Raw genomic sequence first — 40,913 nt, forward strand, 5'->3', positions numbered from 1 at the left:
GGGGGGGAGATGGGGGAGAGCGCCATGACGATGTTCCTCGGGGCTGGGGGCGAAGGGACCGATGGGGTCGGCCGATGCAGGACCCTTGAGCACATGGTGTGCCAGGGTCTCCACGCGGGAGGCCGTGCGCCAAGTCCCTGGAACCACGGAGGAAACACGTGAGGCCAGGCCCGAAACGGGGGCGGGCCTGATGACAGACGTCGGGGAGCTGATGACCGCCGTCATCAGGGCGCGGAGCGGCTCCGAGCCCGAACTCGGCGGTGCGCTCGCTAGTGCGTGGTGTGATTCAGGGACAGGACGTACGCCTCCAGGTACACGGAGGGCAGGTCCAGGTCGCCCCCGGGCTCGCGCTGGTAGCCACGGGCCATGTACATGCGCGCGACACCGGTCGCCCCACGACGGACATGCAGGCACACGGCGTCGACCTCCCAGCGTCGAGCCATCGCCTCCGCGGCGTCGAGCAGGGGCTGCGCCAGCCCGGAGCCATGGAGTTTCACGGCGGTGGCCAGGCCGCGCAGGTCCGCGGCGCGAGGCAGCCAGGCCTCGGAGCCAGGAGCCCCCGGGGGAAAGAGGGCCACGGTGCCCACGACTTCGCCATCCAGCTCCGCCACCAGCAGCGAAGCGATTTTGCGGCGAGCGGCCACGTCCCGCAGCTCCCGCTTGCGCTCGTCGGTGTAGACGACGTCGGGGAGCTTCTTCGCGTACTGCGTGGTGAAGGCCTCGACCAGGAGCTCCCCCACCGCCGCGTCATCCTCGGGCCGTATCTCGCGGATGACAGCCCTACCCACCAAGTCACGGATGCTCATGCGGGCAGCCAATAACACGCGGGCGCGTGACGCGCTTCCGTCTCGCTTTCCGCTCCGGGCTTCCCCTGAAGGAGGGGTGGGACGCACCTGGGCGGGGGGCGAGCCCAACGACGCTGTGTTTCACGCGGAGCGAAGGCTCGTCAGGGGCCATGCCCGCCACCGGACCGTGGCGGCGAGGCGAGGCGGCCTTCGCACTTGTGCAGGGCGCTGCACAATCCGGACGCGCCAGGTGTCGTCATCTCGCGTGTTTGCATACGGCACACCGCTTGCCTTGGGGCGCTCCCATGAAATGCCACCCCCATCGACTCGGCCTCCTCACGGGACTCCTCGCCACTCCGCTCGTGGCGCTCGCCCAGGACGACACATCGAGTCGGACGCATCACCGCCAGGGCACGCAATCCGGTCCCGCGTCGTGGCTCGCCGCGCTCAACATCGGGATTCGGGGTCACTCGCTCGGAGTGGACGAGGGCCTCGCGAAGACACCCGCCCTCACGGTGAACATGGAGCAGCAGTTGCTGCCGCACTTCACGGTGTACGGCGGCCCGCATGCCGGCCTGGACTTCAACGCCATCGGCTTCCAGGTCGGCAGCCGCTTCTTCCTCAGCAGCGAGCAGACCTTCCACGGCTTCTTCATGTCGGCCCAGGCGAGCTACACCGCCTTCGAGGTGGACAGCAACACGGACGCGACCCGCAAGTCCCTGGCCGGGCTCGTGGGTTATGCCCACCCACTGGGGAACAGGTGGCTCGTGACATTGGGCGCGGGAGCGCAGTCCACCCATACCCGGACGGAGACCGTACGCCCGCCCACCCTCTGCCTCTTCGGCTTCTGCTCGGGCAGTGACATCCTGGACAAGGTCGAGCACGAGAAGGCGGTGGAGCCGCTCGTCCAGATGGGGGCCACCTTCCGCTTCTGACCGGAGCGCGCCCCACGCGGGCACCGTCAGAGATAGTCGCTGATGAACCCGGGGAGCTGTTCGCCCAGGCGCTGCAACAGGCCGCGCCTGCGCCAGCCATCCCAGTGAATCTCCCGCGAGTGGCGCAGGTCCTTCTCGAACGCGGCGGCGAGCTGGGCCGCGAGCGCCTCGTCCTCCACCACCAGCGAGCACTCGTCCGACGTACTCAGCGCCAGCGGGTCCAGGTTCGTCGAGCCCACCACGGACAGGTCCTCGTCCACGAGCATCGTCTTCGAGTGCATCATCGACAGCTCGTACTCCCAGATGCGCACGCCGCCCTCCAGCAGTCGCGCATACGTCGCGCGCTGCGCCGCGTGCACGGGCGCGATGTCGTGATGACGGCCGGGCACCACCACCCGCACGTCCACGCCCTGCTTCACCTTCTCCAGCAACATGTCGCTGATGGCGTCGGAGGGGATGAAGTACGAGTTGGATATCCAGAGTCGCCGCCGCGCCGCCGCGATGGTGAGCAGCGTCATCCGCCGCGCGTCGGAGAGGAACCGGTTCTGCGTGCTCGCGACGAAGCCCGCGCGCGCTCCACCGCGGACGGACAGCTCCGGGAACGCCTCCCCCGGCAGGAAGTCACCGCCCGCCTCCTGCCAGTTCTGGGCGAAGGCCACCTGCATGTCCCGCACGACGGGGCCCTCGACGCGCACGCTCATGTCGCGCCAGGAGTCCTCCCCTTGCGCATCGCCGAGCCAGCTCTTCCAGATGCCGAAGCCCCCGGTGACTCCCACTTCGCCGTCACGCACCACCAGCTTGCGGTGCATGCGCGTCTTGATGCGCGCCGCGTCGAGTGATGGAAACGCCCCCTGCATCGGTCGGAAGATGCGCACCTCGCAGCCGGCGTTGGACAGCGCCAGCCCCACCGGCTCGAAGTTGATGCTGCCCAGGGGGTCCACCAGCACGCGACACGCCACCCCGGGATGCCGCTCGCGAATCGCGCGCACCAACTGCTCCGACGGCTCTCCCGGACGCCAGATGTAGCTGGCGATGTGGATGCTGGAGCGCGCGGCGCGAATCTCCGCTTCGAGCACGTCGAAGACGCGGCCGTTCTCCACCAGCTCCACGCCGTGCCCGGGAGACAGCGGCACCCCGAGCGACTGGAAGAACGCGAGCGAGCGCGTCTCGCCCTCCCCGGTGGGCAGCGTGCGCAGCCGGAGGTCATGCCGATGATTCGGAGCAGGGCACCCGGCGACGAGCAACGCGACGAGCACGGAGCAGGCCAGCTTCACCGCACGAAGCTAGTGGCTCTCCCTCAGGTCGGCACCTGCCGTCGGACACTCCAGGGCGTCCATCCGCCAACACCTGGGGACCCGCACAATGTGCGACGCAGGGCACTCGGGCCAGGTGCCCGGTGGAGCCAGGGCCGGCGCGTGAGCACCCTCCCCCCGCGAGCCCCATGTCACGACCTCCTCCGAGTGCACGCATCCTCCTGAGCTTTTGGTTTCTCGGGCTCCTGCTCGAAACCACCTCCGCGCACGCTGAACCACCGCGTCGCCTCGCCGCTGACACACCGCTCCGGCGGACACTCCCGTCGAATGCCGGCATGCCGAGTGCCAAATCTCCGAGCGACGACGCACCTCCACGAGCACTCCACCAGGTCGGCTCGGGACAAGCGGCCACCTTCCGCGACGCCATCACCTCGGCGCAGCCCGACCGCACGAGCCGCGCTCTCCGCGCCGACACCGCGAGCTCCGACGGCACGCGCCTAGCGCTCCGCGCCGCCACTATCACCTCGGCACGACGCTCCGACCGCGCGAGCCTCACCCTCCGCGCCGACACAGCGCCCCCCGACGGCACACGTCTGCCCGGCGACATGAGTGATGTCCCCGTCCTCGCCGAGCGGGAAGACCTCCCGCTGTCCACGGGTGCCTGGGTGGCGCACGGAGGACTGGCCCTGCTCCCGCTCGGCGGAGTGTGGGGCGCGACACGCGTCGGCGGTGACACACGCCTGGGCGCCACCGCCGCTGAGACGGCCGCCGGAATGCTCGCGGGCTACGGGCCCTCGCGCCTGCTCTTCTTGCGACCCATCACGCCGGGCTCCGCGCGCTGGATGGACCTGGAGGTCGCCGCATTCACCGGGGGACTCCTGTTCACCCCACCGCTCGCGGCGCTCGGAACCTGGGGCATGGGGGAAGTCGCCTTCGGACGCAGCCAGAACCAGGGCGACGCGTACCTCGGAGCCCTCGCCGGCGCGGCCACCGGCACCCTGCTCGCCGCCGCCGTCGACGGCCTGCTCACCAGACTGGCCGAGCCCAGCATCCGCCTCAAGAGCGCCCGCTCCCTCATCGGCCTCGCCCTCATCGGCACGGGTGCCACCCTTGGCTACCAATGGGCCGGCGGCGGCCCACGCTCCAACCAACACACTCGATAGTTACAGGCGCGCCACACCCCGCCGGCGAGCCGTGATGTCTCACTGGCGCGCTCCGTGCGAGTCTTTCCGTCAAAACCACACGCACCGCACTGCTCGTCATTTATTAGTTGTCATCAATTACAATCAATACCATCCTTGCCGGGCAGCACAGACACGCAGTCTGGAGACACACCCCATGTCAGCCCTCAAGACTCTCCGCATTGCCGTTGCCCTCGCCGCTGTCTTTGGTGTGACCACGGGTTTCACCACCGAGGCCCCCAAGTCCGAGTGCGCCCCGTTCTGTTACAAGCACCCCATCACCGGCCAGCTCATCTGCACCGCGCCCTGCCCGTAATCCTCGCGGCCTAGACGCGAGAAAGGGGCCCGGTCCGCTGTACGCGGGCGGGGCCCCTTTTCATGGGACACACAGCGCTGACAGGTGGCGCATTTATTCCGTGCGCATCGCCTCCACGGGGTCCAGCTTCGCGGCGCGAGCGGCCGGATAGATTCCGAACCCCAGCCCCACCCCGCAGCTCATCGCCAGGGACAGGCCCACCGCCCAGGCTGGCACCTCGGTGGGCAGGCCAAGCACCCAGCGCGCCAGGTGTGCCAGCCCTATCCCCAGGAGCACCCCCAGCACCCCGCCAGTCAAGGACAGCACCACCGCCTCCGTGGCGAACTGCGCGAGGATGCGCCGCTTCTTCGCGCCCAGCGCCTTGCGGATTCCAATCTCCCGGGTCCGCTCCGTCACCGCCACCAGCATGATGTTCAGGATGCCGATGCCGCCCACCAGGAGCGACAGCAGGCACACGCCGAAGCTGGCCACGGAAATCACCTGGGAGATGTTGTTGAACATCTCCGTGGAGCTCTCGTTGGAGAACACGAAGAAGTCGTCCGCATCCATCGGCTTCAGTCCGTGACGCCGCCGCATCAGCACCGTCACCTCGTCCTGCGCCCGCTTCAGCACCTCCGCCGAGTGCGCCTGCACGCTCACCCGGAAATTGCTCAAGCCGAACAGCGGACGGAACGCCGTCAGCGGCATCATCACCGTGTTGTCCTGGCCGCCACCGCCCAGGAAGCTGCCCTTGCGCTTCGTCGTCCCCACCACCGTGAAGTTGCGGCCCAGCAGGCGGAACGTCTGCCCCAGGGGCTCCATCCCCGGCCACAGCGTGTCCGCCAGGTCCGGTCCAATCACCGCGACGCGCCGGCCATCCAGGTACTCGGTGTCCGTGAAGGCGCGGCCCGAGGCCACCACCACCGAGTTCGTCTGGAAGTACTCCGGCGTCCCGGACCACACGCCGATGTTGGCGCGCGTCTCGCGGTGCTGCGTGGACAGCTTCTGTCCACCCTTGGAGTCCTCGCCCGCCGCCGTCAGCACGGAGGGCATCTCCCGGATGGCGTCCAGGTCCTCGAAGGTGAAGCGCGGCCGGCGCGACAGCTCCGCCAGGGACAGGTTGCCCGCGCCGAAGGGCAGCCGCTGCACCTGGAAGCAGTTGGCGCCCAGCTCGGACAGGTTCTCGTTCACCTGGTTCCGCAGGCCCTCGATGAGCCCCATCATCGCCACCACCGTGGTGGCGCCGATGACGATGCCCAACAGCGTCAGGAAGGAGCGCAGCGGGTTGGAGACGAACGTCCCGAACGCCAGCCGCAAGGTGTCCAGCAAGGCCATCATCGCGGCGTCTCCTCAGTCATGGCGAAGCGCTTCCACGGGGTCCAGGTTCGCCGCGCGCGCCGCGGGCCAGATGCCGAACAGCAGGCCCACCGTCGCCGCGAAGCCCACGCCCGCCACCACCGTCAGCGGCTCCACCGCCGCCGCCAGCGGCGTGATGAACGACACCGTCTTCGCCAGCCCCAGCCCCACCAGCGTCCCGAGGGTGCCGCCCACGGCGGACACACTGGAGGCCTCCAGGAGGAACTGGATGATGATGGTGCGCTTCTTCGCGCCCAGCGCGCGCCGCACGCCAATCTCCCGCGTCCGCTCGCGCACCGACACCAGCATGATGTTCATGATGCCGATGCCGCCCACCAGCAGGGTGATGAGCCCCACGCCCGTCGCCGCGCCGTACAGCGCGCCGGTGAGCTTGGCGTAGATGTTGGCGAGCTGCTCGGGCCGGTTGATGGCGAAGTCGTCCTTCACCCCGGGCTGCGTCCCGCGCGCGCGGCGCAGCGCCGAGGTCAGATGGTCCACCACGTCGAGCGTGTGGTCGGGCGAGTCCACCGACACCATGATGTTGGGCGAGTTGCGCTTGCCGAAGTGCTCCTGGAAGGTGCGGTAGGGAATCAGCACCGCCGTGTCCTGATTCTCCCCGAGCACGGTGCCCTTGGGCTCCAGCGTGCCCACCACGCGGTAGGGCCTGCCCGCGAGCAGGATGCGGTGGCCCACCGGGTCCAATCCGGGGAACAGCGTGCGCGTCAACTCCGCGCCGATGACGACCACCGGCGAGCGCGTGTTCACGTCCGCGTCGGTGAGGAAGCGGCCCTTGTCCACGGTGTAGGAGGAGATGAGGGAGTAGTCCGCCGTCGTCCCTATCGCCGTCACGCCCGCCATGCGCCGGTCCAGGAAGCGCGCCTCCGCCCGGTCGAAGAAGACGGGCGCCGCCGCCACCACGTGCTCCGAGGACTGGAGGATGGCGGGTATCAGGTCCACGGACAGGTTCTTCCGGTTGCGGTACTCCCACCAGTCGCCGCCCATGGCCCAGGGGAACTTGGACACCTGGATGGTGTTGGCGCCGATTTGCGCGAGCTGGTCCGCGAAGGACTGGTTGATGCCCTGGATGATGCCGACGATGGCCAGGAGCGTGCACACGCCCACGCCAATCCCCACCGTCGTCAGCACCGTCCGCAGGCGGTTGGCTCGCAGCGAAAACAGCGCGATGCGCCCGCCCTCCCACACGTCGACCCTGATGCTCACGTGAAACACCCTCTCGCGTCGGCGGTGGCGCCGCACCGGCGGCACGCTCCGGTACCACGCCCTACGCCGGAAGCGGGGCGATGATTGCACGGAGAATTCAGCCCGCCACCTGCCGCCACCCGCGCGCCAGCACAACCACCGCCCGATCTACTTCTTCCTGAGTGGTGTCCGGCCCCAGGGACAGTCGCACCGCCCCCAGGGCGTCCGCTTCCGGGATTCCCATGGCCCGCAGCACCAGGGAGGCGGACTCGCCCCCGTCGTGACACGCGGACCCCGTGGACGCGGCCACCTCCGGCGTCGCCGCCAGCACCGCGCCGCCCCGGACGCCCGGAAAGCGGACATTGAGCGTGTTGGGCAGCCGCTGGGCCCCCTGCCCGCTCAAGGCCACGCCCGGCACCGCCTCGGAGAGTCGCGCCCACAGTCGCTCCCGCAGGGCCACCAGCGCCGCGTCTCCACCCCGCGCGAGCCGCTGGCCCGCCAGCTCACACGCGACGCCCAGCCCCACCGCGTAGGGCACGTTCTCCGTCCCCGGCCGCAGCCCGCGCTCCTGGCCTCCGCCCAACGTCACCGCGCGCAGCGCAGTGCCTTCACGCACGTACAGCGCGCCCACGCCCTTGGGTGCCCGCAGCTTGTGGCCCACCAGCGTGAGCAGGTCCACGCCGAGCGCCTTCACGTCCACCGGCACCTTGCCCACCGACTGCGCCGCGTCCGTGTGCACGGTGGCGCCGTGACGGTGGGCCCGCGCGGCGATGTCCGCCACGGGTTGCAACACGCCCGTTTCGTTATTGGAATGCATCAGTGACACGAGTGCGGTTTCATCTCCCTCCGCGTCCAGCGCGCGCTCGGCATCCTCCACACGCACGCGGCCCTCTGTGTCCACGGGCAGCCACGTCACGCGCCAGCCCCGCCACTCCAGCGCGTCGCAGGGCAGCTTCGTGGCGGGGTGCTCAATCGTGGAGGTGAGCAGGTGGCGCCGCTCCGCGCGGGCCTCGGCGGTGCCACGGATGGCCAGGTTGTTGGCCTCCGTGCCGCCGGAGGTGAAGAGGATTTCAGAGGGCTTCGCGCCGATGAGCGCGGCGACCTGCGCGCGGGCCGCCTCCAGCGCCTGGTGGGCGCGGCGTCCGTAGGGGTGGCCGCTGGACGGGTTGCCAAAGTGCTCGCGGAGGTACGGCAGCATGGCGTCCACCACCTCCGGGTCCACGGGGGTGGTGGCGTTGTGGTCCAGGTACAGCGGGCGCTCGGGGCTCATGGCCCCGCAGGATTACGGCAGCACCGTGACGGTGTCTCCCTCCAAGCGCACCGGGAAGCCCACGGTGTTGGGGTGGACCGTTCCCTCCTCGACGATATCGCGCGTGTCCACGCTGACCTGGAACGTGTAGGTGCCGTCCGCCACGTCGGTGATGTCCACCCACTGGCACGGGGTGTCGAGCGTGTAGATGTCCGACCAGCCCGGGGAGATGCCCATGGGCTCGTGGACGGTCCACACCGGCGACTCCGCGCAGTAGCTCTGGAGGTCCACCAGGAAGTAGCCCTGCTTGCGCCCCCTCATCACCGCGTTGCCGCCGGAGTCCCTCAGCTCGTAGGCCGCGAAGTTGGTGAGGTGGTCGTGCCCATGGCACGCGTCATAGACATACAGGTCCGGGTTCTCCTCGATGGGTGGGAGGACCGCGGACTTGCTGCCCAGGTTCTGGATGGAGGTGCTGAAGCGCAGCAGCTTGCGACGACCCGGCGCGAGCACGCACTCCTCCTTCACCTCGCAGGAGTCGGCGGGGAAGTCCTTCCACACCACGTGCACCGTGCGCTCGAGCACGTCCTGGTCCACGGTGAGGTCCGGCTTGCCGTTCACCTCGTCTATCCCCAGGCCGCAAATCCTCGGCGCGAGCAGGTAGGGAGGCGCGGTGGGCGTCGTCGGCACCTGACCTCCTCCGAAGACAGACACGTCGCCCATGGGCTTGTCGAGGACGTCGCCGAATTCGGTGGAGGCCACCACCAGGTCTTCGAACCCGTCGCCGTCCAGGTCTCCTGGCGCGACCACGGAATAGCGCCGGTACGTCCGATAGCCGTTGGGGACGACGTCACCCCGGGGCCAGGACCAGGCGGGCTGCAGCGCCTGGGAGATGCCGTCCTTCGGTGAGAAGAAGTAGAGCCTCCCCGCGGAGCCCACCACGAAGTCGTTGCGCTGGCCGTCGCCATCCATGTCGCCCACGAGGCTCGCGCCGGAGAACGCGCCGAAGAAGGGGAAGGAGGGGTCCCCCAGGGTGGACCACGCCGGCGTGGAGGAGAACGCGCCGTCCGGCTGGGAGAAGTGGAACTGGAACGGGCCCGAGTCCGCCAACAGGAAGGCCTCTGGATGCCCGTCTCCGTTCAAGTCCGGCAGGAGGTCGATGGGCCCGAGGAGGGTCTCGATTCGCGACGGCTCCGTGGAGATGGGGCCATCGCACGCGAAGGCACTGCCAGGCTTGCAGCCGAGGAAGTAGCCCCGCCGGCCATCCTCCAGGGAGAGCGCCACATCCCCCGCGTCATCCCCATTCAGGTCCCCCGCGGCCGAAGCGGAGAAGTAGCCCGTGCGAGTGCGCGCCAGCGTGAAGAGCCCCTCTTCCCGGGCCCCAGGCGTGGACAGGTAGAAGAGCTGCTCGGTGCCGCGGGTGGCGATGAGGTCATCCCGGCCATCTCCATTCAAGTCCACGAAGAGGGAGCTCAAGAAGATGCCGTTTCCCGGCACACGGAAGGTCGGCGCGGCCAGCATCGCCGCCAGGTCCGCCTGGCCCAGGAAGACGGAGGAGCCGTAGCGGCCATGCACCAGCAGGTCCGCGTAGGCGTCTCCATTCACGTCGCCCGCCGCCACCCGGAGCACCTGCCCGGAGGTTCTCGGGTGCGTGTTCTGCCAGGTCATCGGCGCGGACACGGCCTGGGTGGAGAAGAACTTCTCCTGTCCCACGAAGATGGACACGCGCCCGGGGTTGAGCGTGCTGGTGAGCAGCAACTGACAGGCCTGAGAGCCCACCACCAGGTCCTTGCGCCCGTCCCCGTTGAAGTCCGCGAGCGCCACGGCGCCGCCAAAGCACTCGTTGGGGAAGCTCGGGTCCGCCTTCACCTGCCACAGCGGCGTCTCGGAGAGCGTGGGCTTCGGCGCGGGAGGCGGGTCGTCATCCTTGCAGCCAACCAGCGCCGACAGCAGACACACGACGACCAGCGACCTCGAGGGCACACGCATGACCGACTCCTCTTGTGGGGTACCGCGGGGAAAACACCTCGTGTCACGGGCCGGGCGCGCGAGGACTCCGCGTGCCCGGCCCTGCTGCCTCGGCGGACGGGGTCAGCGCACCACCGTCACGGTGTCTCCGTCGATGCGGACATCCAGCTTCACTTCGTTGGAAATCGCGTTCGCCTCTTCGATGATGTCCTTCTCGTCCACGCCGACGCGCAGGGTGTACGTGCCGTCGGTGAGGTCGGTGATGTCAATCCACTGGCAGGGGATGTCGGCGACGTAGATGTCCGACCAGCCGGCGGAGATGCTCATGCGCTCACCGATGGTAATCGGCGCGGCGTCCGAGCATTGCCGGTGGTAGTCCACCAGGTAGAAGCCCTGCTTGCGGCCGGTGACGACGTCGTTGCCCTGGGCGTCGCGCAGCGCGTAGCCGGCGAAGTCCGTCAGGTGCTCGTGCCCGTGACACTCGTCGTAGACATAGAGCTCGGGACGCTCCTCGGACGTGGGCACGTCCGCCACCGCGTTGCCCAGGTTCAGGATGGAGGTGCTGAAGCGCAGCAGGCGCCGCTGCCCCGCGGCCGGCACGCAGCCCTCCAGCACCTCGCAGGCGTCCGCCTTGAAGGTCTTCCGCTCCACGTACAGCGAGCGCGCGAGCACGTCTCCATCCACGGTGAGGTCCGGCTTGCCATTCACCGGGTCCACCACCAGTCCGCAGCTCTTCGACTCCGGCAGGTGCGGACGCGGCGCGGGCGGCGCGGGGACATGGCCGCCCCCGAGGATGACGACGCGGCCCGCGGGCCCATCCACCAGCCCCGTCGGCGGAGCGATGCCCACCACGAGGTCACGGAAGCCATTGCCGTCCAGGTCTCCGGGCGCCAGCACCGCGTGGCTCATGAAGCCCTCGAAGGTGGAGGGCAGCGCGTCCGCGCGAGGCCACGCGAAGGAGGGTTTCAAGTCCGAGGAGATGGCCGCCCCGGGAGAGAAGAAGTACAGCCGGCCCATCGAGCTCGCGATGAAGTCGTGCGCCTGTCCGTCTCCGTCCAGGTCCCCCACCGGCTGCGGTGAGCCGAGCAGCGAGAACAGCGGGTCCTCCACCAACTGCCACGTGGGCATCGGCCCATAGCCACCCGTTGACTGCGCGTCCGACAGGTAGAGCTGCCAGGTGCCACCGCCGAGTCCCGTGAAGCGCTCGGGCTGTCCGTCTCCATTGAGGTCGGGGAACAGGCCCATGGCCCAGGCATTCAGGGACCACACGGGCTCGGCCGTCAGCGCGCCATCACACGTGAGGGCGCTGTCCTGCTTGCAGCCCAGGTAGAGGCGGAAGGTCTCCGCGCTGTAGGCCACCACGTCCTGCACGCCGTCGCCGTTGGTGTCTCCCACGCGACGCAAGCTCGTCCCGAAGAGAGAGGCCGTCCGGGACACCAGGACGAAGGGCACCTGCCCTGCTTGCGCCCGATAGACGGACACGATGCCGCCCTTCGAGCTGACCAGGTCATCCAGGCCGTCGCCGGTGACATCCGTCAGCAGCGTGTTGCCGTACAAGCCACCGCCCGGCACCTGGAAGGCGACCTCGGAGAGCAGCTCCGACAGGACGGGGCGCCCCTTGAAGACGAGCGCGCCATACAGACCGGAGATGAGCAGGTCCGCGTAGGCGTCTCCGTCGATGTTGCCCACGGAGACCGTCATGCCGTTACCGGTGGTGCGCGAGTTGCTGTTGCGCCAGTCCATGGTCCACGAGGGCCCCTGCTTCGCGAAGTACGGGGCCTGTCCGGGGAAGAGGTACACGCGGCCGGGCTCACGCGTCTGGCCCATGCAGGGCGGGGCACCGACGACGAGGTCCTTCTGACCGTCACCATCCAGGTCTCCCATCGCGATGGTGCGGCCGAAGCACCCCGCCGCGTAGGTGGCGTCATGGTCCACCCGCCACAGGGGCACCTCGGAGAGCTCGTTGCCCGCATCGGGCGTCCCTGCATCGGGAGCACCGGCATCAGGCTCGCCCGCATCAGGTGCACCGGCGTCGGGGGTCCCCGAGTCGGGTGCACCTGCATCGGGAGTCCCCGAGTCGGGTGCGGGGTCCGGGTCGTCGGGGCAGCCACACAAGACGACCATCAGCGTGGACAGGGACAGGACAGCGGACAGACGCATCGATGCCACTCCTTGTCATGCGCCGAAGCGCACGAACCCCCGGCCCGGGATGAAGGGGACCGGAGGCTATTCCCAAGGACCCGCGACGCGGACAAATGCTTGTCACGTGACAAGCATCTACTCCGAGTCGTCCAGAGTGTTTGTCTTCGCACCCTGGAGGAGCGCTCCCCGAGGTGTGGGCAGGGCCTGACACGTATCCGCGCGACACGCGGGCGCGACGTGGCGGACTCGAGCGGCGCGCACGTCGGATGTTCGCCGAGCAACCTGTCGTGCGAGGGCGGTGGCGCATCCACCGGACAGGGCTCACCTTCGCGCGAAGGCTTCCGCGCTGGAAGTCCTGCTCGCGAACATGGCTCCGTCCGCCGCGCCCACGTCCTTCGAGGCAGCGCCCGCCGCGTTCCCCGCGTTCACGCGCTCACAGAAGGTCTTCAGCTTGTTGGGCGCGCTGCTCGGGCTGCTGCTCGCGGCGCTGGACCAGACGATTGTCGCCACCGCGGGCCCGTCCATCCAGGCGGACCTGGGAATCTCTCCGGCGCTCTACCCGTGGCTCACCACCGCGTACCTCGTCGCGTCGACGATGATGGTGCCCGTGTGGGGGAAGCTGTCGGACCTGCTCGGCCGCCGCGCGGTGCTGGCCGCGGGCATCGTCATCTTCCTGCTCGGCAGCTTCTTGTGTGGCGTGTCGCGCTCCACGGTGGCGCTCATCCTGTTCCGCGCGGTGCAGGGGCTGGGCAGCGCGGCGCTGTTCACCGGCGCACTGTCGGTCGTCGCCGACCTCTTCTCGCCCCGCGAGCGAGGCAAGTACCAGGGCCTGTTCGGCGCGGTGTTCGGCCTGTCGAGCGTGGTGGGTCCGCTCGCCGGTGGCTTCATCACCGACAGGCTCGGCTGGCACTGGGTGTTCTTCATCAACCTCCCCGTGGGCACGGTGGCGCTCGCGCTGGTGTTGCTGCGCATGCCCCGTCTGCGGCCGGAGGGCATCCCTCGGGGGAAGCTCGACCTGGTGGGCGCGGTGCTGCTGGCGTTGGCGGTGGTGCCGCTGCTCATGGCGCTCAGTCTGGGACGCGGCGCGGAGCAGGTGGCGCACGGGGGCGGCTGGGCGTGGAGTTCCTGGCAGGTGCTGGGGATGTTCGCGCTGGCGGCGGTGGGCACGGCGCTCTTCATCCGCGAGGAGCGACGCGCGCACGAGCCCCTCCTGGACCTGACGTTGTTCCGACAGAAGACCTTCGCCCTGGGCAACCTGGCGGTGTTCATCATCGGCGCGGTGTTCCTGTCGGGCGTCGTGTTCCTGCCGCTGTTCATGGTGAACGTGGTGGGGCTGTCGGCGACGCACTCGGGGCTGACGCTGACGCCGCTGACGTTGGGCGTGGTGGCGGGCAACGTGCTCAGCGGGCAGCTCGTCTCGAGGCTGGGCCACTACAAGGTGTTGATGCTCGGCGCGCTCGTGCTGCTGATGGTGGGCTTCACGGTGATGGGCTTCACGCTGACGCCGGACTCCACGCAGGCGGAAGTCACGGTGAAGATGGTCCTCGTCGGCGTGGGCCTGGGGCCGACCATTCCGCTCTACACGCTGGCCATCCAGAACACGGTGTCACCCCAGCACATTGGCGTGGCCACGTCGGCGGCGACGTTCTTCCGACAGCTCGGGATGACGCTCGGGGTGGCGCTGATGGGCGCGGTGTTCGCGACGACGCTGTCCCATGAGATGGGGACCCGCGTGGCCCAGGCCACCGAGGGACTTCCTCCGCATCTTCGCGCCGAGCTGGCCTCCGCCACACCCGGCGCGGGAGGTGAAGGGGGCTCGGCGCGCACCGTCTTCCAGGCGGAGGAGGTGAAGCAGCGCGTGCGCGCGGAGCTGGAGACCGAGCGTCAGCGCGTGAAGGCGTCCGACTCCGCGGTGGCGCAGGTGGATGCGCAGGAGCAGAGCGCGCTGGAGGCCGTGGACCGGACGAGCCGGGCGCTGAAGGAGTCCTTCACTCGCGCGGTGTCGGATGTGTACCGCTGCGCCATCCTGGTCGCGCTGCTCGCGTTCCTGGTGACGCTGCGACTGCCGGAGCAGCCGCTGCAGCGCGGACGCAAGCCGGCGCCCTCGGAGTGACCGGGGCTCACGCGAAGGTGCGCGCGGTGGACCAGGCTTCGAGCGTGTAGATGTGCACGGGCAGGTGCCCGGCCTCGCCCCATCCCGGACGCAAGGAGGGAGAGGCCTCGACTCGAGCCACACGTCGAACGCGGTCGTCGCGAAGAGATGCCCCTCGGCGTGGAGGGACGAGGGTTCCTTGACGATCTTGAACGACCAATGCCTCCTTGCGCATCAGCGCCACGCCTTATGGAGACGCGGGCGGATGCTCCCAGAGCTCTTCCCTGAGATGCGGGCGCTCAGGCTTCATCCAATTTTGTCGATATCGGCGGCTCTGACAGCAATCCGGCGGCGGATTGAAAGCAAACCGCCCGATATCGACAAAATTGAGTGCCTCCACCCGCAGCGAACCGCGGGGGCCCCCGCTCAGTGCCCCGCGCTGGCCTTCGGGGGAGTCGCCACGGGCGCCGAGCCGGGCTGCGGCGAGGTGGGCGCCTCCGGGCGGACGAGCGTGTCCGGGGACTCGGCGATGGCATACGTCACCCACGCGGTGGCGGCGGTGCTGCGCGCCAGGTCCTGAGGGTCCACCTTGTCCAACGTGTCCGCGTGCGTGTGGTGCACATCGAAGTAGCGACTGGAGTCCACCTCCACGCCGAAGAACGGAACCCGCGCCGGCACCAGGGGACTGATGTCCGCGCCCCCCGCCTCGCGCGCGGAGAAGTTGGCCGCGCCCAGCGCCACCAGCGGCGTCAGCCAGGGCTTGATGAGCTCCTGCCCACCCGCGCCCGCGCGCAGGCTCACGGACACTGGACGCCCACCGCCCGCGTCCATCTCCATGGCCGCCACGTGCCGGGACAGCTCCGCCGCATGCGTCTCCGCATAAGCGCGCCCGCCGCGCAGACCGTTCTCCTCATTCATGTAGAGCACCACGCGCACCGTGCGCCGAGGCGCCTGCGGCAGCTTCGCGATGAGCCGCGCGGCCTCCATCACCATCACCACGCCCGCGCCGTCGTCATGCGCGCCCGTGCCCACGTCCCACGAGTCCAGGTGCGCGCTGATGAGCACGATTTCCTGCGGCTTCTCCCGGCCGCGAATCTCCGCGACGACGTTGTGCGAGTCCGCGTCCGGCAGCTCCGAGCACCCCAGCACCAGCTTCACCCGCACCGGCCCCAACCCGAGCTGGCGGTGCAGCAGGTCCGCGTCCTCCGTCGTGACGGACGCCGCGGGGATGCGCGGGCCTTCGTCCTCGAAGCGCGTGGAGCCGGTGTGCGGCGTGCGCAGGGACGCCGTCGCCAGCGAGCGCACCAGCGCCCCCACCGCGCCCGCCTTCGCCGCCATCGCGGGACCTCGGCCGCGCAGTCCGGCGAAGCGCCCGTAGTCCGCGGCCACCGTCATGGTGTGGTTGAAGAAGACAATCTTCCCCTTCACCGAGTCACCCAGCGCGGTGAGCCCCTCCAGCGACGTCACCTCCACCACCTCCGCCGTGAGCCCCTCCGGCGCCGTGGGAGGACTGCCACCCAGCGCGAGCAGGAACAGCGGATGGCCGCGCGTGCGCTCGGACGCGAGCACCTCGCCGCGCTCCTCGCCGCGCACCCAGCGCGGCACCTTCACGGGCTCCGTCCACGCCTTCACCCCGTCCGCCTTGAAGCTGCGCAGCGCCCACTGCACCGCCGCCGCCGCGCCCTCCGAGCCCGACAAGCGCGGGCCAATCCCATCCGTCAGCTCCGCGAGCCGCGCATACGAATGGCCCTCCGTCAGCGCGGGCCCCACCAGCTTCTCCGCGACAGCCAGGGGCGGCGCGTAGGCCTTCGCCGCGGGCGTGGACTTCGTGGCGGCCGGCGCGGCACCCGAGACGAGCTGGAGCGCGAGGGATGACGACAGGATGAACGTGGAGACGGGCAAGAGGACCTCCGGAAGAGGCGCCCACTCTCCGCCCGGCCTCCGGGCCTCGCAAGCGAGATGCTCTCCACGCCCGGTGCGAGCGCCGGATGCCTGCCTGGTGGGGACCGAAGGGATTCTTCGGGACTTCGTGGGGAATCCCAGGGGCCACCGCGCGCCGAGAGGGGGAACGCGGCGCGCGGGGCTCAACTGGGACTTCATACGGCGATATCGCTTTTGGGGGAGGCGATTACCGCCGCTGCGTCTCACTCTTTGGGAGGAAACGTGCCGGGCATGTTGAAGATCATTCGCAACGACGTCAAGCCCGGTGCCTCACTCAGCGTACAAGCGGACGTTATTTCCCGGAAAGGGGTTCAATTTTACAGCCACACCACCAAATCAGGGTGCGCAAGTGTGGTTTGAACCTCCCGTGGAGATCCAAAGCCTGCCATGCCGCCGCGGCGACCCAAGGCATGGGGCTGTCTCATGCCGAGCGCACGGCGGACTCGCGGACAGCCACGCCACCCCATGACGTCTGCCCAAGCCTCCGCTCATCCCTGACGGAATGGATAAGGGTTTCGGTCCTCCGAAGACAGACGCGGGGTGTGGACCGGAGCCACGCGCACCCATCGCGGTGGATTCCTACCCACCTCGACGCGACTCCTCAGGAATGCGACAGGAATTGGCTTGAGCCGTCGACGCTCGCCCCTGTGGTTGCCCTGCATCCGGGCACACACCCGCGCGCCTGCCCCAATGAATTACGGACATGCATTTTTTCCTGAAATGGTGTCTATGTCCGCGAAGACTCGTTTCACCCCGTCATGCACCAAGCGACGCGCGGCCCCCTCCCCCCAGGGCCGTGGCGTCTCGCGCCCCTGGGCGTTGAAGGAACGCAATGTTGATGGAGCAGTGGGCTCACCGCTTCTTCGAGCTCTCCACCGAGCTGTTCGTCGTGCTGGGTGCGCAGGGCCGGATTCTGGAGGCCAATCCCGCATGGACGGTGACGGTGGGTTGGTCTCCCACGGAGCTGCGGCTGGAAGGTTACCGGGGCTTCGTCCACCCGGAGGACGTCTCCGCGGTGGATGCGCGGCTGGAGTCGCTGGCGCGCACGACGGGCACCATGCGCTTTTCTTGTCGGTGGCGCTGTCGCGATGGGACGTGGGCCTGGCTCGTGTGGAGCGCGGCGTGCTCCGCGGCGGGTGGGCCGCTGTACTGCACGGTGCGGAGGCTGGAGTCACCTCCCGCGCTGGACAAGCACCGCAGCCCCGTCGCCGATTCGAGTGGTCCGGTGCCGCCGTGGGCGATGAGCGACAGCCTGCCCCTGGGCCTGTACGTGGTGGAGGTGCGCTCCGGCACCGTCCTCTACGCCAACCGTCGCTTCTGCCAGCTGTGGGGCATCGAGTCGCTCGAGGCCGCCATGCGCAAGGGTCAGGTCTCTCACGAGGACGTGCTGGGCCACTGCCTGCGCGCCGGTGAGGCCGCCGCCTTCCTGCGCTTGAATCCCGCCACCACGGAGACGGACGCGCCCCCGCCGCTGCACGGGGACGAGGCGGTGCTCTCCAACGGGCGGACCTTGCGCCGGCTCTCCACGCCCATGGGCGCCAGCGGTGACGAGTCCCGCTACCGGCTGTTCGCCTTCGAGGACGTCACCGAGCGCAAGCGCACGGAGGAAGCGCTGCACCGCTCCGAGCAGAGCTTCCGCAAGCTCATCGAGACGGCACCCGAGGCCATCTTCGTCCACCGGGACCAGCGCTTCGTCTACGTCAACCCGACGCTGCTGCGCGCGCTGAGGTACGAGCACGCCAGCGAGCTGTTGGGCCGTCCCATCTGGACCATCGTCCACCCGGACGACCTGGATGTGGTGCGCCAGCGCGTGCATGCGGTGGTGGCGCGGGGCGAGCTGGCCCCGCTGCGCGAGATTCGCTACCTGCGCCGCGACGGCACGTGGTTCGACGCGGAGAGCGCGGGCCTGCCCGTCGACTTCGACGGCGTGGGCGCGGTGGTCGTCATGGCGCGCGACATCACCGAGCGCAAGAACATGCAGGCCCAGCTCCTCCAGTCGGACCGGATGGTGCTCGCCGGCACGCTCGCGGCGGGCGTGGGCCACGAAATCAACAACCCGCTCACCTACGTCATGGCGAATCTGGAGTCGGCCATGGAGTCCATGCAGCGGCTGGGCGGGGAGCTGGGGCGGATGCTCCCCGACGGAGCGCTCGCGCCGGGCTGGTCCGGGTCCCTGAAGGACACCGGGGAGCTGCTCAAGGAGGCGCTCGAGGGCGCCACCCGCGTGCGCAACATCGTCCGGGACTTGAAGTACATCTCCCGTCAGGACGAGGAGCGCCGGGAGCTGCTCGACGTGCGCGAGTCGCTCGAGTTCTCCCTCAAGCTGGCCTCCAGCGAGCTGCGTCCCCGGGCCCAGGTCGTCAAACGCTACGAGGACGTGCCGCCCGTGCACGCGGACGCGTCCCGGCTGGGGCAGGTGTTCCTCAATCTGGTGGTGAACGCGGCGCAGGCCATTCCGGAGGGAGACCCGGCGAACCAGCAGGTGACCATCTGGGTGCGTCCGGGCGTGCATGGCGGCGTGGCGGTGGACGTGAGCGACACCGGCTCTGGCATGCCGCCCAGCGTGCTCGCGCGCATCTTCGACCCGTTCTTCACGACGAAGGCGGTGGGCTCGGGCACGGGGCTGGGGCTGTCCATCTGCCACGGCATCATCCGGGGGCTGGGTGGGGAAATCACCGTGCGCAGCGAGCCGGGGCGGGGCACCACCTTCACCGTGCAGTTGCCGCCCGCGCCCGCGGACGCGACGCCGCGCGAGGTGCCCGCGTTGCCCGCGCCCTCGTCGGAGCGCAGCGGTCGGCTGCTGGTGATTGACGACGAGCCCGCGGTGGGACGCTCGCTGGCGCGCATCATCGGCAAGCGGCACCAGGTGACGGTGGTGGGCAGTGGCGAGGAGGCGCTGACGAAGCTGTCCTCCGGAGGCCCGTTCGACGCCATCTTCTGTGACTTGATGATGCCGGGCATCACCGGCATGGACGTGTACGAGCGGGTGAGGGAGCGTGAGCCCGGGCTGAGCCTGCGCTTCATCTTCATCACCGGTGGCTCGTACACCACCCGGGCGCGCCAGTTCCTGGAGCGCATTCCGAATCCACGCATCGAGAAGCCCTTCGATGCGCAGATGATTCAACAAATCGTCGGAGAAGTGCTGGCGGTCGACTCTCCTGACGTCGCCGCGCTTGCCACGAATGAGTGAGACTTCACCGTGCCGGATTTCCCGGCGCGCATCCGAAGGGAGTTCCTGGTGATTGGCGGCGGCTTCGTCATCGATGCGGTAACGCATGCGTACAACCTGCACCCGTCCAACTGGCGCGCGGGGAAGTACGCCGAGTCCCTGGCACAGCTCATCTTCGGACTGCACAGCGGGTTGTCCAACGACTCGCACCGCGTCCCGCAGGCAGACCAGTTCATGAAGGACTGGTCCGTGGACGAGCTGGCCCACATCCTCTTCGTGGAGAGCGACATCGACCTGGCGGTGCACCACGTGCTGCCGCTCCAGACGCTCTACACGGACGGGCTGTGCTCGTATGAGAAGACGGTGGATATCAAGCGGCGCTTCCCGGACCGCTTCCTCGTCTACGCGGGCGTGGACCCGCTGCGGGGCACGGCGGCGCTGGAGGATTTGGAGCGCCAGGCGGAGGACCTCAAGCCCACGGGGTTGAAGCTCTATCCGGCGGCGTGGCTGGGGGACTCGTTCAAGCACACCGGCTGGCGGATGGATGACCCGAGCATCGCGTTTCCGCTGTTCGAGCGGGCGCGCAAGCTGGGCATCAAGAACATCGCGGTGCACAAGGGCCTGCCGATGGGGGCGGTGCCTCTGGAGCCGTACAAGGTCGACGACATCGGCGGCGCGGCGGATGCGTTCCCGGACCTGAACTTCGAAATCGTCCATGGCGGCATGGCGTTCCTGGACGAGACGGGCATGCAGCTGTCGCTGTTCCCCAACGTGTACGTCAACCTGGAGGTGACGGGGGCGTTGCTGGTGAAGCGGGAGCGCTGGTTCGCGGAGTCGCTGGCGGCGCTGCTCAAGTGGGCGGGCCCGGCGAAAATCATGTGGGGCTCCGGCACGGTGTTCAGCCATCCGCAGCCGGCGCTGCACAAGTTCTGGCACGACTTCCAACTGCCCGAGGAGCTGGTGCAGATGGCGGGCATGCAGGTAACGCCGGAGGTGAAGCGGATGATTCTCTGCGACAACTACGCGCGCTACGCCGGGGTGGACGTGGAGGCGGTGAAGAAGCGCATCGAGAACGACGAGTTCTCGCGCAAGCGCGCCAAGGGCGACATCAAGCCCTACAGCTACAAGCCGGAGGCGCGGCCGTGACGACGGAAGCGGCGCTGCGAGAGCGCATCCAGTCGATTCCGGACCCGTGCAGCCTGGCGACGGGCGTGCCGTTGGGGATTGGGGAGATGGGGCTCATCCAGAGCGTGAAGCACGAGGATGGGAAGGTGACGGTGCGCCTGCACATCACGTCTCCCATGTGCATGATGGCCGCGTACTTCATGCGGGAAATCGAGCAGCGTCTCACGGGCCAGGAGGGCGTCGAGTCCGTGCACGTGGAGTTCGACCACGACCTGAAGTGGACGCCGCAGGACATCCAGCCCGAGGCGCGTGAGCGACTGGCGGCACGGCGCATCACCATGCTGGGTGGGCGCCTGTTGCCGCGCACGGAAACACCGGCGACGAGCGGGAGCTGAGCGATACGGACGCGCGGCGGGCCCGAGGGCCCGCTCGTCGCGGCGCGCGGTGAACGTGAGGCGAAAGGCTTTCGCCTCGACACCGTGGCCCACGCGGGTGCGTCGAGGTTCACCGTGAGCTTGCATCACGGGTCTTCCGCCTCGGAGTTTCTGGGGAACCAGTCCATGGACATGAAGGTCGTGTTGTTGAGCGTGGTGCTGTTGAGCACGGGCTGCGCATCACTTCCGCCTCCTCCTGGCGGAGCGCTGCGCTCGGATGCACTGTCGAGCGCGGATTCTCGAAGCCACCGTCGACGCGACACGCGCCTCCTCGCATCCAGTGCGCGGTCGGTGGATTCAGCCGTCGTCGGTGTAGATGCCTGGGAGCGGTTGCTCGCGGTGGCGGGGCTGGATGAACGGGATGAGCGCCCGTTGTCCGGTCAGTCCCTCACGCCCACTCAAGCGGCACGGCTGTTGGCGAGATTGCCCGACAAGGCCGTGACGCTGGGACAGTTTCCGGCGCGAGTCGCCGTGGGCTTCATGCTGCGAGAGGTGATGGCTTCGGGAGAGGCGTCACGCGCCGAGCTGGTCCGCCGGACGGAGCGCTTCGAGCAGGTGGCGGTGTTGAGGCCCGATGGATGCCTCGCCTGGGTGCGCAGCGGACAGACGCAGCAGCGCGTGGGTCAGGTCGAGTGGAAGGACGCCAACTTCCGAGCGGGGCTGTTCGAGCTGGGGCGCTTCTACACGGGCAAGGGGGGCGTCTTCCGTCCATTGGGTTCACGACTGGAGGAGCTGCGAGGCGGTGCGTTCACCGATGTCCATGATGACGCAGACACGGTGAGCCGGGTCCTGGACGGAGCGGAGGAGTCCTTCGTTGAGCTTGCTCTGGCCGTGGGGCAGTTCTTCTCGACTTCTCCCGCCAACCATCTCGCCGCGCTTCAGCACATGCCCGCCACGCTGTCGGCCTTGCTGGCGTCATCGCCCGAGTACCTGGAGCACTTCCAGTACCTGCCTCGGGGAGAGCAGATTCAGGTGGTCTCCAAGCTGGTGACGGGGCTCATCACGGCGTGGGGAACCGCGAGTGGCGTCGCGAAGACGATGGGAGGCACGGCGTTCGCGACGGCGGAGGTTCCGGTGCTGTCACTCTCTGCGAGTGGCGCGCTCGTCATGGAGCGAGTCTCGGTGCCAGTGGGGCGCGCGGCGGCGGTGCTGGGCGGTGGACCCGGCGTGGCCATCATCCTCCAGCGAGCAAAATCAGCAGGGCAGAGCCCAGCCCCCTCCCGAGGGCCTGGACAGTGGAAGCCCGCGAACGAGTCCATGAAACCAGCGGCTCGCCGCTACCAGGAGCAAATCTCGGGACACACCGCCGACGACGCCTACTGGGTGGGCGACGTGAAGTTCGACGGATACAAGGACGAGATACTCCTGGAGGCCAAGGGCCCCAACTACGACAACAAGTTCACGGACCAACTCGACCCCGAATACTGGTTCAGGCCCACAGGTGCCAAACGGATGATTGAGCAAGCCAAGCGACAACGCGACATCGTGCGAGGGCAGAACATTCGCATCGAGTGGCATATCGCGGAGAAGAAGTCGGCGGAGGCCATTCAGAAGCTTTTCGCTAGAAATGACCTCAAGGAAATCACGGTGATCCACACTCCGGCGAGATAAGGAAACAGCTCTGTGCTCATCCCACCAGACTTCAAGCCCTACCCGTACCTGGAGACCTACTACGCAGGCGCTTATTGGGGGCCGCGTCGCGAGTCACCGGAGCAGTGCGCTCACCGTACGGCGACCTTTCTCAACCTCCTGGCTTCGTGCGACCCATCCCTCACCCACTGGTACAAGTTCACTCGGTCGCGCAAGGATGCGCTCAAATACCCCTTGATGCCGCCCGATGAAGCCACCCTTGCCGAGAACTTTCGCAAGGGCGTCAACCGGGAAGGCAAAGGACGCGTCTTTATAGAGCTGGGCCTCAGCTTCTGGCTCCACAACGGCGGAGGCAAGGACGACAGCGCAACCATCAACATCACTTCCGGCAGCTACGCGGAGGGAAATTCCAACGTGTGCGTGCTGTCGCTGCCCACGCTCGGTCGAAGCGAGAACGCGGACCGCATCATCACCGTGCCCGTTCTCACGAGTGTGCTGCGATGCATGGCGCTCGCCTGGGAACCCGATTGGGCCATCGCCATGTCAGACGCATACCAAGCCACGGAAAATGAGCGCGACGGTCAGGCCCACGACAGACCCGGCTGGATAACCTACTTCGCCAGGCACCGAGGCACCGTGCCCCCGCTCCCCGCGCCCGTGCGCATCGAGCACGTCGGGGACCAGGGCACCCTCATCATCCTCACCCCCGAGCGTTTCACCTACGAAAACGCCGAGCACGTCGCCCTCGCTCGGCGCGTCCACGAGCTGCTGGTGAAGGCCGGCCTCATGGAGCCCATCGTGCGAAGACCCGCGTGAACTACAGCACCCGCCGCACGAGCTGCGGGAACACCTTCGACACCTTCCCCAGCAGATAGTCCCCGTAGGTGCCCTCGAACGCGTGGACGCTCGCCCCGTCCCACCGGCGAGCACGGTCCTCATCCACATCCGCCGAAGCCACATCCGGCAGCGGTAAGACCTCCGCCGCGAAATCCGGGTCGAAGAAGAGCGGGAACGAGAGCCTGTCCCTCCCACTCACGTTCTTCACCCGATGCGGCGTGGAGCGATACCAACCGCCCGTCAGCCGGTCGAGCATGTCGCCGATGTTGCACACCAGCGTCCCCCGCAGCGGCGGCGCGTCCACCCACCCGCGTCGCGACTTCACCTGCAGCCCACCATTCGAGTCCTGCGCGAGCAGCGTCAGCAGCCCATAGTCCGTGTGCTCCCCCACGCCCCAGCGCTCCTCGCCATCCGCGGGCTCCGGCTCCGCGGGGTAGTGGAAGACGCGGAACAACACCGTGGGGTCCGCCGTGTACGTCCGGTGGAAGTAGTCCCGCTCCAACCCCAGGCTCTCCGCCACTCCCTCCATCAACGCATGCGCCGCGCGAGTGACACCGGCCATGTAGTCGAGCACCACCGAGCGCAGCCCCGGCACCTCCGGCGGCCACAGGTTCGCCCCGTGCAGCGGCCAGCCCGCCTTCACTCGCGGATGCTCGGGCCCCAGCTCCGTGCCCAGATAGAGCCCCTCCTTGCGGTCCGGCTTCCCCGACGTCAGCTCGCCTCCCAGCGGGAACCAGCCACGCCACGCGGGCCCACCGTGCGCCATGGCGATGGCCTCCTTCGCCTCACGCGGCAACGCGAAGAAGCGGTGACTCTCCTCCTCCATCCGCGCGAGCACAGCGTCCGAAACCCCATGCCCGGAGACATAGAAGAAGCCCGTGTCGCGACACGCCTGCTCGATTTCACGCGCCACCTGCTTCCGAGCCTCGGAAGGAGACGCGTCGAACAGCGGGGACATGTCGATGACGGGCAGGCGCTCCGGCGCGGTGGTGACTCCAGCCATGCCAGGAAGCCTACACCGAGCCGCACGCGGGGTGCCCGACCTCACACGCAGGCCCGCCTCTAACGAGTAGTCCTGCGCACTCTCAGGGTCGGCGTTACTCCCCTCGCACCCGACCACCACGCTCGTGGGCCCCGCTCACCCCGTGCTCACCCACAAGCAGGCGCGACACACCTCGCGTGTCATTGGACCTGGGCGAACTCACGGACCCCACCACACGCTCGGGTACTCCCACTCACCCCGTGCCCACCAGCAGGCAGGCGTGACGCGACCCACGAGCCACTGGACCCGGGCGCACTCCAGGCAGAGAGTGCGCCGCGCCTCCCATGTCGACACCCGCCCCCTCGGAACCGTCTCACTCCACGCTCAGCACCGGGCTGGTGGGGCTCATGGCCGCCGCCTCCGGCGCCACCGCCGCGAACCTCTATTACAACCAGCCCCTGCTCGGAGACATCGGCCGGGAGCTGAACGCCTCGGGCAGCTCGCTCGGCCTCGTGCCCACGCTGACCCAGGTCGGCTACGCGGCGGGCATGCTGCTCATCGTCCCGCTCGGCGACAGCCTGGAGCGGCGACGCGTCATCGTCACCATGTCCGCGCTGGTGAGCCTCGCCCTCGTGGGTGTCGCGCTCGCGCCCACCCTTCCGTGGCTCGTCCTCGCCAGCTTCATCGTCGGCGCCACCACCATCGTCCCCCAGCTCCTCGTGCCCTTCGCCGCGCACCTGGCCCCCGCCGCCCAGCGCGGACGCGTCGTCGGAACCGTCATGAGCGGCCTGCTCATCGGCATCCTCCTGTCGCGCACCGCCGCCGGCTTCGTGGGCACGCACCTGGGCTGGCGCTCCATGTTCTGGATGGCCGCCGGGTTGATGCTCCTGCTCGCGCTGGTGCTGCGCTTCACCCTGCCCTCGCAGCCGGCCGTGGCCGCCATGCCCTACCCGGAGCTGATGCGCTCACTCATCCACCTGGCGCGCACCGAGCCCGTCCTGCGTCTGCACTCCGTGCTCGGCGCGCTCACCTTCGGCGCCTTCAGCGTCTTCTGGTCCACGCTCGCCCTGTACCTCCAGAGCCTCCCCCAGCACTACGGCCCCCAAACCGCCGGCCTCTTCGGAGTCGTCGGCGTCGTGGGGGCAATGATTGCGCCCCTCGTGGGCCGATACGCGGACTCGCACGGAGGCCGGCGCATCAACATGCTGGCCATCGGCGTGCTGCTCCTCTCCTTCGTGTTGATGTGGCCACTGGGCCGCTGGCTGTGGGGCATCGCCCTGGGCGTGGTGCTGCTCGACCTGGGCGCCCAGGGCAACCACATCTCCAATCAGACGCGCGTCTACGCCCTGCGTCCGGAGGCGCGCAGCCGCCTCAACACCCTCTACATGGTGACGTACTTCGCGGGCGGCGCGGGTGGCTCCTGGCTGGGAACCACCCTGTGGACCCACTTCGGCTGGGCGGGTGTCTGTGCCTCCGGCGCCGCCCTGTGCATCATCGGGCTCGCCGTGCTCGGACTGAGCCGACAGCGCGCTCAGACCGGCGACGACAGACAGGTCCACCACCACTGAATCGAGGGGATGGGCAACGGACATCCGGAGCCCGGTTTGCCCGCCCCCCCTCGCTCGACTCAGGCCGGCGGCTCCTTCGGCTTCGACTCCGGCGTGAGCACCACGAGCAACTGCTTCGCTGACACCTGGCCACCCACCGAGGCATTCACCGCCTCGACGACACCAGAAATGTCCGCCGCGAGCTGGAACTCCATCTTCATCGCCTCCAGCACGAGGAGGACGTCACCCGGCTTCACCTTGTCACCCGGCTTCGCATCCACGCGCAGGATGCGCCCGTCCATCGGCGCGAGCAGTCGGCCCGTGCCCGCCCCTTCCGTCGACTTCGGCGGACGGAACGTCACATCCGTGAGGCGGCGTGCCCCGACTCCCGAATCCAACCAGAGCGAATCCCCGCTCCGGAGATAGCGCGCACGGCCTCGCGCCCCGGCGACGGAGTAGTCGAACACGCTGTCCGCCAGGCCCAGCACGCCGACCTCGAGCGACTCGCCGTCAGCGCTCACCTCGTACAGCGTGGGAGACACCGGCCGCACGGTGACCTTCGACTGACCGTTCCGGTCCTCCAGCGCCATCGCCACCGGATGCGTGTACGCCGTGTTCCAATTCACCAGCGAGCCGTCCAACCCGCGCCTCCTCGCGAGGACCTGCGCCTCATCGTGGAAGAGCGCCGTCGCCGCCAGCGCGCGCTCACGTGGAGTCGTCTCGTACAGCCGCGTCAGCGTCGCGCTGTCCGCGTGCTTGCCGATGAAGCCCGTGTCGTAGACGCCGGAGCGGAACGTGCCGTCCTCCAGCACATGGAGCAGCAGCGCCTTGTTCGTGGTGACGCCGAATACGGTGAGCTCGTGCAGCGCCTCCACCAGCCGTCGCCGCGCCTGCTCCCGGTCCGAGCCGTACGCAATCACCTTCGCCTGCATGGAGTCGTAGAAGGGCGGGATGTCCTGCCCCTCGCGCACGCCATGGTCGATTCGCACGCCCTCACGCGAGGGCAGCCGCCACGTCAAGAGCCGCCCCGCCTGAGGTGCGTACTGCTTCGCCGGGTCCTCCGCGCACAGGCGCACCTCGATGGCGTGCCCCGTCCAGGTGATGTCTTTCTGCGCGCGCGGCAGCACCTCGCCCGAGGCCACGCGGAGCTGCCACTCCACGAGGTCCAGGCCCGTAATCTCCTCGGTGACGGGGTGCTCCACCTGGAGACGGGTGTTCATCTCCATGAAGTAGAACTCGCCGCTCGGCGCGAGGAGGAACTCGATGGTGCCCGCGCCCTTGTAGGCAATCGCCTTGGCCGCGGTGACAGCCACCTGTCCCATCCGCTCGCGCAGCTCCGCGCTGACCGCGGGAGATGGACTCTCCTCGACAATCTTCTGGTGACGCCGCTGCACCGAGCAGTCGCGCTCCCCCAGGTGCACCACGTTGCCGTGCTCGTCCGCGAAGACCTGAATCTCCACGTGCCGCGCGTTGATGACCGCCCGCTCCAGGATGAGCTCGCCGCTGCCGAAGGCATTGGTGGACTCCGAGCGCGCTCCACGCAGCGCGGCGCGGAGCTGCGACGCCTCGTGCACCAGTCGCATGCCGCGACCACCACCACCGGCCGCCGCCTTCACCATCAGCGGGAAGCCGATGCGCTCGCCCTCCACCGCCAGCGCTTCATCGTCCGCGTCCGAGGCCTCGTAGCCGGGAATGCACGGGACACCCGCCGCAATCATCCGCAGCTTCGCCTGACGCTTGTTGCCCATCAGGGTGATGGCCTCGGCGTCGGGGCCGATGAAGATGAGCCCCGCCTCCTTGCACGCGCGCGAGAAGGCCGCGTTCTCGGAGAGGAAGCCGTAGCCCGGATGAATCGCCTGGGCTCCCGACGCCTTCGCCGCGCCGATGAGCTTGTCGATGACCAGGTACGACTCCCTCGCGGGCGACGCTCCAATCGGCACCGCCTCGTCCGCCGCGAGCACGTGCGGCGCGCCCTGGTCCGCCTCGGAGAACACCGCCACCGTCCGGTACCCCAACCGCTTGCACGTGCGAATCACCCGCACGGCAATCTCACCCCGGTTCGCGATGAGGACCTTGCTGAAACGCTCCATCCCGTTCGCTCCTCTCACAGGCGTGCGACCCCGAAGCTGTTCGGATTGAGCTCGCGTCGACCCGCCTCGCGGCAGATGGACAGGACGAAGCCGAGCACCCGCCGCGTGTCGCGCGGGTCGATGATGCCGTCGTCGAACAGCCGCGCCGAGGCGTTGAAGGGGTGCGACTCCTTGTCGAACTGGTCGACGATGGGCTGCGTGAAGGCGCGGATGGCCTCCTCGTCCACCACCTCGCCGCCGCGCGCGAGCTTCTCGCCGAAGACAATCGACATCACCTTCGCCGCCTGCTCGCCGCCCATGACGGCCGTGCGCGCGTTGGGCCACGCGAAGATGAAGCGCGGATGGAACGGCCTGCCGCACATTCCATAGTTGCCCGCGCCGAACGAGCCACCCACCAGCAGCGTCACCTGCGGCACCGTGGCGTTCGCCACCGCCTGAATCATCTTCGAGCCGTGCTTGACGATGCCGCCCTGCTCCGGCTGCGTCCCCACCAGGTACCCCGTGGTGTTCTGGAGGTAGACGATGGGCGTTCCCGACTGGCAGCAGAGCTGGATGAACTGCGCCGCCTTCGTCGCGCCCTTCGGACTGATGGGGCCGTTGTTGCCGATGATGCCGATGGACGCGCCGAAGAGGTTCGCCCACCCGCAGACGGTGTGCGTGTCGTAGGCGTCCTTGAAGCCCGTGAAGTCGGAGCCGTCCACGAAGCGCGCGATGATTTCGCGACAGTCGTAGGGCTTGCGGTAGTCCGCCGGAATGGCGCCGCACAGCTCGTCAGGCGAGTAGCGCGGCTCCTCGTAGAGCGTGGGGGGAGCGGCCGCCAGTCGCTCGTTCCAGCCAAGCTTGGACACGATTTCGCGCGCCATGCGGATGGCGTCGGCGTCGTCCTCGGCCAGGTAGTCCGCGGTGCCCGCGACGGTGGCGTGCATCTCCGCGCCGCCCAGGTCCTCGTCGGTGGCGACCTCGCCCGTCGCGGCCTTGAGCAGCGGCGGGCCGGCGAGGAACACCTTCGCCTTTTTCTTCACCATCACCACGTAGTCGGACAGGCCGGGCAGGTACGCGCCACCCGCGGTGCTGGAGCCGTGGACCACGGTGATTTGCGGGATGCCCGCAGCGGACATCCGCGCCTGGTTGTAGAAGGTCTCCCCGCCCGGGATGAAAATCTCCTGCTGGTACATGAGATTGGCGCCGCCGCTCTCCACCAGCGACACCATGGGCAGCTTGTTCTGCAGCGCGATGGCCTGTCCGCGCAGCGCCTTCTGCACGCCCCAGGGCGACGCTGTGCCGCCCTTGATGGCGGAGTTGTTGACGAAGACGAAGCACCGGACGCCCGACACGTAGCCGATGCCAGCGATGCTGTTGCCGCCCGCCAGCGAGCCGTCACTGTCGTCGTGGTAGCCGTACCCGCACAGCGTGGACAGCTCCAGGAAGGGCGAGCCCCTGTCCAACAGCATCATCAGCCGCTCGCGGGGCAGCAACTGGCCGCGCTTGTGGAACTTCTCGGTCGCCTTGTTCTCGGTGGCGCGGACCTTCGCCTCCACGCCCCGCAGCTCCGCGAGGCGCGCCAGCATGTCCGCGCGCTGTGCCTGGAACGACTCCGAGCCCGTGTTCACCCGCGATGTGATTCTTGGCATCGGCTCAACCCTCTCCTTCACGAAGCAGCGACTCGGGGATGTCCACATGGCGCGAGCGGAGCCACTCCCCCAGCGCCTTGCCCTGCGGGTCGAAGCGCGTCGATGACGACACACCCTCGCCCAGAATCCCGTCGACCACGAAGTTCACCCCTCGGAGCCGGGGGAAGTCGTGCCGTTCAATCGGATAGGCCGCCGTCTCCGGCAGCAGCTCGCGCAGCTTCTCCGCCGTGAGGAAGTGCGCAAGCCAGCGCCAGGCCGCGTCCGTCCGCGCCCACACGCCGATGTTCGCCGTACCGCCCTTGTCACCACTGCGCGCCGCGACGATGCGCCCCAGCGGTGCTCGCCGCGTGGGGCCCGAAGGCGGCGCCTCCGGCAACGCGGGCGTCTCCACGGGCCCAAGCTTCAGGGATTGCTCCGTGGGCGGGATGAGGGTGCGCGCGCCATCCGGCAGCACTGCGACGTGCTCCACACGCTTCGCGTCGACATAGGCCGGCGTATAGACGCCATACGGTGCGCCATCCGACGGCGGCGCCGTCATGGTGAAGCCGGGGTAGGTCCCCAGCGCCAGCTCGACGGCGGCACCACTGAAGGAGCGACCCACGAGCTTCTGGTCCGCGTCCTTCACCACGACCCGCAGGAAGGCCGCGGCCTGCTCCTCCGTGGCGGCGTCCTCGCGGTCCGTGCGCACCAGCGTCCAGTGGGACTCCTTGGGCTTGCGCGTGAGCGCCGCCTCCATCTGCCCTCGGATGAGCGCCGCCTTCTCCTCGATGTCGAGCCCCACGAGGATGAACGTCGCCTCGTTCTTGTAGCCACCCAGGTGGTTGAGACACACCTTCACGGTGGGCGGAGGCGGCTCGCCCTTCACCCCGGAGATGCGCACGCGGTCCTTGCCGTCATCCGCCAGGGAGATGGAGTCGAACCGCGCCGTCGCGTCGGGCCCCGCGTACCGGGCCCCGGTGATTTCGTAGAGGAGCTGCGCGAGCACCGTGTCCACCGTCACCGCGCCACCCGTGCCCGCGTGCTTGGAGATGACGGACGAGCCATCCGCGTGCAGCTCCGCCAGGGGGAAGCCGGGCCGGCGGACATCCAGCTCCTTGAAGAAGGAGTAGTTGCCACCCGTCGCCTGCGTGCCGCACTCCAGGACGTGGCCGGCCACCATGGCGCCCGCGAGCTTGTCCCAGTCGTCGCGCTTCCAGCCGAAGTGCGCGGCGGCGGGGCCCACCACCAGCGAGGCATCCGTCACGCGACCGGTGACGACGACGTCCGCGCCCGCGCGCAGGCTCTCGGCGATGCCCCAGCCGCCCAGGTACGCATTCGCGGTGATGGGCGAGCCGAGGCCCAGCTCGTCCGCGCTGCCGGAGAGGTCATCCCCCTCCACGTGCGCGATGCGCGCCTTGAGGCCCAGCTTGTCATTCAGCTCGCGCAGCGCCGTGGCGAGGCCGGACGGGTTCAACCCGCCCGCGTTCACGACGACCTTCACCTTCTTGTCCAGCGCGAGCCCCAGGCACTGCTCCATCTGCCGGAGGAACGTCTTGGCGTAGCCGGTGGACGGGTCCTTCATCCTGTCGCGGCCGAGAATCAACATCGTCAGCTCCGCCAGGTAGTCGCCCGTGAGGACGTCCAACTGGCCGCCTTCGAGCATCTCCCGGACGGCCGAGAAGCGGTCTCCATAGAAGCCCGAGGCATTGCCGATACGGAGGGGGGACTCGCTCATGCGCTCTCCACGTCCAGCCTGAATGCGGGCAGTGTGGGATGGCGTCCTTAAAAAAGCAAGCGCGCTTGCTTTTTTCGAGGGTGCCTTTCAAGCTGGCTTCGTGAGCAAATCACCGCCCCCGGGCAGACAGGAACAGGAGCGCAGCCGGGTGACCCGGCAGCGCTTGATGGAGGCCGCCATCGGCGCCCTGTCCGAGCTGGGGTGGGCAGGCTCCACGATGACGGTCATCGCCGAGCGAGCGGGCGTGTCTCGCGGCGCGTGCCAGCACCACTTCCCCACGCGAGGCGACCTGGTCGCGGCGGCGGTGGAGTACGTGGGGCACCAGCAGGTGGAGGAGCTCAGTCGGAGAGCGGCCCGGCAGCCAGCCGAAGCGCGGCGGACGGAGAGCATCCTGCACATGCTGGCGGGCTTCTACACGCAGCCCCTCTTCGCGGCGGTGGCGCAGCTCTGGGTGGCGGCGAGCGCGGACGCGGAGCTGCGCGCGCAACTCCTGCCAGTGGAGGCGAAGGTGGGGCGGGAGGTGCACCGGCTCACGGTGGCGCTGCTCGACGTGGACGACCGCGAGCCGGAGACGCGTGAGCTGATACAGGCGACGCTGGACCTCATCCGGGGCCTGGGGCTCGCCAACCTGCTGCGGGACGACAGCGCGCGCAGGAAGAAGATTCTCCACCGTTGGTCGCTCACGCTCGAGGACGCGCTGCGTTCCCGGCGCGGCCGGAAAGCGGGAGACTGACGCCGCGAGGCGACCACGGACATCACGGGCCCTCGCGCCACGCACGGGGCCACTTCGGGAGACGACATGGGTTACCGCTCTGTATTCGCACCGGGTTGTTTCAAGGGACAGAATATCGTCGTGACGGGAGGCGGCAGCGGAATCGGGCGCTGTACCGCGCACGAGCTGGCGGCGCTCGGCGCGCACGTCGTCCTGGTGGGCCGCAAGCTGGACAAGCTGGAGAAGGTCGCCGCGGAGCTGCGCGAGGACGGCGGCGAGTGCTCGCTGGAGACGGTGGACATCCGCGATGAAGAAGGCGTGAAGGCCACGGTGGCGCGCATCGTCGCGGCGCGCGGGCGCATCCACGGCCTGGTGAACAACGCGGGTGGACAGTTCCCGTCACCGCTCGCGGCCATCTCCAAGAAGGGCTTCGAGGCGGTGGTGGCCACCAACCTCACGGGCGGCTTCCTGATGGCGCGTGAAGTCTACCTCCAGTCGATGAGCAACCACGGCGGGTCCATCGTCAACATGCTCGCGGACGCGTGGGGCGGGATGCCGGGAATGGGGCACTCGGGCGCGGCGCGCATGGGCATGCTCAACCTGACGCAGACGGCGGCGGTGGAGTGGGCGGCGACGGGCGTGCGCGTCAACGCGGTGGCGCCGGGCTGGGTGGCGTCGAGCGGCATGGACAGCTACCAGGACGAGGGCGTCAAGGCGCTCATCCCCCTGTTGAAGAAGGAAGTGCCGTTGCAGCGGCTGGCCACGGAGGCGGAGGTGAGCGGCGCCATCGTGTTCCTGCTCACGGACGTGGCGGCGTTCATCACCGGCGAGGTCATCAAGATTGACGGTGGCGCGTCGTGCAACACCAAGATCTTCCCCCTGGAGGAGACCTCCGCGTCCAAGCCCTACGAGGGCTTCCACCGCGCGGCGGCGCCTCGCATCCTTGCGGGCGACGACAAGTCCTGACGTGCCTTGGACGGCGAGGAGTGAAGAGGCCACCTGCTGCAAAAGCCGCCAAGTGCGCCTGTCACGTGGTCGGCAATTTGTCGAGGAGTGCTGCGGACAAGGCGCTCCCGACCTGGAGTAGGGCCATGGATATGAGGGACCTGCTCCGGCAGTCTTTTCCCAGCGATGGCCCTCACTGGGACGTCGCCATCGAGGCGGGCGTGGACGTGTCCCTTCTTCTACAGAATCTTGAGCTCACTCCGACGGAACGCATCGAGCAGTTACAGCGCATGACTGAGCTGTACGAAGCACTCCGCCCCATGATTCATGGCGTCTGACAGGGACGCCGAATGCGCTTCACGGTGAGCTTTGAATCCACCCAACTCACCTCCCCGGTCACCTCGCACCGCCAGCCCTCGTCCGAGCGCATCCGCCTGAAAAACTGCCCGGTGATGGGGATGTATTCGTGGAACCCATCACACGGGGGCGTCCTGGCATTCGCGATGGTGAGCGCGATGGAGACCCAAGCACGCGCACGACCTGGCTCGTTCTCGATGCTGTGGCGCTCCCCTTCCAACACCATGAAGTAGAGCTCGTCGTCCGACAGCTCACTTCCATGGACACCGCTGTACAGGACCGTCGTGCTCCTGGATGACCCTGGCGGATAGCGCGGGTCATCCATCCTCCACGGCAGCAGGCAGCTCGTGCTGTCCCGCTCCGGGTCCACCCTCAATGGCTTCGACAGCCTGCCAATGAAGTACGGCTGCTCCATGCTGTAGTACAGCCAGAGACACGACGGACCCTCGCGCTCAGCGGGCCTCGCCTGCACGTACTGGCAGGACTCGACCAACGCATCCACGTAGTCCTTGTAGGGACCAATCCCCGGCCCCGGAAACGTCTCCAGCAGCGGGTCTCCAAAGACAGGGCGCTCCATGTCGGAGTCCATCGACAGGGCCACTCCCATCACCAGGGATATCAGCCCCCAGCGCCGGCCCGGCCCCACCCACATGTGTCGCCTCCTGTCGGCCATGCCCACATCCAGCGTGGGCTCCTTCGACACCCCTGCCCGCGAGGCCGTTCCCTTCACTCGAACTTGACCACTCGTCCAACAATCGTTATTTGAACGAGCGTCCAAGAACGCGCGGCCCCTGGGTCTCGCGAGGAGTGCGCATGGGGCGACCGAAGACTTTCGATGAGGACGCGGTGCTGGACCGCGCCATCGAGCAATTCTGGACGACCGGCTACCACGCCGTGTCGGTCCGGGATTTGGAGACGGGAACGGGCGTCCTGAAGGGCAGCCTGTATGCCGCCTTCGGTGACAAGCGCGCGCTGTTCCTCGCCTCGCTGCGCCGCTACGCGGACCAGAGCGCCGTGCAGATTCGAGAGCTGTTGTCCCATGGCGCCAATCCCCGCGCTGGCCTGGAGCACTACCTGCGCGTGCGCGGCAAGGGCTGCACGGGGCCGGGACGGACGCGGGGCTGCCTGCTCGCCAACACCGCGGCGGAGGTCGCGCCGCATGACCCCGAGGTGCGTGCCGTGGTCGGACAATCCTTCGCGAAGCTCGCCGCCGCCCTGGAGCCCGCAATCGTGGAGGCCCAGGAGCAGGGACTCCTCAGCCGACGACACGACGCGCACGAGCTGGCCGCGCACCTCGTCGTGCTCGTGCAGGGCATGAGCGTGGTGGGCAAGACGGAGCCAGACTCCGCGCTCGTCCGCTCCTCCCTGCGCTTCGCCCTGTCGCTGTTGGAGAACGACGCCCCGGAGAAAGCCCGATGACGCTTCAACTGTCCCCCTTCCTCGTCGACCCTCGCCCCGCCAATCGCTCGCTGTCCACGGGACTGCTCGTGCTGCGGGTCCTCACCGGTGGACTGATGGCCCTGCATGGCGCGGGGAAGATGGTGATGCCCTTCACCTGGATGGGAGAAAGCTCTCCCGTGCCCGGCGTGCTCCAGTTCCTCGGCGCCGCCGCCGAGTTCTTCGGAGGGCTCGCGTGGATGGTGGGAGTCGCGACACCACTGGCCGCGCTCGGCGTCGCCGTGACGATGCTCGTGGGAATCGCCATCGCGCACATCCCACTGGGTGACCCGTTCATCCGGCTCAGCGTGATGGGCGTCACCTCCGGTCCCGGAGAGTCGTTTGGTGGTCTGCCCACCTGGCTCGTCCGCGCGGGAGGACGCAGCGCGGGTGGCTCCGGCTCCTCTGAGCTGGCGACGCTGTACATCGCCGTCTCCGTGCTGCTGCTCACCGCGGGGCCCGGGCGCTTCTCGCTCGATGCGCTGCTGTCGCGGAAGCTCTCCGCTCGCGCCACCACGTGAGCTTTCAGCGGGGCGCCGCTCCCGCATCCGTACCGCCATCCGTCCACCAGGAGGGCACCGGCTGGAGCGGCTTGCCCCACGTCGTATCCCCGACGGGGATGCCCGCGTCCGGGGACGTCCCCGAGTCGAGCTCCGTGCCCGCATCCGGCGCGGCCCCTTCCGGCACCAACGCCTCCGGCTCTCCATCGAAGCGACGCCGGAGGATGCGCCCATCCATCCCGATGGCGTACGCGCCGCCACCATCCAACATGCGTGGTTCGGCTCCACACGCAGTGGGGTTCGCGGAGATGCTCACGAAGAACACGGCCCCCTGTCGGAGCACGCGATACAGGTACGACTCCTGCCGGTTCCAGCACGAGCGCTCGCGCGACTCCAACGGCAGGAAGTCATTGGCGGCAATCGAGAGCGCGCCGAGCATCGCGCCATCCAGGACATACGGTCGTCCCTCCGCGGCCAGGGAGAGGGCCTCCTGCCCCAGTGCCTCCGGGAACTGGATGGACGGGTCCTCCGGAAGAGTCGCGGTGCGGGCGCCCGCGTGCCGGACACAGCTCGACACGAGCAGCAGCAGTGGAAGGAGCAGATGTTTCATGGCGTCTTGCTCCCCTCGCACGGCGAGCTTCCCTTCTGGACGGTGAACTTTCGTGTATCAGCATCCGACCAGCGCACCGAGCCCGTCTGCTCGCACTGCCAATTCGCCCCACCGCGCGTCCACTTCAACAACTGCCCGGTCAGCGGGATGTACTGGTGGAAGCCGTCACACGACGGCTCCGACGCGCTTCGAGAGAAGAAGGCGACGACGGAGAGCCTCAAGCGCCCATCCTTCGTCTCGCTCTCGAAGCCATGCGCGAGCCCCTCCGAGACAATGAACCGGATGTCGTTCTCCGTCAGGCTGCTGCCATAGGGATGGTTGTGCAGGGCGTAGATGTATCGGATGGCGTCGGGCGGATAGCGCGGGTCATCCACCCAGGAGGGGAGCAGACAGCTCTTGCTCCGCTGCAACGGGTCGACTCGCGACTGGTCCGTCAGCTTGCTCACGACGTACTGCTGGTCCGGCGTGTAATACATCCAGGCGCAGTACTCACTGGAGACACGCCACCGGACGTCGAAGTCCTGGTGGTCCCGCCCACCCGCGCTCGAGTTCGGCTTGGTGAGGATCTTCCGACACGCCGCGAGCAGGGCGCTCGAGGGCGAGCTGAATGGCCCCAGCATCGGCCCCGGAAGCTTGTCCAGGAACGGCGCACCCGGCGCGGGACGCACGATGTCGGGGTCCGCGACCTGGGGCGATGAGCAACCGCCCACCAGCAGCGCACAGGCCAGGGCCTTCCCAAGCCCTTGAACTTTCACCGACATCTTCCTCGGCCTCCCGCTGCTGCCCACGGCGCCCAGGCAGTTTAGGAGGGACTACACCTACATTCAAGACAAAGCAGACAATCAATGAATAAGCGGAAAATGCGGGACGGCTTCGAGGTGGCCTTTTCCAATGGGAGCGGCCACGGGCTCCGGGAAGCACGCCCCCGGAGCCCGCGTCACGTCACCTGACGCTCAATCGCACTCGTGCGTATGCGTGTGCGCGGTGGCCTTGGGACTCCAGCCCTCGTTGCCGTCCTTCTCGAAGAAGAACTTCGCGCGCTGGCGCTGCCGCGTCCCCACCTCGTTGAGCGTGGCCGCGTCGAACAGCCGCCCGTTCACCATGGTGAAGCGCACCCCGCGGCTGTTCATCAGGTCCTCCAGCGGGTTCTTGTCCAACACGATGAGGTCCGCCAGCTTCCCCTCCTCCAGCGAGCCAATCTCTCCATCCATGCCCAGGTAGCGCGCGCCACCCAGCGTCCCCGCGCGCAGCGCCTGCAGCGGCTTCATCCCGCCCTGACCGAACATCGACAGCTCCCAGTGCGCCGCCAGGCCCTCGCGCTGTCCATGCGCGCCGAGCTGCACGTTGACGCCCGCGTCGTTCAGCTCGCGCGCCGTCCTCGCCGCGTCCAGGTGGTTCAGCTCGTCGTCCGGCACCATCGTCCGCCGACGGCTGCGCGAGTCCACCACCCGCCGAGGCACGAAGGACAACAGCCGCTCGTCCTGCCAGACGTTCGTCTTCTGGTACCAGTAGTTCTCGCCCCAGTTGCCGCCGTACGCCACGCCCAGCGTCGGCGTGTAGCCCGTGCCGCTCTTGCCCCAGAGCTGCTTCACGTCCGCGTAGATGCGCGCCACCGGAATCGCGTGCTCCACGCCCGTGTGCCCGTCCACCACCATCGACAGGTTGTGCTGGAGCAGCGAGCCGCCCTCCGGCACCACCAGCATGTTCAGCTCTCGCGCCGCCTGGAGCACCTTCTGCCGCTGGTCCCTGCGAGGCTGGTTGTAGCTCTTCACGCTGAAGGCCCCCATCGCCTTCATCCGCCGCAGGTGCGAGCGCGCATCGTCCAGCGTCTCAATCGGCGTCCGATATCCCACGCCCGCCGCGCCATACAGAATCGTCCCCGTGGAGAAGATGCGCGGAGACAACAGCGCGCCTGACTTGCCCAGCTCGCTCGCCGCGAACACCTCTTCCGACGAGTTCGACGGGTCATGCAGCGTCGTCACTCCGAACGCCAGCGACGCCGCCTGCACCCAGCTCTGCTCCGGCATCAGCCCTTCCACGCCCATGGCCCCGTGCCAGTGCACATCCACCAGGCCCGGCATCAGCGTCTTGCCCTTCACGTCGATGACCTTCGCTCCCGCGGGCACCTGCACCTTGCCCACCGGCCCCACCGCGACGATGCGATTGCCCCGCACCACCACCACGCCCTGCTCCAGGACTTCGTCACCCTTCATCGTGATGACCCGCCCGCCCACCAGCGCCACCGTGCCCTCCGGCACGTCCGCCTTCACCTGGAACGACAGGTCCACGCCCTTCTCCGGCACCGCCGGCAGCTTCTCCGGCGCACCCTCCACGAAGGCGAAGGACTGATTCAGCGCCCGAGTGAAGAGCTCGGGCCCCAGCGCCCAGTGCAGGCTCTTGCTGTCTCCAGCCCAGTGCAGGTATTCGCCCGCGTCGCGGCTCACCTTCGCCACCGGCAGCGCCTTCGCCTCGGGGCCCACCGTCGCCGCCTTCGCGCCCTTCGGGAACGGCGTGATGAAGGCGTTGAAGTTCTCGCGGAACGCCACCCACCGCTCGTCCGGTGACACGCGCAGCTCCGTCGCCTCCGCGCTCGACAGGTGCGAGCGCTCCTCGCCCCCATCCAGACCCACGCTCTTCAGCGAGCGCACGTCCTCCTTCTCCTTGTGCTCCACATGCAGGAAGTACACGCGGTCCGAGCGCGCCCCGAAGTGCGGCTGCTCACCGTCGCGCGCCAGCCTGCGCGGCGTGCCTCCCGACGCGGGCTGCACGAAGAGGCCCGTCTCCCGACTCCACTGCCCCGGCATCAGGTAGCCATCCCCCGTCGCGCGGTACACCAGCGACTTCCCATCCGGACTCAGCGCGGGCTCCACGTAGTAGCCCGGCTTCGACGTCAGCACCTTGCCCTCGCCGCCCGTCGCGGACACCGCGCGGATGGCGCCCAGCTTCTCGTCATCCCACGTCGTGTAGACGATGGAGCGCCCGTCCCGCGAGAACGACGGGTAGAACTCCAGGTGGTCCTCCTGCTTCGTCAGCCGCTTCGGCGCGCCACCCGGCAGCTCCTTCACGTAGAGCTTGCCCAGCGACTGGTACACCACGCGGTCGCCCTTCGGCGACACCTGCACCCAGCGCAGCATCTTCGTGTTGAAGCGCTCCGGCGCCACCACCTGCGGCGAGCGCACCGCCTCGGCAATCGTCCGCGTGCCCTTCACGTGGAAGGGGATGGGCGTCACCTGCTTCGTCGCCACGTCGATGCGCTGGAGCTTGCCGCCCGCCCAGAAGACAATCGCCTTGTCGTCCCGGGTCCACGCCAGCGTCGGGTACACGCCGTGGATGGCCCACGTCTCCTGCATGTCCCTGTCCAGCCCGTCATACAGCGGGCGCTCCGCGCCAGAGGCCACGTCCGTGACGTAGAGCACCGACTTCGTCCGCACCCGGCGGATGAACGCCAGCTGCTTGCCGTCCCGCGACGGCGTAGGGCGGATGGAGCCACCCGGCCCGGTGACGAAGGGGTCGATCTCCTTCGTCTCCACATCCAACCGCTGGATGGCGTAAATCTCTCCGTTGGGGTCCTTGTTGTATTCGAACGTCTTGCCCGGCGTGACGTCCTGGCTGAAGTAGATGTAACGGCCGTCGGGAGAGAAGACCGGCTCGCCCAAATCCTTCTGCTCGTTGGCGCGCTCGGTGAGCTGCACGCCCTCGCCGCCGGAGCGGTGATACATCCACACCTCACCCGCGCCCAGCGAGCGCCGCGAGGTGAAGTGCTTGCGTGCGAGCAGGAACTGTCCGTCCGGACTCCACGCGGGGCTGTTGAGCAGGCGGAACTTCTCCTGCGTCACCGCCTTCGCGTCCGAGCCATCCCGCTTCATCACCCAGATGTTGTCGCCGCCACCCCTGTCACTGGTGAAGGCGATGGACCTGCCGTCCGGACTGAAGCGCGGCTGCATGTCCCACGAGACACCAGAGGTCAGCGCGCGCGCCTCGCCTCCCGCCAGCGGCAACACGTAGATGTCGCCCAACAGGTCGAAGACGAGCTCGTCCCCGCTCGGGCTCACATCCACGTTCATCCACGTCCCCTCGGTGACGTCGATGTCCACCTGCTTCGCGGGGAACCCTGGAGCGTCCACCTTCCAGGCGTCCTTCTCCTTGTCCTCCTTGGCGCCCGCTTCGGCGGACGGGGCGTTGGGGTCCACCTCCACGGCGCGGCCGGCTTCGCGCGCGGCCTCGTCCTTCTTCTGGGGAGCAGGCAGCGGGTCCTGCCGAGCGGAGGGAGGAGTCGCCGCGGGCTGCGCGGCGAAGAGCGTGCCCGGTACCAGCAGGGCGACGCAGAGGGCTGAAGTCAGTCGTTTCACCGGAGGTCCTCGTGATGGGGGACTGCGCGAGATACGGCCGTGCGGGGCGGGGCGACACTACCCGGCCCGGGGACGACAGGCTCGGCGCGCGTGAACAGGGGAGCGGGCAGGCCTCTTCCTGAGCGGCCGACAAAGGCTCGACGCGAAACGTCACGCGCCATCCGGACGTGATTCTGTTATCCGCTTCCCATGTCGGACTTCACCCTTCCCGAAGACAAGGCCGGGCGGCTGGAACGCTGCGCCCTGTTCTACTCGGACATCGTCCCCCACAATCACGCCCTGGGCCTGAAGCTCCTGGACATCGGCCCCGCCGAAGCCACCGTCGAGCTGCCCTACGCGGACTTCCTCGTCGGCAACCCGGAGACGGGCGTCATCGCCGGCGGCGCCGTGACGACGCTCATCGACGCGGCCTGCGGCTCCGCCGTCATCCTCAAGCTGGGCCGCATCCAGCCGCTCGTCACGCTGGACTTGCGCATCGACTACCTGAGCC

The 40,913-nt window shown here is 68.6% G+C and carries 31 protein-coding genes; 15 read left to right on the forward strand and 16 right to left on the reverse strand.

All coding sequences use genetic code 11. The features are described from left to right. Nucleotides 1-269: 269 nt before the first annotated feature. A complete protein-coding gene (locus HUW62_RS17030) occupies nucleotides 270-806 on the reverse strand; it encodes a GNAT family N-acetyltransferase (protein WP_163870769.1) in 537 nt (178 codons plus the stop codon). Between the two features lie 284 nt (nucleotides 807-1,090). On the opposite strand from HUW62_RS17030, the gene HUW62_RS17035 reads away from it, so the two are divergent. Beyond that, complete coding sequence (locus HUW62_RS17035; protein ID WP_176435048.1) at nucleotides 1,091-1,720, forward strand: DUF3575 domain-containing protein; 630 nt, start codon at nucleotides 1,091-1,093, stop codon at nucleotides 1,718-1,720. A gap of 26 nt (nucleotides 1,721-1,746) precedes the next feature. On the opposite strand, the gene HUW62_RS17040 is transcribed toward HUW62_RS17035, so the two are convergent. Next, entirely contained in the window at nucleotides 1,747-2,994 is a 1,248-nt protein-coding gene (locus HUW62_RS17040; RefSeq protein ID WP_163870771.1) for a phosphatidylserine/phosphatidylglycerophosphate/cardiolipin synthase family protein, read from the reverse strand. Between the two features lie 314 nt (nucleotides 2,995-3,308). Between HUW62_RS17040 and HUW62_RS17045 the strand changes: the two genes are divergently transcribed. Further along, the gene (locus HUW62_RS17045) at nucleotides 3,309-4,136 is read left to right on the forward strand and encodes a hypothetical protein (protein WP_176435049.1); all 828 of its coding nucleotides are present in this window, start codon (nucleotides 3,309-3,311) and stop codon (nucleotides 4,134-4,136) included. A 175-nt stretch (nucleotides 4,137-4,311) separates the two neighbouring features. Continuing rightward, nucleotides 4,312-4,470, forward strand: a complete 159-nt coding sequence (locus tag HUW62_RS17050; RefSeq protein WP_176435050.1) for a hypothetical protein — start codon at nucleotides 4,312-4,314, stop codon at nucleotides 4,468-4,470. A 93-nt stretch (nucleotides 4,471-4,563) separates the two neighbouring features. On the opposite strand, the gene HUW62_RS17055 is transcribed toward HUW62_RS17050, so the two are convergent. From HUW62_RS17055 to HUW62_RS17075, 5 genes are all read right to left on the reverse strand, one after another. Beyond that, nucleotides 4,564-5,787, reverse strand: a complete 1,224-nt coding sequence (locus tag HUW62_RS17055) for an ABC transporter permease (RefSeq protein ID WP_163870773.1) — start codon at nucleotides 5,785-5,787, stop codon at nucleotides 4,564-4,566. A 12-nt stretch (nucleotides 5,788-5,799) separates the two neighbouring features. Continuing rightward, nucleotides 5,800-7,026, reverse strand: coding sequence for an ABC transporter permease (locus tag HUW62_RS17060; RefSeq protein ID WP_163870774.1), 1,227 nt, complete (start codon nucleotides 7,024-7,026; stop codon nucleotides 5,800-5,802). Between the two features lie 97 nt (nucleotides 7,027-7,123). Then, nucleotides 7,124-8,275 (reverse strand): cysteine desulfurase family protein, encoded by a 1,152-nt coding sequence (locus HUW62_RS17065; protein WP_163870775.1) that lies wholly within the window; start codon nucleotides 8,273-8,275, stop codon nucleotides 7,124-7,126. 12 nt (nucleotides 8,276-8,287) lie between these two features. Continuing rightward, nucleotides 8,288-10,240: a lysyl oxidase family protein gene (locus HUW62_RS17070; protein ID WP_163870776.1), complete on the reverse strand. Its 1,953-nt coding sequence runs from the start codon at nucleotides 10,238-10,240 to the stop codon at nucleotides 8,288-8,290. Between the two features lie 102 nt (nucleotides 10,241-10,342). Beyond that, complete coding sequence (locus HUW62_RS17075; RefSeq protein ID WP_176435051.1) at nucleotides 10,343-12,379, reverse strand: lysyl oxidase family protein; 2,037 nt, start codon at nucleotides 12,377-12,379, stop codon at nucleotides 10,343-10,345. A 349-nt stretch (nucleotides 12,380-12,728) separates the two neighbouring features. On the opposite strand from HUW62_RS17075, the gene HUW62_RS17080 reads away from it, so the two are divergent. Then, on the forward strand, nucleotides 12,729-14,474 hold the full coding sequence (locus HUW62_RS17080; RefSeq protein ID WP_176435052.1) for an MDR family MFS transporter: 1,746 nt from the start codon (nucleotides 12,729-12,731) through the stop codon (nucleotides 14,472-14,474). Between the two features lie 405 nt (nucleotides 14,475-14,879). Here the strand turns inward: HUW62_RS17080 and HUW62_RS17085 are convergent, their stop codons facing one another. Further along, nucleotides 14,880-16,355 (reverse strand): M20/M25/M40 family metallo-hydrolase, encoded by a 1,476-nt coding sequence (locus tag HUW62_RS17085; protein WP_163870779.1) that lies wholly within the window; start codon nucleotides 16,353-16,355, stop codon nucleotides 14,880-14,882. An 877-nt stretch (nucleotides 16,356-17,232) separates the two neighbouring features. On the opposite strand from HUW62_RS17085, the gene HUW62_RS17090 reads away from it, so the two are divergent. The 5 genes from HUW62_RS17090 (at nucleotide 17,233) to HUW62_RS17110 (ending at nucleotide 23,528) form a co-directional block, all read left to right on the forward strand. Beyond that, nucleotides 17,233-19,584, forward strand: coding sequence for a PAS domain S-box protein (locus HUW62_RS17090; RefSeq protein WP_240357142.1), 2,352 nt, complete (start codon nucleotides 17,233-17,235; stop codon nucleotides 19,582-19,584). 9 nt (nucleotides 19,585-19,593) lie between these two features. After that, entirely contained in the window at nucleotides 19,594-20,709 is a 1,116-nt protein-coding gene (locus tag HUW62_RS17095; RefSeq protein WP_368670430.1) for an amidohydrolase family protein, read from the forward strand. Then, a complete protein-coding gene (locus HUW62_RS17100; RefSeq protein WP_163870781.1) occupies nucleotides 20,706-21,083 on the forward strand; it encodes a metal-sulfur cluster assembly factor in 378 nt (125 codons plus the stop codon). Before HUW62_RS17095 ends, HUW62_RS17100 begins: the two co-directional genes overlap by 4 nt. A gap of 165 nt (nucleotides 21,084-21,248) precedes the next feature. Beyond that, entirely contained in the window at nucleotides 21,249-22,733 is a 1,485-nt protein-coding gene (locus HUW62_RS17105) for a Tox-REase-5 domain-containing protein (protein WP_176435053.1), read from the forward strand. A gap of 12 nt (nucleotides 22,734-22,745) precedes the next feature. Next, nucleotides 22,746-23,528: an immunity 52 family protein gene (locus tag HUW62_RS17110; protein WP_368670431.1), complete on the forward strand. Its 783-nt coding sequence runs from the start codon at nucleotides 22,746-22,748 to the stop codon at nucleotides 23,526-23,528. 1 nt (nucleotide 23,529) lies between these two features. Here the strand turns inward: HUW62_RS17110 and HUW62_RS17115 are convergent, their stop codons facing one another. Next, the gene (locus tag HUW62_RS17115; RefSeq protein WP_176435054.1) at nucleotides 23,530-24,552 is read right to left on the reverse strand and encodes an isopenicillin N synthase family oxygenase; all 1,023 of its coding nucleotides are present in this window, start codon (nucleotides 24,550-24,552) and stop codon (nucleotides 23,530-23,532) included. Between the two features lie 323 nt (nucleotides 24,553-24,875). On the opposite strand from HUW62_RS17115, the gene HUW62_RS17120 reads away from it, so the two are divergent. Beyond that, on the forward strand, nucleotides 24,876-26,099 hold the full coding sequence (locus HUW62_RS17120; RefSeq protein WP_176435055.1) for an MFS transporter: 1,224 nt from the start codon (nucleotides 24,876-24,878) through the stop codon (nucleotides 26,097-26,099). Nucleotides 26,100-26,158: 59 nt separating this feature from the next. On the opposite strand, the gene HUW62_RS17125 is transcribed toward HUW62_RS17120, so the two are convergent. The 3 genes from HUW62_RS17125 to HUW62_RS17135 are packed head-to-tail and all read right to left on the reverse strand — an operon-like array spanning nucleotide 26,159 to nucleotide 31,513. Then, nucleotides 26,159-28,168 (reverse strand): acetyl-CoA carboxylase biotin carboxylase subunit, encoded by a 2,010-nt coding sequence (locus HUW62_RS17125; RefSeq protein WP_176435056.1) that lies wholly within the window; start codon nucleotides 28,166-28,168, stop codon nucleotides 26,159-26,161. Between the two features lie 14 nt (nucleotides 28,169-28,182). Next, on the reverse strand, nucleotides 28,183-29,799 hold the full coding sequence (locus tag HUW62_RS17130; RefSeq protein ID WP_176435057.1) for an acyl-CoA carboxylase subunit beta: 1,617 nt from the start codon (nucleotides 29,797-29,799) through the stop codon (nucleotides 28,183-28,185). Nucleotides 29,800-29,803: 4 nt separating this feature from the next. Then, a complete protein-coding gene (locus tag HUW62_RS17135; protein WP_176435058.1) occupies nucleotides 29,804-31,513 on the reverse strand; it encodes an acyclic terpene utilization AtuA family protein in 1,710 nt (569 codons plus the stop codon). Nucleotides 31,514-31,679: 166 nt separating this feature from the next. On the opposite strand from HUW62_RS17135, the gene HUW62_RS17140 reads away from it, so the two are divergent. Continuing rightward, a complete protein-coding gene (locus tag HUW62_RS17140) occupies nucleotides 31,680-32,246 on the forward strand; it encodes a TetR/AcrR family transcriptional regulator (protein ID WP_217911387.1) in 567 nt (188 codons plus the stop codon). A gap of 66 nt (nucleotides 32,247-32,312) precedes the next feature. Next, a complete protein-coding gene (locus tag HUW62_RS17145) occupies nucleotides 32,313-33,191 on the forward strand; it encodes an SDR family oxidoreductase (RefSeq protein WP_163870789.1) in 879 nt (292 codons plus the stop codon). Between the two features lie 304 nt (nucleotides 33,192-33,495). Here HUW62_RS17145 and HUW62_RS17150 read toward each other — a convergent pair whose 3' ends face one another. Beyond that, the gene (locus tag HUW62_RS17150) at nucleotides 33,496-34,200 is read right to left on the reverse strand and encodes a hypothetical protein (protein WP_217911381.1); all 705 of its coding nucleotides are present in this window, start codon (nucleotides 34,198-34,200) and stop codon (nucleotides 33,496-33,498) included. Between the two features lie 140 nt (nucleotides 34,201-34,340). Here HUW62_RS17150 and HUW62_RS17155 point away from each other — a divergent pair, with 140 nt between their 5' ends. Next, the gene (locus HUW62_RS17155; RefSeq protein WP_163870791.1) at nucleotides 34,341-34,946 is read left to right on the forward strand and encodes a TetR/AcrR family transcriptional regulator; all 606 of its coding nucleotides are present in this window, start codon (nucleotides 34,341-34,343) and stop codon (nucleotides 34,944-34,946) included. Continuing rightward, complete coding sequence (locus HUW62_RS17160) at nucleotides 34,943-35,485, forward strand: DoxX family protein (RefSeq protein WP_176435060.1); 543 nt, start codon at nucleotides 34,943-34,945, stop codon at nucleotides 35,483-35,485. Before HUW62_RS17155 ends, HUW62_RS17160 begins: the two co-directional genes overlap by 4 nt. Before the next feature lie 4 nt (nucleotides 35,486-35,489). Here the strand turns inward: HUW62_RS17160 and HUW62_RS17165 are convergent, their stop codons facing one another. The 3 genes from HUW62_RS17165 to HUW62_RS17175 all read right to left on the reverse strand — a co-directional run bounded on the left by HUW62_RS17165 (nucleotide 35,490) and on the right by HUW62_RS17175 (nucleotide 40,423). Continuing rightward, complete coding sequence (locus HUW62_RS17165; RefSeq protein ID WP_176435061.1) at nucleotides 35,490-36,074, reverse strand: hypothetical protein; 585 nt, start codon at nucleotides 36,072-36,074, stop codon at nucleotides 35,490-35,492. Beyond that, complete coding sequence (locus HUW62_RS17170) at nucleotides 36,071-36,835, reverse strand: hypothetical protein (RefSeq protein WP_163870795.1); 765 nt, start codon at nucleotides 36,833-36,835, stop codon at nucleotides 36,071-36,073. The genes HUW62_RS17165 and HUW62_RS17170 overlap by 4 nt, the downstream gene beginning before the upstream one ends. A gap of 192 nt (nucleotides 36,836-37,027) precedes the next feature. Then, entirely contained in the window at nucleotides 37,028-40,423 is a 3,396-nt protein-coding gene (locus tag HUW62_RS17175) for an amidohydrolase family protein (protein ID WP_176435062.1), read from the reverse strand. Nucleotides 40,424-40,612: 189 nt separating this feature from the next. Between HUW62_RS17175 and HUW62_RS17180 the strand changes: the two genes are divergently transcribed. Further along, nucleotides 40,613-40,913, forward strand: a 301-nt coding sequence (locus HUW62_RS17180; protein ID WP_176435063.1) for a PaaI family thioesterase, incomplete at its 3' end; no start/stop codon positions are given.

Origin of the sequence: Myxococcus sp. AM011, assembly GCF_013372595.1 — a bacterium.
In the GTDB taxonomy this organism is placed as follows: domain Bacteria; phylum Myxococcota; class Myxococcia; order Myxococcales; family Myxococcaceae; genus Myxococcus; species Myxococcus eversor.

What these genes read in the sequence shown, in the direction of transcription:
- HUW62_RS17030 (WP_163870769.1), bottom strand. Translation starts at nt 806, where the DNA reads ATGAGCATCCGTGACTTGGTGGGTAGGGCTGTCATCCGCGAGATACGG.
- HUW62_RS17035 (WP_176435048.1), top strand. Translation starts at nt 1,091, where the DNA reads ATGAAATGCCACCCCCATCGACTCGGCCTCCTCACGGGACTCCTCGCC.
- HUW62_RS17045 (WP_176435049.1), top strand. Translation starts at nt 3,309, where the DNA reads ATGCCGAGTGCCAAATCTCCGAGCGACGACGCACCTCCACGAGCACTC.
- HUW62_RS17050 (WP_176435050.1), top strand. Translation starts at nt 4,312, where the DNA reads ATGTCAGCCCTCAAGACTCTCCGCATTGCCGTTGCCCTCGCCGCTGTC.
- HUW62_RS17055 (WP_163870773.1), bottom strand. Translation starts at nt 5,787, where the DNA reads ATGATGGCCTTGCTGGACACCTTGCGGCTGGCGTTCGGGACGTTCGTC.
- HUW62_RS17065 (WP_163870775.1), bottom strand. Translation starts at nt 8,275, where the DNA reads ATGAGCCCCGAGCGCCCGCTGTACCTGGACCACAACGCCACCACCCCC.
- HUW62_RS17070 (WP_163870776.1), bottom strand. Translation starts at nt 10,240, where the DNA reads ATGCGTGTGCCCTCGAGGTCGCTGGTCGTCGTGTGTCTGCTGTCGGCG.
- HUW62_RS17075 (WP_176435051.1), bottom strand. Translation starts at nt 12,379, where the DNA reads ATGCGTCTGTCCGCTGTCCTGTCCCTGTCCACGCTGATGGTCGTCTTG.
- HUW62_RS17080 (WP_176435052.1), top strand. Translation starts at nt 12,729, where the DNA reads ATGGCTCCGTCCGCCGCGCCCACGTCCTTCGAGGCAGCGCCCGCCGCG.
- HUW62_RS17090 (WP_240357142.1), top strand. Translation starts at nt 17,233, where the DNA reads ATGGAGCAGTGGGCTCACCGCTTCTTCGAGCTCTCCACCGAGCTGTTC.
- HUW62_RS17105 (WP_176435053.1), top strand. Translation starts at nt 21,249, where the DNA reads ATGGACATGAAGGTCGTGTTGTTGAGCGTGGTGCTGTTGAGCACGGGC.
- HUW62_RS17115 (WP_176435054.1), bottom strand. Translation starts at nt 24,552, where the DNA reads ATGGCTGGAGTCACCACCGCGCCGGAGCGCCTGCCCGTCATCGACATG.
- HUW62_RS17120 (WP_176435055.1), top strand. Translation starts at nt 24,876, where the DNA reads ATGTCGACACCCGCCCCCTCGGAACCGTCTCACTCCACGCTCAGCACC.
- HUW62_RS17125 (WP_176435056.1), bottom strand. Translation starts at nt 28,168, where the DNA reads ATGGAGCGTTTCAGCAAGGTCCTCATCGCGAACCGGGGTGAGATTGCC.
- HUW62_RS17130 (WP_176435057.1), bottom strand. Translation starts at nt 29,799, where the DNA reads ATGCCAAGAATCACATCGCGGGTGAACACGGGCTCGGAGTCGTTCCAG.
- HUW62_RS17135 (WP_176435058.1), bottom strand. Translation starts at nt 31,513, where the DNA reads ATGAGCGAGTCCCCCCTCCGTATCGGCAATGCCTCGGGCTTCTATGGA.
- HUW62_RS17140 (WP_217911387.1), top strand. Translation starts at nt 31,680, where the DNA reads ATGGAGGCCGCCATCGGCGCCCTGTCCGAGCTGGGGTGGGCAGGCTCC.
- HUW62_RS17145 (WP_163870789.1), top strand. Translation starts at nt 32,313, where the DNA reads ATGGGTTACCGCTCTGTATTCGCACCGGGTTGTTTCAAGGGACAGAAT.
- HUW62_RS17150 (WP_217911381.1), bottom strand. Translation starts at nt 34,200, where the DNA reads ATGGCCGACAGGAGGCGACACATGTGGGTGGGGCCGGGCCGGCGCTGG.
- HUW62_RS17155 (WP_163870791.1), top strand. Translation starts at nt 34,341, where the DNA reads ATGGGGCGACCGAAGACTTTCGATGAGGACGCGGTGCTGGACCGCGCC.
- HUW62_RS17160 (WP_176435060.1), top strand. Translation starts at nt 34,943, where the DNA reads ATGACGCTTCAACTGTCCCCCTTCCTCGTCGACCCTCGCCCCGCCAAT.
- HUW62_RS17165 (WP_176435061.1), bottom strand. Translation starts at nt 36,074, where the DNA reads ATGAAACATCTGCTCCTTCCACTGCTGCTGCTCGTGTCGAGCTGTGTC.
- HUW62_RS17170 (WP_163870795.1), bottom strand. Translation starts at nt 36,835, where the DNA reads ATGTCGGTGAAAGTTCAAGGGCTTGGGAAGGCCCTGGCCTGTGCGCTG.